Genomic DNA, 57671 nt, shown 5'->3' on the forward strand with positions numbered 1-57671 from the left:
AAGCGCGAGGTGCCGTCCGGCATCAGGCCCTTGCCCTGGGTGGCGCGGATGGCCTGGCACAGGTTGGTCTTGCGCGACAGGCAGAACTTGCACTGGCGGCATTCCGGCGTGTACAGCGGGATCACGTGGTCGCCCGGTTTGAGCGAGGTCACGCCCGGGCCGACGTCGGTGACGATGCCGGCGCCCTCATGGCCGAGGATCGCCGGGAAGATGCCTTCCGGATCGGCGCCGGACAGCGTGTAGTAGTCGGTGTGGCAGATGCCGGTGGCCTTCACTTCCACCAGCACTTCGCCGGCGCGCGGGCCGTCGAGGTCGACGTCTTCGATGGTCAGCGGCTTTCCCGCACCCCAGGCAACTGCTGCACGTGTTTTCATCGGTCGGTCCTGTCGATTGGTTCGTAGCGCGAGACTATAAGGCGCGCGGCGCCGGTGGCGGGATTGGCCGGCATGGATTTGTCCGAAATCCGACCCAGGTTGGCCGATGGCCGCGATCAGGCGTGGCTTGCGTCCCGGTCTTCGCCCTCGGGCACGACCAGCTCGCAAGCTGCGTCGCCCGCGTCGCCCCCGTCGTCGACGGCGCATGCGGACTCGGCGGGCGGCGCGCCCTGGTCACGGTAGGTTGCGGGCGGCACGCCGTACTGCTTGCGGAACTCGCGTCCCAGGTGCGAGGCGTCGGCAAAGCCGCAGCCCAGCGCAATGTCGGCAACGCTGCGGTCTGAGCTGGTCAGCAGCCACGCGGCGGTGCGCAGCCGCACCTGCCTGGCGAATACCTGCGGGCTCTTGCCGGTCTCCGCCTTGAACAGGCGCTCGAGCTGCCGGGCCGACAGGTCGAGCTTGCAGGCAAGCTCGTCCAGCGGCAAGGCGCGCCCGACATGCTGCTCCATCAGCAGGATCGCGCGCTTGACCTTCGGGTGCGTGGCCGGCTCCAGGCCCGGCGGGTGCGGCTGCGGCGCGTTGCCCTTCTGCATCTCGCCGACCAGCAGGATCCGCAGGGCCTTCTGCACGGTGGCATGGTCGAAGTGGCGCAGCAGGATCGCCGCGGCGACGTCGATCGACGCGCGCCCGCCCGAGCAGGTGATGCGCCGGCGGTCGATCACGAACAGGCGGTCGGCGATCAGCAGGTCGGGATCGGCCGACGGGAAGCGCTCGATGAAATCCCAGTAGTGGAACCAGCTGACGCAGGCGCGGTGGCCGTCGAGCACGCCGGCGCGCATCAGCGAGAAGACCCCGGTGCAGATGCCGACCAGGGTCGCGCCGCCGCCGGCGGCGCGGCGGATGAAGTCGAGCGTCTCGGGCCCGGCCTGCGGGCCCGAGTGGAGTAGCCCGCCGACTACCACCACGTAGTCGAACGGCTCGGCTTCATCGAAGGTCTCCCACGGCGCGACCTGGATCCCGCAGCTCGCGCGCACCGGCGCGAGTGTGTTGCCGATCACGCTCCAGACGCAGCGTACCGGCTTGCTGTAGTCGCCATCGTCCGCCGACAGCCGCAGCATGTCGACGAAGCCGGAAAACGCGGTCAGCGTGAAATTCGGCAGCAGCACGATGCCGAAGCGGATGCGCCGGGGCGCCGGCGCGGCGACGGGAGCAATGGGGACGTCTGGGGTCATGGCGGCATTCATCCTGACAGGCTCGCGCGGGACGGCGCATCCGGGTTAGCCCGGAGTCGACCGGGCAGGGCAGGGCGTCCCGGTGGCCGGAAAAGTGGCAGGCAGACGACGCGTTCCGTTCCCGCCAGAGTCGCCAGAGTCGCCGATCGGCCCGCCGCCGACTTGCACAATTCCGACGCGAATCATCGCCAAAGCGAAATCCCGGCGGGTATGGCCAGGCTGCTGGCGCCGGCGTCCCACGCCGATGCCGGTTTTGTTCTATCTGCAAATCCCGCGCTCTGCTGTACTGGCTCCCGACGACAGCAGCCCGGCACCCCGGCACCCCAGTACCTGCAGAGAGGCAGTCAGATGAATGTCAGCGTATTCGACTTGTTCAAGATCGGCATCGGACCCTCGAGTTCGCATACGGTCGGCCCGATGATCGCCGCGTGCCGCTTCGCATCGCACCTCGAGGATGCGAACCTGCTCGGCTTCGTGCGCCGCGTGCGGGCGGAATTGTATGGCTCGCTCGGCGCGACCGGCAAGGGCCATGGCAGCGACAAGGCGGTGCTGCTGGGCCTGGAGGGCAGCCTGCCCGACCGCATCGACCCGGATTCGATCGAGCCGCGCCTGGCGCAGATCCGCAAGGACAAGCGCATGCGGCTGCTCGGCAAGCACGAGATCGGCTTCGAGGAAAAGGAGCACCTCGGTTTCTTTCGCCGCCTGATGAACGGCACGGGCAGCGTGGCGCATCCCAACGGCATGCGCTTCCAGGCGTTCGACGAGCAGGGGCAGTTGCTGGTCGAGAAGGAGTATTACTCGGTCGGCGGCGGCTTCGTCGTCAACCGCGACGGCGACCGCGTCAACGGCGTGCGCGCGGCCGCGGAGGTGCCATACCCGTTCCGCACCGGCGCCGAGCTGATGCGGGCCTGCGGCGCCAGCGGGCTGTCGATCGCCGGGCTGGTCTTGCGCAATGAATGCGCGCTGCGCCCGGCCGAGGACGTGCGCGCCGGGCTGCTGGCGATCTGGCACGCGATGGCGGCCTGCGTCGAGCGCGGCTGCAAGGTCGAGGGCGAGCTGCCCGGGCCGATGCGCGTCAAGCGCCGCGCGGCGGAACTCAACCACCGGCTGCGCTCCCGCTCCGAGGAATCGCTGCGCGATCCGCTGTCGATGCTCGACTGGGTCAACCTGTACGCGATGGCGGTCAACGAAGAGAACGCCGCGGGCGGCCGCGTCGTCACCGCGCCGACCAACGGCGCGGCCGGCGTGATTCCGGCGGTGCTCCACTACTACGTGAAGTTCGTGCCCGGCTCGAACGACGACGGCATCGTCGACTTCCTGCTGACGGCGGCCGCGATCGGCATGATCTACAAGGAGACCGCGTCGATCTCCGGCGCCGAAGTCGGCTGCCAGGGCGAGGTCGGCGTGGCGTGCTCGATGGCCGCGGCGGCGCTCGCCGCGGTGATGGGCGGCACCCCCGACCAGGTCGAGAACGCCGCCGAGATCGGCATGGAGCACAACCTCGGCATGACCTGCGACCCGGTCGGCGGGCTGGTGCAGATCCCGTGCATCGAGCGCAATGCGATGGGCGCGATCAAGGCGCTCAACGCCTCGCGCATGGCGCTCAAGGGCGATGGCCAGCATTACGTATCGCTCGACTCGGTGATCAAGACCATGCGCGAGACCGGCGCCGACATGAAGACGAAATACAAGGAGACGTCGCGCGGCGGCCTGGCCGTGAACGTCATTGAATGCTAAGGGAGGGTGGGAAATGAGCCGCTATTCGATCTTCAGTCTGTTCCGCAACGGGCTGTCGTACCACGAGAACTGGGAGAGGCAGTGGAGAAGCCCCGAGCCCAGGCGGGAGTATGACGTGGTCATCGTCGGCGGTGGCGGGCACGGCCTGGCGACCGCGTACTACCTGGCCAGGGAGCACGGCATCACCAACGTGGCGGTGCTCGAGAAAGGGTGGATCGGCGGCGGCAACACCGCACGCAACACCACCATCGTGCGCTCCAACTACCTGTGGGACGAGTCCGCGGCGCTCTACGAAAAGGCGATGAAGCTGTGGGAGGGCCTGTCGCAGGAGCTGAACTACAACGTCATGTTCAGCCAGCGCGGCGTGATGAACCTGGCGCACACGCTGCAGGACGTGCGCGACACCGAGCGGCGCGTGAACGCCAACCGCCTCAACGGCGTCGACGCCGAGTTCCTGACGCCGGCGCAGGTCAAGGAGATCGAACCGACCATCAACCTGAACAGCCGCTACCCGGTGCTGGGCGCATCGATCCAGCGCCGCGCCGGGGTGGCCCGGCACGACGCCGTGGCCTGGGGCTTTGCCCGCGGCGCCGACCGCGCCGGCGTCGACATCATCCAGAACTGCCAGGTCACCGGCATCCGCCGGGACGGCGGCGCGGTGGTCGGCGTTGACACGGTGAAGGGCTTCATCAAGGCCAGGAAGGTCGCGGTGGTCGCCGCCGGCAACACCACCACGCTGGCCGACATGGCGGGCATCCGCCTGCCGCTGGAAAGCCACCCGCTGCAGGCGCTGGTATCGGAGCCGATCAAGCCGGTGGTCAACTCGGTGATCATGTCCAACGCGGTGCACGCCTATATCAGCCAGTCCGACAAGGGCGACCTGGTGATCGGCGCCGGCATCGACCAGTACACCGGCTTCGGCCAGCGCGGCAGCTTCCAGGTCATCGAAGGCACGCTGCAGGCCATCGTCGAGATGTTCCCGGTGTTCTCGCGGGTGCGCATGAACCGCCAGTGGGGCGGCATCGTCGACACCTCGCCGGACGCGTGCCCGATCATCAGCAAGACCGACGTGAAGGGGCTGTATTTCAACTGTGGCTGGGGCACCGGCGGCTTCAAGGCGACCCCTGGCTCGGGCTGGGCCTATGCGCACACCATCGCGCGCGACCAGCCGCATGCGCTGAACGCCCCGTTTTCGCTGGACCGTTTCTATACCGGCCACCTGATCGACGAGCACGGCGCTGCTGCCGTCGCGCACTGAACCAAGCAGGAGAACCACATGCTGCTGATCCAATGTCCATGGTGCGGCCCGCGCGCCGAATCCGAATTCTCGTGCGGCGGCGAGGCCGACATCGCGCGCCCGCTCGAGACCGACAAGCTGTCCGACCGCGAATGGGGCGACTACCTGTTCATGCGCACCAATACCCGCGGCATGCACCGCGAGCAGTGGCTGCACGCGCAGGGCTGCCGGCGCTGGTTCAAGGTCGAGCGCGACACTGTCACCTATGACATCAAGGGCTACGAGACCTTCGGCCAGTCCGCCGCCAACGCACCGCAGGGAAGGGGCAAGCAATGAGCCAGAAACACCGTCTCGGCACCGGCGGCCGCATCAATCGCGGCAAGCCGCTGTCCTTTACCTTCAACGGGCGCGTGTACCAGGGCTTCCAGGGCGACACGCTGGCCTCGGCGCTGCTTGCCAACGGCGTGCGCTTCGTCGCGCGCAGCTTCAAGTACCATCGCCCGCGCGGCATCATGACCGCGGACGTGGCCGAGCCGAACGCGGTGGTGCAGCTCGAGGGCGGTGCCTACACGGTGCCGAACGCGCGCGCGACCGAGATCGAGCTGTACCAGGGCCTGGTCGCGACCAGCGTGAACGCCGAGCCCGACCTCGAGCGCGACCGCATGGCGGTCAACCAGAAGTTCGCGCGCTTCATGCCCGCAGGCTTCTACTACAAGACCTTCATGTGGCCGCGCAAGATGTGGCCGCGTTATGAACAGAAGATCCGCGCGGCGGCCGGCCTGGGCAAGGCCCCCACGACGCTGGACGCCGATCGCTACGACAAGTGCTACGCGCACTGCGACGTGCTGGTGGTCGGCGGCGGCCCGACCGGGCTGGCCGCGGCGCATGCGGCGGCGGTAACGGGGGCGCGCGTGATGCTGGTCGACGACCAGTGCGAACTCGGCGGCAGCCTGCTGTCCGCGCGCGCCGACATCAACGGCAAGCCGGCGCTGCAGTGGGTCGCCGAAATCGAGGCCAGGCTGCGCACGCTGCCGGACGTGACGATCCTGACGCGCAGCAATGCCTTCGGTTACCAGGACCATAACCTGGTGACCGTGACGCAGCGCCTGACCGACCACCTGTCGGTCTCGATGCGCCACGGCTCGCGCGAGCTGCTGTGGAAGATCCGCGCCAGACGCGTGATCCTCGCGACCGGCGCGCACGAGCGTCCGATCGTGTTCGGCAACAACGACCTGCCGGGCGTGATGATGGCCTCGGCGGTGTCGGCCTACATCCACCGCTACAGCGTACTGCCGGGACGCGAGGCAGTGGTGTTCACCAACAACGACCGCGGCTACCAGGCGGCGCTGGACCTGAAGGCGTGCGGTGCCAGGGTGACGGTGGTCGATCCGCGCGCCACCACTACCGGCGCACTGCCGGCGGCGGCGAAGCGGCAGGGCGTGGCGGTGCTGAACGGTGCGGTGGTGGTGGCCGCCGCCGGCAAGACGCACGTGACCTCGGTCAGCGTCGCGCCCTATGCCAACGGCAAGGCAGACGGCAAGGTGTCGAAGATTGCCTGCGACCTGGTCGCGATGTCGGGCGGCCTGAGCCCGGTGCTGCACCTGTTCGCGCAATCGGGCGGCAAGGCGCAGTGGAGCGACGACAAGACCTGCTTCGTGCCGGGCAAGTCGATGCAGGCCGAATGCAGCATCGGCGCGGCCGCGGGCGAATTCAACCTGGCGCTGGCGCTGCCGCTGGCGCTGGAGGCCGGCACCGAGGCGGCAAAGGCAGCCGGCTTCGTCACGGCCAGGCGGCCGGCGGCGCCGAAGGTCAGCGCCGTCGCCGAAGGCCCGCTGCTGCCGCTGTGGCTGGTGGGCAGCCACGAGGCCGCTGCGCGCGGGCCCAAGCAGTTCGTCGATTTCCAGAACGACGTCGCGGCCGCCGACATCCTGCTGGCGGCGCGCGAAGGCTTCGAGTCGGTCGAGCACGTCAAGCGCTATACCGCGATGGGCTTCGGCACCGACCAGGGCAAGCTCGGCAACATCAACGGCATGGCGATCCTGGCGCAGGCGTTGGGCAAGTCGATTCCCGAGACCGGCACCACGACGTTCCGGCCGAACTACACGCCGGTCACGTTCGGCACCTTCGCCGGGCGCGAGGTCGGCGACTTCCTCGACCCGGTGCGCAAGACCTGCGTGCATGAATGGCATGTCGCCAACGGCGCCCTGTTCGAGGACGTCGGCAACTGGAAGCGCCCCTGGTATTTCCCGAAGCGGGGCGAGGACCTGCACGCCGCGGTCAAGCGCGAATGCCTGGCGGTGCGCAACAGCGTCGGCATTCTCGACGCGTCGACGCTGGGCAAGATCGACATCCAGGGCCCGGACGCGGTCACGCTGCTGAACTGGATGTACACCAACCCCTGGGGCAAGCTCGAGGTCGGCAAGTGCCGCTACGGGCTGATGCTGGACGAGAACGGCATGGTGTTCGACGACGGCGTGACCGTGCGCCTGGGCGAGCAGCATTTCATGATGACCACCACCACCGGCGGCGCCGCGCGCGTGTTGACCTGGATGGAGCGCTGGCTGCAGACCGAGTGGCCGGACCTGAAGGTGCGCCTGTCGTCGGTGACCGACCACTGGGCCACGTTCGCGGTGGTGGGGCCGAACAGCCGCAAGGTACTGCGGAAGGTCTGCGCCGATATCGACTTCGCCAACGCGGCGTTCCCGTTCATGAGCTACCGCAACGGCACCGTCGCCGGCGCGCGGGCGCGCGTGATGCGCATCAGCTTCTCGGGCGAGCTGGCCTACGAGGTCAACGTGCCGGCCAACGCCGGGCGCGCGGTGTGGGAGGCGCTGATGGCCGCCGGCGCCGAGTTCGACATCACCCCGTACGGCACCGAGACCATGCACGTGCTGCGTGCCGAGAAGGGCTACATCATCGTCGGCCAGGACACCGACGGCTCGGTCACGCCGTATGACCTCGGCATGGGCGGGCTGGTGGCGAAGTCGAAGGACTTCCTCGGCAAGCGCTCGCTGACGCGTTCGGACACGGCGAAGGAGGGCCGCAAGCAGTTCGTCGGCCTGCTGACCGACGACGCGCAATGCGTGCTGCCCGAGGGCGCCCAGATCGTCGCGCCAGGCACGCGCGTGTCGACCACCGAGCCGACGCCGATGATCGGCCACGTGACGTCGAGCTACTACAGCCCGATCCTGCAGCGCTCGATCGCGCTGGCCGTGGTCAAGGGCGGGCTGGGCAAGATGGGCGAGAGCGTCGCGATCCCGCTGGCCGATGGCCGCTGCGTGCACGCGAAGATCTCCAGCCCGGTTTTCTACGATAGCGAAGGAGTGCGCCAGAATGTGGAATGAACAAGGCATTGCTACCGCACTGGCCGATGCGCCGGTGCCGAACGCCCGCACGCGCGACGTGCGCCTGGAGTCGCCGCTGGTCGGCGCCGCCGGCCTGCTGGAAGCGCCGCACCTGCGCGGCTCGATGTACTTCACGGTGCGCGAGCGGCAGTTCCTCGACCTGGTGATGGTGCGCGGCGAGCTCTCCGATGCCGCCTTCGTCGACGCGTTCGAGGGCGTGGTGGGCTGCCGTCCGCCGGCCGCGCCCAACACGGTCGCGCGCAGCGCCGCCTACGACGTGCTGTGGCTGGGGCCGGACGAATGGCTGGTGCGCTCCAGCGCCGCGGTGACGGCCGGCGTGCTGGAGGGCAAGCTGGCGCCGGCCATCGCCGGCTCGTACTCCGCCGCGGTCGACGTCGGCAGCGGCTATACGGTGGTCGAGATCAGCGGCGACCGCGTGCGCGACGTGCTGGCGCGGGGCTGCCCGCTCGACCTGCATCCGCGCGTGTTCGGCCCCGGGCAATGCGCGCAGAGCCATTACTTCAAGGCGCCCGTCATCCTGCTGCCGACCGGCGACAACCGCTTCGAGATCGTGGTGCGGCGCAGCTTCGCCGACTACTTCTGCCGCATCCTGCTCGACGCGGCCACGCCGCTGCTGTCATGAAGCCGGTCGAGCAGGTGTTCAGCGAGCGGCGGCCGGGACTCGACGCGCTCGATGGCCTCGATGCGCCGCTGCTGCCGGGGCGAGGCTGGAGCGTCTTTGTCGATGCCCTGACGGTGCCGGTGCGCATCGGCATCCATCCGCACGAGCATGACGCGCCGCAGCCGGTCGTGCTCGACGCGCGCCTGGGCTACCGGCGCGAGCCCAGCGAAGCGTCAGAGTGGATCGACTACGAGGGCTTTTGCGCGCGCGTCGCCGCGTTCCTGGCGGGCAAGCCGCATACGCGGCTGCTCGAGACGCTGGTGGCCGACATCGCGGAGCTGTCGTTCCGCGAATGGCCGGCGCTCGACACCCTGACCCTGGCGGCGCACAAGCCAAAGATCCGGCCCGGCACGCAGCGCGTCGGGGTCGAGCTGGAATGGACCCGCGCCGACTACCTGCGCCGCACCGGCAAGCCTGGCTGAGTCGTGGCGGCACCACCCCCGTCGGCACGGTGGCGGCACCGGCCAAGCGCACGTCGGTTTTGGCATGCAGCCGGAGCGGGCATGGAGACTACTCTCGTAGGCGCGTCGCTTCCATGCCAACCGGCGAGGCGGCGGCGCGCCATCACATCAGGAGGAAATCCAATGAAAAGAGCCACGCCCGGACTGACCATTGCACTGCTGTGTGCGACGCCCGCCTTCGCCCAGGGCAGCGTAACGCTGTACGGCATCATCGACGAAGGCATCAACTACACCAACAATGTCGGCGGCGACCGGCTGGTCGAGATGCAGAGCGGCTTCGCCCAGGGCAGCCGCTGGGGGCTGAAGGGGTCGGAAGACCTCGGCGGCGGCGTCAAGGCGCTGTTCCAGCTGGAGAACGGCTTCAATGCCAGCACCGGCAGGGCGGCACAGGGTGGGGTGATGTTTGGCCGGCAGGCCTATGTCGGGCTGTCCGACGACCGGCTCGGCACCGTCACGCTGGGGCGCCAGTACGATTCCGTGATCGACTACCTGGCCCAGACCACCGTAGTCGGCAACTGGGGCGGCTACCTGTTCGGCCACCCTTACGACAACGACAACATGGTCTACTCGTTCCGTGTCAACAACACGGTCAAGTACACCAGCCCCACGCTTGGCGGCTTCCAGTTCGGCGGCACGTACAGCTTCAGCAACGACACCAACTTTGCCAACAACCGCCAGGCCGGCGCGGGCATGCAGTACGCGAACGGCGGCTGGCTGCTGGCGGCGGCCTACCTGCAGGCCGACAACCCGTCGGCAACGGCCAACGGTGCCATCAGCGCCGGCGGCGACCAGAACTTCCTGGCCAGGAGGCTGCGCATCTTCGGCGCCGGCGTCAACTACACCTTCGGTGCGGCGACGGCGGGCTTTGCCTATTCGAACACCAACCTGACGCAGCCGCTGTCGACTTCGTACATCTCCGGGTCGATCCTGCCCGCCACCGGCACGCTGGACGCGCTCAAGTTCCAGAACTTCGAATTCAACTTCAAGTACCAGTTCACGCCGGCCTTCTATGCCGGCGCGGTCTATACGCTGACCACCGAGAAGTTCCAGGCGTCGTCGGGCGAGGCCAGGCCCAGGGTGCACAGCATCGGCCTGATGGCCGACTACAACTTTTCGAAGCGGACCGACGTCTATCTGCAGGGTGTCTACCAGCGCGTCAGCGGTGACCGGACCGGCACGGCACTGGACCGCGCCTATATCCCCGGCGCGGCCGACTCGTCGTCGACATCGAGCCAGGTGCTGGTACGCGCCGCGATCCGCCACAAGTTCTGAGCCGCCGGCGGCGATGTCGGGCCTGCTCAAGCCGGCGTCGGATTTTGCACAGGGCGCCGCGGCGCTGCGCACTACTCTCGAACACGCATGCCGTGGATGCCGCGCCGACGGGCGCGGGCACGGCGGGCGCTAACGAGACATGGAGACGAAGCGATGAGCAACAACCGGGGTGTCGTTTATCTTGGACCGGGCAAGGTCGCGGTGCAGAACATCGGCTATCCGAAGATGGTCGATCCCCGCGGTCGCGCGATCGGCCACGGCGTGATCCTCAAGGTGGTGACGACGAATATCTGCGGCTCGGACCAGCACATGGTGCGCGGCCGCACCACCGCGGAAGTGGGCCTCGTGCTCGGCCATGAAATCACCGGCGAGGTGATCGAGATCGGCCGCGACGTCGAGACGCTGAAGCTCGGCGACCTGGTCTCGGTGCCGTTCAACGTCGCCTGTGGCCGCTGCGCGATGTGCAAGGAGCAGCATACCGGCGTCTGCCTGAGCGTCAATCCGTCGCGCGCCGGCGGTGCCTACGGCTACGTCGACATGGGCGGCTGGATCGGCGGGCAGTCCGAGTACGTGATGGTGCCGTACGCCGACTTCAACCTGCTCAGGTTCCCCGACCGGGACCAGGCGATGGCAAAGATCCGCGACCTGACCTGCCTGTCGGATATCCTGCCGACCGGCTACCACGGCGCCGTCACCGCCGGCGTGCAGCCGGGCTCGACCGTCTATATTGCCGGCGCGGGACCGGTCGGCATGGCGGCCGCGGCGTCGGCGCGCCTGCTGGGCGCGGCCTGCACCATCGTCGGCGACATGAACCCGGCGCGCCTGGCCCACGCCAGGGCGATGGGATTCGAGGTGGTCGACCTGTCGCGCGACGCGACGCTGGGCGAGCAGATCGCCGCCATCCTCGGCACGCCAGAGATCGACTGCGCGGTGGATTGCGTGGGTTTCGAGGCGCACGGCCACGGCGCCTCGGGCCATGTGCAGGAGGCCCCCGCGACGGTGCTGAACTCGCTGATGGAAATCACCCGGCCCGCGGGCGCTATCGGCATCCCGGGGCTCTACGTGACCGACGATCCGGGTGCGAAGGACGCCGCGGCGCAACGCGGCAGCCTGAGCCTGCGCTTCGGCCTCGGCTGGGCCAAGTCGCATTCCTTCCACACCGGGCAGACGCCGGTGGTGAAGTACAACCGCAACCTGATGCAGGCCATCCTGCACAACCGCCTGCCGATCGCCGAGATCGTCAACGTGTCGGTGATTTCACTGGACCAGGCGCCGCAAGGCTACCAGCAGTTCGACGGCGGCGCGCCGCGCAAATTCGTCATCGATCCGCACGGGATGCTGGCGGCGTGATTCGGTAGTGCGCTGAGGGCGAAAATTCGCTGAAGGTTCGCTCCCTCTCCCGCTCGCGGGAGAGGGTTGGGGTGAGGGCGGACGTGGCCACGGAGCGCAGCGCTACGAGTTCGTCGAGGCGCCGGCCCTCACTCCCGCCCCTCTCCCGCGCGGGAGAGGGGAGAAAACCAGCGTGCTGCCCCCTCACGCATGCATCACCGCTGCAAACCTTTGCCCCTGCCCATGCAAAGGACCCTGCGCCAGCGGCGCCGCCTGCGCCCGGCGCTCGCGCGTCGGCGCTACCCCGAACGCCTCGCGATAGCTCTTGCTGAAGTGGCAGGCCGACTGAAACCCGCACGCCATCGTGATATGCATGATCGACATGTCGGTCTGCAACAGCAGCTCGCGCGCACGCCGTAGCCGCAGCGTCAGGTAATAGTGCGTCGGCGTCATGCCGAGGTGGTCGCGGAACAGCCGCTGCAGCTGCCGCTGCGACATCATCGCCAGGCGCGCCAGGTCCTCGCGCGACAACGGCTCCTCGATGTTGTTCTCCATCAGCGCGATCACCTCGAACAGCGACTTGTTCGCCGACCCCAGCCGCGCCACCAGCGGCATCTTCTGCTGCGCGCTGGTGTCGCGCACATGCTCGACGATGAACTGCTCGGCGATCTGCGTGACGCGGCCCGTGCCGACGCGGGCGGCGATCAGGTGCAGCATCATGTCGAGCGGCGCGACACCGCCGGTGCAGGTGACGCGGTCGCGGTCGATCACGAACAGTTCCTTCAGGAAACGCGTGCCGGGGAACTCCTCCTTCAGCGCCGACATGTTCTCCCAGTGGATGGCGCAGGCATAGCCCGACAGCAGTCCCGCCCTGGCCAGCGCGTACGTGCCGGTACACAGGCTGCCGAGCATGAGCCCCTCGCGCGCAGCGCGGCGCAGGGTCGACAGGTGGCCGGCGCCGGTGGCGCGCTGGACGTCGATGCCGCCGCATACGAACACGATGTCCGGCCGCCCGATGCTGTCGGCCGCAAGCGTGTCGATGGTGAGGCCGTTGCTCGCCGTCACCGGGCCGCCTTCGGGGCTGATGACTGACCAGCGGTAGAGCTCCTGTCCGCTCAGATAGTTGGCCATGCGCAGCACTTCGATGGCGTTGGTGAACGCGATCATCGTGAAGTTGGGCAATGGCATGAACGCAAAGTGGGACAGCGACGCGGTTCGGTCGGAGGACATTGGGGGCGTTCCTTGGTTTGGCGGGCTTTTGTGGCCTTGGGGAAAGGCGCGGTGCCGTCTATCGATATTCATAATGCGCGCGCAACAAACGTGCCATACGGCGAAACCCTAGCGAGAGGCGGCTGCGCCCCCTGCAAGCGCCGCAATGCCGCGCATACGTGGCGCGCGCACCGCGCCGCGTCGGTGCAAGGCACAGGCGCGGTGCATCCAAGCCCGGTGAAGGCACGGGGCTGGGCACGGGGCCTGTGGTCGCGAGGCCGGCCGCATCCGGCCCTGACCCACTTGTCCAAATCGGACGCGAATGGCGGAAATGGAAAAGAACGCGTCTGAATTCACCAACCGGTCAAAAACCCGAACGACAAGAATAGATCCGTCGGCAACGCTGCGCCGAACCGGGCGAGTCGCCCAGGGGCAGCGGGCGCCTCGCCCAGTCAGCAGCCAAACCAATCAGCCACGGATACCTATGTCGGACACCAAGTCTTTCTTTTCGCAGCCCCTGGCCGAGCGCGACGCCCGCGTGCGCGGCGCACTCGTGAAGGAACTCGAGCGGCAGCAGTCGCAGGTCGAACTGATCGCGTCGGAAAACATCGTATCGCGCGCGGTGCTGGAGGCGCAGGGCTCGGTGCTGACCAACAAGTACGCCGAAGGCTATCCGGGCAAGCGCTACTACGGCGGCTGCGAGTTCGCGGATGAAGTCGAGGCGCTCGCCATCGACCGCGTGAAGCAGCTGTTCAACGCCGGTTTCGCCAACGTGCAGCCGCATTCCGGCGCGCAAGCCAACGGCTCGGTGATGCTGGCACTGGCCCGGCCGGGCGACACCGTGCTGGGCATGTCGCTCGATGCCGGCGGCCACCTGACCCATGGCGCCAGGCCGGCCTTGTCGGGCAAGTGGTTCAACGCAGTGCAGTACGGCGTGAACCGCGACACCATGCTGATCGACTACGACCAGGTCGAAGCGCTCGCGCACGAGCACAAGCCCAGCCTGATCATCGCCGGCTTCTCGGCCTATCCGCGCCAGCTGGATTTCGCCCGCTTCCGAGCCATCGCCGACAGCGTCGGCGCCAGGCTGATGGTCGACATGGCGCACATCGCCGGCGTGATCGCCGCGGGCCGCCATGCCAACCCGGTCGAGCATGCGCACGTCGTCACCTCGACCACGCACAAGACCCTGCGCGGCCCGCGCGGCGGCTTCGTGCTGACCAACGACGAGGAGATTGCGAAGAAGATCAACTCGGCCGTGTTCCCCGGCCTGCAGGGCGGCCCGCTGATGCATGTGATCGCCGCCAAGGCGGTCGCGTTCGGCGAGGCGCTGCAGCCGGAGTTCAAGACCTATATCGACAACGTGCTGGCGAACGCGCAGGCGCTCGGCGAAGTGCTGAAGGAGGGCGGCGTCGACCTGGTCACGGGCGGCACCGACAACCACCTGCTGCTGGTCGACCTGCGCCCCAAGGGCCTCAAGGGCACGCAGGTCGAGCAGGCGCTCGAGCGCGCCGGCATCACCTGCAACAAGAACGGCATCCCGTTCGACACCGAGAAGCCGACCGTCACGTCGGGCATCCGGCTCGGCGCGCCCGCGGCCACCACGCGCGGCTTCGGCGTCGCCGAATTCCGCCAGGTCGGCCGGCTGATCCTGGAGGTGTTCGAAGCGCTGCGCGCGAACCCGGCAGGCGACCCGGCCACCGAGCAGCGCGTGCGACGCGAGATCTCCGCGCTGTGCGACCGCTTCCCGATCTACTGAACCCGACCAGAACCGAGCCAAGGAGTGGAGCAACCCATGAGCCCGCTGCACGAAGACAGCATCATCATCGACGGCCTGAACATCTCGAAGTTCGAGCGATCGGTGTTCGACGACATGCGCAAGGGCGGCGTCACCGCCGCCAACTGCACCGTCTCGGTCTGGGAGAATTTCACCAAGACCGTCGACAACATCGCACAGATGAAACAGCAGATCCGCGAGCACGGCGAACTGCTGACGCTGGTGCGCAGCACCGACGACATCCTGCGCGCCAAGCGCGAAGGCAAGACCGGCGTGATCCTCGGCTTCCAGAACGCGCATGCGTTCGAGGACAACCTGGGCTATATCGAGGCGTTCGCCGACATGGGCGTGCGCGTGGTGCAGCTGTGCTACAACACGCAGAACCTGGTCGGCACCGGCTGCTACGAGCGTGACGGCGGGCTGTCGGATTTCGGCCGCGAGGTGATCAGCGAGATGAACCGCGTCGGCATCATGGTCGACCTGTCGCATGTCGGCGGCAACACCTCGTCCGAAGCCATTGCCTTCTCGCAGAAGCCGGTCTGCTATTCGCACTGCCTGCCGTCCGGGCTGAAGGAGCATCCGCGCAACAAGAGCGATGCGCAGCTCAGGGAGATCGCCGATGCCGGCGGCTTCGTCGGCGTGACCATGTTCGCGCCATTCCTGAAGCGCGGCATCGACGCGACGGTGGACGACTACATCGAGGCGATCGAGTACGTCGTCAACCTGGTCGGCGAGGATGCGGTCGGCATCGGCACCGATTTCACGCAGGGCTACAGCACCGAGTTCTTCGACATGCTGACGCACGACAAGGGCCGCTACCGCCGCCTGACCAACTTCGGCAAGGTGGTCAATCCCGAAGGCATCCGCACCATCGGCGAATTCCCCAACCTGACCGCGGCGATGGAGCGCGCGGGCTGGAAGGCATCGCGCATTCGCAAGATCATGGGCGAGAACTGGGTGCGGGTGTTCAGGGAAGTCTGGGGCGCCTGAGCCGCGCCACGCCCCCAGTCAGCAACCGATTCACCACCGATTCACCACCAACGGGACGTGCCCGCGCACCGCGCGGGCACGCGGGCAATGCCGCGCCTGCGCGACGAAGCAAGCGGCGAACACATCCTCACGGAGCCACCACCATGCAACCGCAACTGCCGATCGACGTCAATCCTGACACCGGCGTCTGGACCACCGACGCGCTGCCGATGCTATATGTCCCGCGCCATTTCTTCACCAACAACCACGTCGCCGTGGAAGAGGCGCTCGGTGTCGAGGCCTACGCCGGGATCCTGTACAAGGCCGGCTACAAGTCGGCCTACCACTGGTGCGACAAGGAGGCGCAGCTGCACGGCCTGGCCGGCATGGCGGTGTACGAGCACTACCTGAAGCGGCTGTCGCAGCGCGGCTGGGGCGTGTTCTCGCTGCTCGAAGCCGATCCGGCGACGGCGCACGCGCGCATCGCGCTGCACCACTCGTCGTTCGTGCTGGCGCAGCCGGGCAAGGAAGGCAAGCTCTGCTACATGTTCGCCGGCTGGTTCGCCGGCGCGATGGACTGGGTCAACGACACCGCGCCGGCTGGCAGCGGCGGGCCGCGCGCGCAATCGAAGGAAGCGCAGTGCGCGGCCGAGGGCCACGAGCATTGCGTGTTCGAGGTGTCGGCGATCGCGCACTGAGCGCGCCGGGCCCGATTTCGTCCGCAACACGAACATATACGAACGCCAGAGGTCGCCTGCGATGCGCTATCCCCACCTGTTCAAACCCCTGCAGCTCAACCAGCTGACGCTGCGCAACCGGATCGTCAGCACCGCGCACGCCGAGGTGTACGCCGAACCGGACGGCCTGCCGGGCGACCGCTACCTGCGCTACTACGAAGAAAAGGCGAAGGGCGGCGTCGGCCTGGCGATCTGCGGCGGCTCCAGCCCGGTATCGATCGACAGCCCCCAGGGCTGGTGGAAGTCGGTCAACCTGGCCACGGACAGGATCGTCGAGCCGCTGTCCCGGCTGGCGGAGACCATGCACCGGCACGGCGCGAAGATCATGATCCAGGCCACCCACATGGGGCGCCGCTCGGCGTTCCACGGCGAGCACTGGCCGCACCTGATGTCGCCGTCGGGCGTGCGCGAGCCGGTGCACCGCGGCAACGCCAAGATCATCGAGGTGGAGGAAATCCGCCGCATCATCGCCGACTTCGCCGCGGCGGCAAAGCGCGTCAAGGATGCCGGCATGGACGGCATCGAGATCTCGGCCGCGCACCAGCACCTGATCGACCAGTTCTGGAGCCCGCGCACCAACTTCCGCACCGACGAATGGGGCGGCAGCCTGCACAACCGCCTGCGCTTCGGTGTCGAGGTGCTGCAGGCGGTGCGCGAGGCGGTCGGCAAGGATTTCTGCGTCGGCCTGCGCATGTGCGGCGACGAGTTCCACGAGGACGGGCTCGATCACCAGCAGCTCAAGGAGATTGCCCAGGCCATGTCGGAGTCAGGGCTGATCGACTACCTCGGCGTGATCGGCTCGGGCGCGGACACGCACAACACGCTGGCCAACTGCATGCCGCCGATGGCGCTGCCGCCGGAGCCGTTCGTGCACCTGGCCGCGGGGATCAAGTCGGTGGTCAAGATCCCGGTGATGCACGCGCAGAGCGTCCGCGACGCGGGGCAGGCCGAGCGGCTGCTGGCAAGCGGCATGGTCGACCTGGTCGGCATGACGCGCGCCCAGATGGCCGACCCGCACATGGTCATCAAGATCCGCGACGGCCGCGAGGACGAGATCAAGCAATGCGTCGGCGCGAACTACTGCATCGACCGCCAGTACAACGGCCTCGACGTGCTATGCGTGCAGAATGCCGCGACCTCGCGCGAGGCCACCATGCCCCACGTGATCGAGAAATCGCGCGGGCCGAAACGCAAGGTGGTGGTGGTCGGCGCGGGCCCGGCAGGCCTGGAGGCGGCGCGGGTGGCGCGCGCGCGCGGCCATGACGTGGTGCTGTTCGAGAAGCATGCCGAGGTTGGCGGGCAGATCATGCTGGCGTCGAAGGCGCCGCAGCGCGAGCAGATGGCCGGCATCGTGCGCTGGTTCGACATGGAAACCAGGCGCCTCGGCGTCGAGCGCCGCCTGGGCGTGGAGGCCGATGCGAAGATGATCATGGCCGAGCAGCCGGACATCATCGTGCTGGCCACGGGCGGCCGCGCCTTCTCCGACCAGGTGCCCGCGTGGGGTGTCGCAGCAGGACTGGCGGTGAGCTCGTGGGAGGTGCTGTCCGGGCGCGTCGAGGCGAAGCAGAACGTGCTGGTCTACGACGGCGTCAGCACCCATGCCGGCGCCGGCGTTGCCGACTACCTGGCCAGCCGCGGCGCCAAGGTCGAGATCGTCACGCCGGACGTGAAGGTCGCCGACGACTGCGGCGGCACCACCTTCCCGATCTTCTACCGGCGCCTGTATGCGCAGGGCGTGATCCATACGCCCAACTACTGGCTCGACCGTGTCTACGAGGAGGACGGCAAGAAGATCGCGGTGCTGCGCAACGAGTATACGGAGGAACTCGAGGAGCGCGCGGTCGACCAGGTCGTGATCGAGAACGGCTCGACGCCGAACGACGCGCTCTACTGGAAGCTCAAGCCGGAATCGCTCAACCGCGGCCAGGTCGACGTGCACAAGCTGTTTGCCGCCGAGCCGCAGCCGTGCCTGTCGGAGACGCTCGGCAACGGCCGCTTCCTGCTGTTCCGCGTTGGCGACTGCATCTCGATGCACAACATCCACGGCGCGATCTACGACGCGCTGCGCCTCGTCAAGGACTTCTGACCATGCATCCATCCTTGCTGATTACCGTCCTGCTCTGGCTGTCGGTGGCGGGGCTGGCCTTTGCGCTGCTGCGGCGCGCGTCGTACTGGCGCGTGGGGCGCGCGGCCGCGCCCGGCTCGGCCAGCCTCGCCAACCTGTTCGCCATCCCCAGGCGCTATTTCGTCGACCTGCACCATGTGGTGGCGCGCGATCCGTATATCGCCAGGACGCACGTGGCCACGGCGGGCGGGGCGATCGCCGCGCTGGCACTGGTGTTCGTCAACTACGGCCTGGCGATCTACTCGCCATGGCTCGACAAGCTGATCCTGGTCGCGGCGCTGGCGATGCTGGTCGGCGCGGTGTTCGTCTGGCGCCGGCGCAAGGCGAAGGATGTGCCGGCGCGCCTGTCGAAGGGGCCGTGGAATACGCTGCCCTGGCTGCTCGGCGCGTTCGCGCTCGGCCTGGCGCTGTACACGGTGGTGCCCGCCGGGGTCATGTCGGGCGCGTTCGCAGTGCTGTGCGCCGCGCTGATCGGCATCGGCGCGTTCGCGATGACGGTCGGCGCCGCCACCGGCGGACCGATGAAGCATGCGATGGCGGGCCTGCTGCACCTGGCCTTTCACCCGCGCCAGGAGCGCTTCGCGGCGACGCCGGACTCCTATACCGGCAGCGGCACCGCCACGCCGCCGACCGCGCTCAGGCTGGCCGATATCGAGCACAAGGAATACGGCGTCGCCAAACCGGTCGAGTTCCGCTGGAACCAGCTGCTGAGCTTCGACGCCTGCGTGCAGTGCGGCAAATGCGAGGCGGCGTGTCCCGCCTTCGCCTCGGGCCAGCCGCTGAACCCGAAGAAGCTGATCCAGGACCTGGTGGTCGGCATGGCGGGCGGCACCGATGCCGCCTATGCCGGCAGCCCGACGCCGGGGATTCCGGTCGGCCGGCACCGCGGCGAACCCAACGGGTCGATCGTGTCGGGCCTGATCGAGGCACAGACCCTGTGGTCGTGCACCACCTGCCGCGCCTGCGTGCAGGAATGCCCGATGCTGATCGAGCACGTCGATGCGATCGTCGACATGCGCCGCAACCAGACGCTGGTGCACGGCACCGTGCCGGGCAAGGGCGCCGAGGTGCTGGCTAACCTGCGCGAGACCGGCACCATGGGCGGCTATGACAAGGCAGCCCGCTACGACTGGTCGGTGGACCTGAACGCGCCCGTGGCGCGGCCCGGCAAGGCGGTCGACGTGCTGGTGGTGGCCGGCGAGGGCGGTTTCGACATGCGCTACCAGCGCACCCTGCGCGCGCTGGTCAAGGTGCTGAACAAGGCCGGCGTCGACTACGCGGTGCTGGGCGAGGTCGAGACCGACACCGGCGATGTCGCGCGCCGGCTCGGCGACGAGGCCACCTTCCGGCAGCTGGCCAAACACCTGATCGGTACGCTCGGCACGCTGTCGTTCAGGCAGATCGTGACCGCGGACCCGCACGTGATGCATAGCCTGCGCAACGAATACCGTGCGCTGGGGCTGCGTGTCACGGTCAAGCATCACACCTCCTATATGGCCGAGCTCGCGGCGAGCGGACTGATCGCTCCCAGGGCAGTCGAAGCCCTGCGCGACAAGCGCACCACGTATCACGATCCGTGCTACCTGGGCCGCTACAACGGCGAGACCGAGGCGCCGCGCAAGCTGCTCAAGACCATCGGCATCCACGTGGTCGAGATGGAACGCCACGGCATGCGCGGCCGCTGCTGCGGCGGTGGCGGCGGGGCGCCGCTGACCGACATCCCGGGCAAGCAGCGCATTCCCGATATCCGCATCGCCGACGCGCGCGCGGTGGGTGCGGAAGTGGTCGCGGTCGGATGTCCCAACTGCACCGCGATGCTCGAGGGCGTGGTCGGTCCGCGGCCGGACGTGCTCGACGTGGCTGAACTGGTTGCCGCTTCGCTGGAGTGAACCGATGGACAAGATCAAACGTATCGATCCGCGCCGGCCGTTCATCATCACCGCGGCGGGACTCAGGCGCATCACGCTGGGCGAAACCGGCAGCGCCGACGCGCACGCGGCGCACTGGCCCGCGCACGGCCATGGGGCGGCGGCAAAGCCTCGGCGCATGGTAAGCGACCCGCGCCACGTGATGCTGGTGGCCGCGCACAGCGAGCGCGGCGCGCTCGATGACCATGCGCGCCAGGCGGTTGCCGCGGCGGCATTGCTGGCCGACGCGCAGACCGAGGTGGCGCTGCTGGTGTTCGGCGAGATGAAGGACGATGCCGCGGAGCTGGGCGCCGACAAGCTGATCGCGCTGCCCGAGTTCGACCGCCGCACCTTCGCCCCCGAGGCGGAACTGCGCGCGCTGCAGGCCTGCGCCACCGCGCTGTCGGCCAGGCATGTCTTCATGCCCGACAATGCAGCCGCCGACGGCGACCTCGGCCGGCGCTATGCCGCGGCCGCGGCCGGGGCCAGCGTGGCGACCCATGTGGTCGAGATCGATGCGCGCCACGTCGCCACGTATGCGCACGCCAGGCGTTCGTTCGCGACCCGTGCGCTGCCCGACGTGATCCTGCTGGCGCCGGGCGCGGTCGACGCGAAGCTGCCGTTCACCGGCGCCGGCGAGCGGCTCTCGCCCGACTTCCTGTGCGCGAGGGGAAGCAGCACGCACCCGTACCGCGATCTCGGCATCGAGGAGATCGATGCCGCCCGGGTCGCGCTCGAGGAGGCGGACTTCATCGTCGCGGCCGGCAACGGCGTGGCCGACATCGGTGCCTTCGAGCAGCTCGCGGGGGCGTTCGGCGCGGCCATCGCCGCCAGCCGGGTCGCCGTGGACAACGGGCATTTCAGCCGCGACAAGCAGGTCGGCGCCACCGGCAAGACTGTCGAGGCGAGCGTCTATATCGCCTTCGGCATCTCGGGGGCGGTACAGCACCTGCAGGGCATCAAGGACTGCCGCCACGTGATCGCCGTCAACGTCGACGCCAGCGCGCCGATCGCCAGGCGCGCCAACCTGACCATCGTCGGCGACGCGCGCGAAACCATCGCCGAACTGATCGCGCTGGTGCAGGCGGCACGCCCCGCGCGCGGCCAGCCGGCCCCGGCGCGCCCCAGGGAACTTGCAGGAGTCGCAGCATGATCGCCCCCCGACAACTGAAGCGCATCGCGGTGCTGGTCTCCATTGGCCGTCATCCGGTCAGCGGCGCGCCGCGCTACAGCCGCAACGACGCCGCCGCGCTGGAGCTCGGGCGCGACCTCGCCGCCAGGCACGGCGCACAGCTCGCCGTGCTGCACGCGGGCGATGCCGCGGAGCCCGCACTGGCCGACTACCTGGCGCTCGGCGCCGGCGAGGTCGAGGTACTGGCGTGCGGCGCCGGCGACGACCCGGCGCGCGTGCTGGCCGCGCAAGTGGAGTCTTGCGACCTGGTGCTGACCGGCACCCGCGCCGAGGGCGCCTACGACACCGGCATGCTGCCGTACCGCCTTGCCGCGGTGCTTGGCCGGCCGCTGGTCGGCGCCGCCGTCGATATCGACATCGAGGGCGGACGCGTTGCCGTGCGGCAGTTCCTGCCCAAGGGCCTGCGCCGGCGCGTCGATGCGGCGCTGCCCGCGGTGGTGGCGGTGCACCCGCTGGCGAACGCGCAGCCGCGCTATGCCTACGCCCGCCTGCGCGACGGCACCATCCGCACCACCCCGGCCGGCCACCACGCCTGCCACGCCGATCCCGACGCCGCCGCCTGGGCGCTGGGCGCTGTCGAGCGCAAGCCGGCCAGGCTGGCGGCGGCCGAGAAGCGCTCCGGCCACGCCCGCATGCTGTCCGCGACCACCACCGAGAGCCGCGGCGGCAAGGTCGTAAACGGTGGGACTTCGGTCGAAAAAGCACAAGTCATCCTCGCGTATTTACGCGAGCATCAACTCATCGATTACTGACATTGCCGGCCTGTCGGCAAACAACCAGGGACGCAGGGAATCCGGAGCAAACGATGAACGTATCGGCAGACATTCGCGCGCTGGTGCAGCGGCGCAAGGCGGGCCACAGCCTCGAGGCGCCTTTCTACCTGAGCGACGAGATCTTCGCGCTCGACATGGAAGCCATCTTCCGCCAGCACTGGATCCAGGTGGCGGTCGAACCAGACGTACCCGAGCCGGGCGACTACGTCACGGTCGAGCTGGGCCAGGACTCGATCCTGATCGTGCGCGACGACGACATGCAGGTGCGCGCCTACCACAACGTGTGCCGCCACCGCGGCGCGCGCCTGTGCAACGAGGACAAGGGCACGGTGGGCAACATCGTGTGCCCGTACCACAGCTGGACCTACAACCTGAGCGGCGAGCTGATGTTCGCCGAGCACATGGGCGAGAAGTTCGACCGCTGCAAGCACAGCCTGAAGTCGGTCCACGTCGAGAACCTGGCCGGGCTGATCTTCATCTGCCTGGCCAAGGAGCCGCCCGACTTCGCGGCGATGCGCGCCGCCATGGAGCCGTACCTGCTGCCGCATGACCTGCCTAACACCAAGGTCGCCGCGCAGGTCGACATCGTCGAGCAGGGCAACTGGAAGCTGACGATGGAGAACAACCGCGAGTGCTACCACTGCGTCGCCAACCATCCGGAGCTGACCATTTCGCTGTACGAGTACGGCTTCGGTTACCAGCGCTCGCCCGCCAATGCCGAGGGCATGGAGGCGTTCGAGCGCACCTGCCGCACGCGCGCCGAGCAATGGGAGGCGATGAAGCTGCCGTCGGCCGAGATCGAGCGGCTGCTGGAGACCACCGGCTTCCGTACCCAGCGCCTGCCGCTGGACCGCAGCGGCGAGTCGCAGACGCTGGACGCAAAGGTGGCCTCGAAGAAGCTGCTGGGCCGGTTCGAGCAGGCCGACCTGGGTGGACTGTCGTTCTGGACCCAGCCCAACTCGTGGCATCACTTCATGAGCGACCACATCGTCACGTTCTCGGTGATCCCGCTGTCGGCCGGCGAGACCCTGGTGCGCACCAAATGGCTGGTGCACAAGGACGCGCGCGAGGGCGTCGACTACGACGTGAAGAACCTGACCGCGGTCTGGAACGCGACCAACGACCAGGACCGCGCGCTGGTCGAGTACTCGCAGCGCGGCGCAGGCAGCAGCGCCTACGAGCCCGGCCCGTACTCGCCCTTCACGGAAGGCCTGGTCGAGAAGTTCTCGGCCTGGTACGTGCGCCGGCTCGCCGAGCAGATCGGGGCCTGAGCGCAAGGAGGGGAGTCGACATGATGCGCGATGCGGTGCAGTTTGAATCGGCAGACAGCCGGGTGACACGGCCGTCGTTCTGGAACGCGCTTCCGGAGCGCTGGACCAGCGACGCGGAAGAGACGCTGGTGTGCTGCCACGTGCGGCAGGAAACCCACGACGTAAAGAGCTTTTTCTTCCGTTCGCCGCTGGGGCGCGCCTTTGTGTTCGAGCCCGGGCAGTTCGTCACGCTGGAGCTCGATATCGACGGCGAGACCATCAACCGCTGCTACACGATCTCGTCGTCGCCGGCGCGGCCGCACACGGTCTCGATCACGGTCAAGCGCGTGCCGGGTGGCAAGGTGTCGAACTGGCTGCACGACACCATGAAGCCGGGCACGCCCGTGCGCATGCTGGGACCGGCCGGCGAGTTCACCTGTGCCAGGCATCCGGCACACAAGTATCTGTTCCTGTCCGCCGGCTCGGGCATCACGCCGCTGATGTCGATGAGCCGCGCGCACCACGACCTGGCCGAGGACCGCGACATCGTCTTCGTGCACAGCGCGCGCACGCCCGACGACATCATCTTCGCGCGCGAGCTGGACCTGATCGCGTCGAACCACAGCAACTTCCGCACCGCGTTCGTGTGCGAGCGGGTCGGCACGCGCACCAACTGGCCAGGCATCACCGGTTTCCTGTCGCTGCCGCTGCTGAAGCTGGTCGCGCCGGACTTCATGGAGCGCGAGATCTTCACCTGCGGGCCCGCCCCGTACATGCAAGCGGTGCGCGCGCTGCTCGACGAAGCCGGCTTCGATCGCAGGCGCTACCACGAGGAGAGCTTCTCGTTCGAGACCCTGAACGCGGAGCCCGACGCCGCCACGGCGGTGGAGGATGGCGCGCCGGTGCCCGGCGGCCCGCCGGACGCCGCGCAGTTCAACATCAGCTTTGCCAGAAGCGCCCGGGAGATCGCCTGCGGCGCGGCGCAGAACGTGCTCGACGCGGCGCGCCAGGCGGGCGTGCGGCTGGCGGCGTCGTGCACCCAGGGCATGTGCGGCACCTGCAAGGTGAAGCTGCTCAGCGGCCAGGTCGAGATGAAGCACAACGGCGGCATCCGCCAGCGCGAGATCGACCAGGGCATGGTGCTGTTGTGCTGCAGCAAGCCGCTATCGGACCTTGTGATCGACAAGTGAGGCAAGGGTTGGGCGAGGTCCGGCGCGCACGGCGCCCGGCGCTTCGCATTCGGAAGGGGAGCGCCTCGGCGCCGATGACAGGAGGGTAAACATGAAAATTCTCGCCAAACTATTCTTCACCAGCGCCGCGTCGGTGATGCTGACATGGAGCGCCCTCGCGCTCGGGGACACCAGGCCCACGCTGAAGATCGGCTATGTCGAGGGCTGGGACGACAGCGTCGCCACCACCAACGTGGCCGCGCGCATCATCGAGAAGAAGCTGGGATATCCGGTGCAACTGGTGCCGGTCGCTGCGGGCGTGATGTGGCAGGGCGTGGCGCGCGGCGACCTCGACGCGACGCTGTCGGCCTGGCTGCCGGTGACGCAGGGCGCGTACTGGGAGCAGTTCAAGGGCAAAGTCGTCAACCTGGGCCCCAACTTCACCGACGCCAGGATCGGCCTGATCGTGCCGGCATCGGTCAGCGCGAAGAGCATCGAAGAACTCAACGCGCAGAAGGCCGCGTTCGAAGGCCGCATCGTCGGCATCGACGCCGGCGCGGGCGTGATGCGCAAGGCGTCGGAGGCGATCAAGAGCTATGGCCTGAGCTATACGCTGATGCCGAGTTCGGGCAGCGCGATGACGGTGGAGCTGGCGCGCTCGATGAACACCAACAAGCCGGTGATCGTGACCGGATGGGCGCCACACTGGATGTTCGCCAAGTGGAAGCTGCGCTTCCTCGACGATCCCAAGAAGGTGTTCGGCGAGTCCGAGCACGTCGACAACGTCGTCAACCCGGGCCTGGAGAAGAAGGCGCAGCCGGTGGTGGCCTTCCTGAAGAAGTTCCAGTGGAAGCCGGGCGAGATCGACAGCGTGATGCTGGCGATCCAGAACGGTACCAAGCCGGAAGCCGCCGCCGACGCCTGGATCGCCGCGCATGGGGACCGCGTCAGCGCGTGGCTGGAGAACACGCAGTAGTTACGGCTGCCCACGCTGGCGGCAGGAACGCGGGCCACGATCGTTATGCGATCGTGGCCCGTTTGGTTGTGCTTACTGGAATACGACCGTGCGGTCGCCGTTCAGGAACACGCGCCGCTCGATAAACGCCTTGACCGCGCGCGCGAGGGTGATGCATTCCACATCGCGGCCGACCGCGAGCAGCTGTTCCGGCCGGTACGAATGATCGACGCGCTCGACCGCCTGCTCGATGATCGGGCCTTCGTCGAGGTCGTCGGTGACGAAGTGCGCGGTCGCGCCGATCAGCTTGACGCCGCGCGCATGCGCCTGGTGATAGGGCCTGGCACCCTTGAAGCCGGGCAGGAACGAATGGTGGATATTGATCGCGCGGTTGGCCAGCCTGGCGCTGGTGGCGGCCGAGAGCACCTGCATGTAGCGGGCCAGGATCACCAGCTCCGCGCCGCTCGACTCGAACAGGTCGAGCCAGCGCGCTTCCTGCTCGGCCTTGGTCTCGGGCGTGATCGGGAAGTGCCGGAACGGCAGCCCGTGCTGGTGCGCCAGCGCCTCCAGGTCGGCGTGGTTGGAGGCGATGCCGACGATATCCATCTTCAGTTCGCCCATGCGCCAGCGGAACAGCAGGTCCGCCAGGCAATGCTCGAGCTTCGACACCAAGATCAGCACGCGGGGACGGGCGTGCGCATCGTGGATGGCCCACTTCATGCCGTAGCCCTGCGCGATCGGCGTGAATTCCTGGCGCAGCCGGCCGATATCCAGCGCCTGCGCGTCGGTCGGATGGAACACGCAACGCAGGAAGAAGCGGTTGCTCAGGTCATCGTCGAAGACGGTCAGGGCGTCGATATAGCAGCGATGGCGCTCGAGCAGGCCGACGGTGGCGGCCACCTGGCCGGGAGCGCTCGGGCACGACAGCGTCAGGATGTGCTGCGGTGAAGGAGACTGCGCGTTCATGCGATTCCTCTGTGGGTTGACTGGCCGCGGACGCGCCTCGTGCGCGCACATGCCATGCGCCAAGTAGATCAGCCCAGGCGAGCACCGGCTAGAACCGAAGCGCCGCGTGGCTGGTATCGGCGCGCCACGCCGCGCATGGCGCCGCGCCGCGCCCGCCGGCCGGCCGGCTGGCGCCGTTTGTGGATAGTCGCCGTCAAATTTTCCGTGCCGGATTGCGGTTGTCGCATTTGCGCAAGCGCTTGTCGGAATTCGTCGGCAGGGCAGGGCGTTTCTTGGCAACCATGTAGGGAATCGCGCGCAGATCGCGATGCGACGACAAGGTTTGCCCAGGCATTCCACGGAGGAGGGTAGTAACGCGCCGCCAGCGCTTTCCCGGGATCGACGGAAAGGTTGGCATGCCATATGACGAGTGAGTCCCGCAGGACCAGGAGAGGTTTCGATGGATAGTCCCAAGGTCGTGGTCGAAGGTCTGTGCAAGGTTTTTGGCAGCAATCCCAGGCAGGCCCTCGACATGCTCGCCGCCGGTGCGACGAAGGATGACGTGTTCCGGCGCACCGGCCATGTGGTCGGCGTGCACGACGTGTCGTTCGACGTGAAGGAAGGCGAAATTTTCGTGCTGATGGGCCTGTCGGGCTCCGGCAAGTCGACGCTGATCCGCCTGGTCAACCGCCTGGTCGAACCGACCGCCGGCAAGGTGCTGATCGGCGGGCGTGACGTGGCAGCGGTGAGCCGGGGCGAGCTGATCGCGCTGCGCCGCAAGGACATGAGCATGGTGTTCCAGTCGTTCGCGCTGATGCCGCAGCGCACGGTGCTGTCCAATGCGGCATTCGGCCTCGAGGTCGCGGGCGTCGGCAGGCAAGAGCGCGAGCGCCGCGCCATGGAAGTGCTGGAGCAGGTCGGCCTGGCGACGTTCGCGCAGAAGCTGCCGCGCGAGCTCTCCGGCGGCATGCAGCAGCGGGTGGGGCTGGCGCGCGCGCTGGCGGTCAATCCGTCGCTGATGATCATGGACGAGGCCTTTTCGGCGCTCGACCCGCTCAAGCGCAAGGAAATGCAGAACGTGCTGCTGCAGCTGCAGAAGGAGCACCGCCGCACCATCATGTTCGTCTCGCACGACCTGGAGGAGGCGCTGCGCATCGGCAGCCGGATCGCGATCATGGAGGGCGGCCGCCTGGTCCAGGTCGGCACGCCGCACGAGATCATCGCCAACCCGGCCGACAACTACGTCCGCACCTTCTTCGACGGCATCGACACCAGCCGCTACCTGACCGCCGGCGACCTGATGCAGACCAACGCCGTGCCCACGCTGTCGCAGCTCGACGCCGCCAACATCGCCGCAACGCTGAACGGCAGCGAGGCCTACGCCTTCGTACTGGATGCGCAGCGCAAGCTGCGTGGCTTCGTCACGCGCGACGCTGCGCACAGCGTGCGTCCCGTGGAAAGCATCCGGCTCAGCGCGTCGCTCGACCACGTCGTCGAGCGCGTGGTGGCGAATCCGAATGCGCTGCCGGTCGTCGACGACGACGGCTGCTATTGCGGCTCGGTCAGCCGCGCCGTCATCCTGAAAGCCATCACGCGCTCGCGAGGTAACCATGTCTGAACTCCTGCCCGTCGGCCGCTGGGTCGACCAATCCGTCCATTACCTGCTCGACCACGACGCCGCCACCTTCGACGCCATCGGCCGCGCCATCGGCGGCCTCGCGGAACTGATCGAGCGCGGCCTGCAAGCCGTGCCGATGTGGCTGATGATGGCGATCTTCATCGGCATCGGGCTGTGGCGCGTGGGCTGGCGCTTCGCGCTCTTCACCGCGGTATCGCTGTTCGTCATCTTCGCGACCGGCTTCTGGGACCAGACCATCATCACGCTGGGGCTGACGCTGTCGTCGACCATCATCAGCCTGCTGCTCGGGGTGCCGCTCGGCATCTGGGCGGCACGGAACCGGCTGGTCGCCGCCGCCGTGCGCCCGGTGCTCGACCTGATGCAGACCATGCCCGCGTTCGTTTACCTGATTCCGGCCGCGATGCTGTTCGGCCTGGGCCGCGTGCCCGGCATCCTGGCAACGGTGATCTTCGCCATGCCGCCCGCCGTGCGGCTGACCTGCCTGGGCATCCGGCAGGTCAACATGGAGATCGTCGAAGCCGGCCACGCCTTCGGCTGCACGCCGTGGCAGCTGCTGTACAAGGTGCAGTTCCCGAATGCGCTGCCGTCGATCATGCAGGGGGTGAACCAGACCATCATGATGGCCTTGTCGATGGTTATCATCGCCTCGATGGTCGGCGCCGGCGGCCTGGGCAACGAGGTGCTTGCCAGCATCCAGCGGCTCGATATCGGCCTGGGCTTCGAAAGCGGTCTCTCGGTGGTGCTGCTGGCGATCATGCTCGATCGCATCACCGAGAGCTTCGGTCGGGCGCCGGGCGAGGCGAAGGCGCCGCTGTTTTCGGGGCTCAGGCAATTGTTCGGCGCCAAGGCCACCACGGCGCAAGCCTGATCCGCCAGCAACCAGGACATCCAACTCGGGGGCGTTGCAGCCGTGCCAACCGACAGCACTTCCGCGCCGGCCGCGGCGCTGGCGCCGCTCGCGCATTTCGGCTTCCTGACACTGCCGGACTTCTCGATGATCGCGTTTTCCAGTGCGGTCGAAGTGCTGCGCATGGCGAACTACCTGGGGCGTGCCGAGCATTACACATGGTCGATCTATTCGCCCGACGGCGAACCGGTGCGGGCCAGCAACGGCATCGTGGTCCGGCCTACCGGTGCCCTCGACGCCGCCGCGCTGCCGGACGTCTTGATCGTCTGCGGCGGCGTCCGCATCCGCGATGCCGTCGACGAGCGCCTGCGCGCCATGCTGGCAAGGCTGGCCGCGCTGGCGATGCCGCTGGGCGCGATCTGCACCGGCGCCTACGCGCTGATGGCGAGCGCGCTGCTGGACGGCTACCGCTGCGCGGTGCATTGGGAAAGCCGGGCGTCGCTGCATGAGGAGTTTCCGCGGGTGCATTTCGCCGACGAGCTGTTTGTGATCGACCGCGACCGGCTGACCTGCACGGGCGGCACGGCACCCATCGACATGATGCTGCATCTCGTCGGCCAGCGCTTCGGCCGGCAGCTGGCCGCGCAGGTTTCCGAGCAGTTCATACTGGAGCGCATACGCGGCAGCACCGATGCGCAGCCGGTCCCGGTCAATGCGCGCGTCGGCCTGTCGCGGGCAGAGCTGGTCGAGGTGGTGCGGCTGATGGAGGCGAATATCGAGGAACCGCTGTCGCTCGACGAGCTGGCGCGGCTGGTGCGGCTGTCGCAGCGGCACCTGCAGCGCATGTTCAAGTTCTATCTGAACGTGTCGCCGACCCATTATTATCTGACCCTGCGCCTGAAGCGCGCGCGCGACATGCTGCGCACCACCAATGCGTCGATCGCACAGGTGACGGCGGTCTGCGGCTTTCAGTCGCCATGCCATTTCAGCAAGGCATACCGGGCGCAGTTCGGCCATGCGCCCAGCCACGAGCGGCGGCAGGCGGGATAATTTCACCGTTAGAATCGGGCAGGGCGCATGCACCGGCCACGGGCGGCATGCGCCGACGCACTCGGCCGCGGAAAGGAACCAATGACCCACTTTGCCAGAAGGCTGCTGGTTGCGGGCCTCAACGCCATGCTGCTGACCCTGGCATGCACCCATGCGCAGGGGCAGCGGGCGGTCAGGATCGGCGTGTCCGCGCCGCTTACCGGGCTCAATGCCGCCAATGGCAAGGACATCGAGAACGGCGTCAGGCTGGCCGTGGAGGAGGCCAACGCGCAGCCTGTCAGGCTCGACGGGCATGAGGTGCGTTTCGAACTCGCCACCGGCGACGACCAGAGCGACCCGCGCATCGGCGTCCAGGTGGCGCAGAAACTGGTGGACGATGGGGTCGCCGCCGTGATCGGATACTACAACTCGGGCGTCGCACTACCGGCGGGGCCGGTTTTCGCCCGGGCCGGGATCCCGGTGATCCATCCGGCGGCGACCAATCCGGCCATCACGCAGCAGGGCCTGGGCACGGTCTTCCGCATCATTCCGACCGACGCGCAAAACTCCGGCAACGCCGGCAAGTACGTGGTCAAGGCGATGAAGGCCCGCCGCATTGCCGTGATGGACGACCGCACCGCGTTCGGCCATGGTGCGGTGGACGAGTTCAAGAAGGCCGTCGTCGCCGCTGGCGGGAAGATCGCGATCGCGGAATATGCCAACGACAAGACCGTCGAGTTCAGCGCCCAGCTCACCAACATCCGCGCCGCCAACGCCGACGTGCTGTTCTTCGCCGGGCTGGACACCCAGGCGGCACTGGTGACGAAGCGCATGCGCGAGCTGGGCATGCGCACCCAGTTGGTCGGCAGCGGCGGCATCGCCGACAGCATCTTCCTGAAGATCGCCGGCCCCGCCGCCGAAGGCGCCATGGCTTGGGAATACGGACGCCCGCTCGACAGCCTGCCGCAAGGCAGGGCCTTCATGCAGAAGTTCAGGAAACGCTTTGGCAGCGATGCCCTCAGCTATGCGCCGTTTGCCTACGATGCCACGTGGGTGGCCATCCTTGCGATGAAAGACGCCGGCTCCGCAAAACCCGCCAGGTACGTGCCGGCGGTGCGCGCCACGCAATACGAGGGCGTCACCGGGAAAATCGTCTTCGACGCCAACGGCGATCTGAAGCATCCGGCCTCAACGCTGTACCAGGTCAAAGGCGGCCGCTGGACCGCGGTCACGACGATCGAGGTTGAGTGACGCGCGGGCTCGACATGGGCGGGGGCTCCTGGTAAGAACGTCAGTGGATTGCTCACCTTGTTGATGCTCGTGGGCCGCAAGTGAAGGGGGCTTTGGAAAGGCGAAGCGTCGCTTTATGCGACGATTGGTATTTCGGACGGTCCTCCTTCTCATGGCCGGGATTCTTCGTCCTTGCCTATCCCAGGCGGGTAGAGCGGATGGCGCAGCGCCACGAACACCAGAACGACGGTGGCGACCGCGGTGATCCAGTCGAGCAGGTCCATGATGCTTACTCGCGTGCGGTGATGGCTTGGCTTTCGACAATAGCCAACAAAGGTCGGCTGGACAACGAAGCTCTCGTCAGGATCATATGCGTGCAAAGCGCGAAGCTGCGGTTCCAGGTTCCGAGTGGCTTGGAAGGCCAGCACCGTTGTTCGTCGTCCAGCCCAAGGGCCAGCGCGCGGCGTTCGCCGCCGACCCGTGGCGGGTTGGCGCCGCCGGCGCGACTACTACCATCTAGCGCTCTCGCAGGCGATGCACCAGGCAGTCGCCACTCGCCTGCACCACCGTGACCAGCGCGATCAGGACCACGATGACGACCGCCATCACGGTGGTATCGAAGCGCTGGTAGCCGTACCGGATCGCAAGGTCGCCAAGTCCGCCCGCGCCAACCGCGCCGGCCATGGCCGAGGCTCCGATCAGCGAAACGACGGTGATGGTAAAGCCACCGACGATACCGGGCAGCGCTTCCGGCAGCAGCACGTGCAGCAGGATGTGCCGGCGCCGGCAGCCCATCGCCTGCGCGGCCTCGACCAGGCCGGCATCGACCTGGCGCAGGCTGATTTCCGCAATGCGTGCAAAGAACGGCGTGGCGCTGACCGCCAGCGGCACCACCGCGGCCCAGACGCCGATGGTCGCACCGACGACCAGCCGCGTGAACGGCAGCAGCGCCACCAGCAGCACGATGAACGGCGTGGCGCGGAAGCTGTTGACCACGCCACCGAGCACGCGATGCAGGCGCGGCGCCGGCCGCATGCCACCGGGCGCGGTGACCACGAGCACAAGCGCGAGCGGCACACCCGCCAGCACGGCAATGGCGGCGGATGCGCCGACCATCGTCAGCGTATCGAGGAATCCTTGCCAGAGGCGTTCAATAAGAATCGGTGACATAGCCCAGTGTTTTCACGTACGGGGAGAGGGGAGAGCGCAGCGCATCCGGATCCGTGCCGTTGCCTGCCAGCGACAACAGCAGGCGGCCTTGCGTGTGGCCCTGGATGCGGTCCAGGCTGCCGTGCAGCAGTTGCGCGCCCGTGCCGAGTCCCGCGGCCAGGCTGGCGAGGTCCGGAGCGTGCTCGTCACTGCCTGCATAGTGCAGTTCGGCGATGCGCCGGTGCGGCCCGGCCGGCGGCTCGGGCAGCAGCCGCGCGACGATGTCTTGCGGAAGTGCCGGTGTCAGCGGCGCCAGCAGCGCCTGCGTCGCAGTGTGCCGCGGCTGGCCGAATACCTGCCATACAGGCCCGGCTTCGGCGATGGCGCCGCGCTCCAGCACCAGCACCTGGTCGCAGATTTCGCGGATCACGCGCATCTCGTGCGTGATCAGCACAATGGTGAGCCCGAAGCGCTGGTTGATGTCGCGCAGCAACTGCAGGATCGATTGCGTGGTTTCTGGGTCCAGTGCGGACGTGGCTTCGTCGCAAAGCAGGATCTCGGGGCGGTGTACGAGCGCGCGCGCAATGCCGACCCGCTGCTTCTGTCCGCCGGACAGGCGGCCCGGATAGGTATCGTGCTTGCCTTCGAGGCCCACCAACGCGAGCACCTCGTCCACGCGCCGCGCAATGGCGTCGCGCGGCACCCCGGCCACCTTCAGCGGCAGCGCCACGTTTTCGCGTACCGTCTTCGCCGAAAGCAGGTTGAAATGCTGGAAGATCATGCCGATACGGCGGCGCAGTGCCACGAGGCCGTTTTCGTCGAGCGCCGCGATATCCTGCCCGTCGACCAGCACGCGTCCATCGGTCGGTGCCTCCAGCCGGTTGATCGTGCGCAGCAGCGTGGATTTCCCGGCGCCGCTGCGCCCGATGATGCCGAAGATGCCGCCGGGCGGTATGTCGAGGTCGATGTCGCTGAGTGCCTGGACGATACCGGCGCCGCTCGCATAGCGCTTGCTCACGCGTTCGAACCGAACGGCGCCCGCCGCGGTCCGCGCCTGGCCTTCATGCGTGGCGGGGGTGGCGTCGGAACGTGTTGCCGCGGGCAGGAACCCGCGGCGCAGCAATGCAGTGGTCATGCTCATGGCATCCCTTGTGCGTGTCACGGCTGCGCCTTGAGCCACGGCAGGCTGTACAGCCTGTCATTGTTGGCGTAAGAGATGCCGAGCTGCTTGCGGACCGCTGGCGAGTCCTGGTAGATCTTCACGAAGCGCGCCACGCGCGGATCGGCGGCGTTGTCCGCGCGCGTGACGAAGCGGATCGCAAAATACGTATCGTCGACTCCCGAGTACAGCAACCCGGCACCCGCCACCTGGGCCTTGCCGGCGTTGACGAAGTGCGCGGGGTAGCCCTGCGCCAGGTCTACGTCGTCCAGCGCGCGGACCAGTTGCGGTCCCTCGATCTCGATCAGCTTGAGCTTCTTCGGATTCGCGACGATGTCGTTGACGCTGCCTTTTGCGCCAACGCCGTCGCGCAGCCGGATGAGGCCGGCCTTCTGCAGCAGCAACAGGCCGCGACCCTGGTTTACCGGATCGCTCGCCACGCCGACGCGAGCGCCTTCCTTCAGCTCGTCGAAGCGCTTCACGTGGCTCGAATACAGGCCGATATTGGGCAGCACGCCGAGCGCCACGCTTTGGAACTTGTAGCCGCGTTCCCTGACGGCGTTGTCGAGAAACGCCTGGTGCTGGAAGTAGTTCACGTCGAGGTCGCCGGACGACAGCGCGACATTGGGCGTCGTCCAGTCCGTGAACTCGACGACCTTGACGTCGAGGCCCTGCTTGCGCGCTTCGGCGGCCGCCACTTCGACGGAGTCGGCGAGTGCGCCCGGTGTGACACCGATACGCAACGGCGCGGCATGGACAGCCGGCAGCAGCGCCAGCGAGGCAAACAGGGCGGCAACGGTGGCCGGAAGGAGGCGGGAGATCTTCATGGTGTCAGTTGTGAAGGCGGGCAAGGGAGGAATGCGTCATGCGTGGCGGAATGCGTCGGCCGCGTGGCGCGCCGGCAGCCGGTCGCCTTCGGCGAACAGCTTGCGCCGCAGCGTGCCGTCGGCATACGCGGTCTTGTAGCGGCCGCGCTCCTGCAGAGCGGGGACGACGAGGTCGACGAAGTCCTCGTAGCTCTCCGGCACCACGGTGCGGCTCAGGTTGAAACCGTCGATGCCGGTCTCGTCGACCCATTCGGCGAGCGTGTCGGCCACCTGCGACGGGTTGCCGACGATGGCCGGGTAGCGTCCGCCCAGCTCGAACTGGTGCAGCAGCCTGCGGCGCGTCCAGCCATGCTGGGCGGCGGTCCTTGTCGCCGATTCGATGGCGTTGCCGCCTACATAGTTCACGGGGTCGTCGAGCCCGTAGCGCGCGAAGTCCACGCCGGTGCTGGCCGCGAAATGGGCGAGTCCGGCCTCGCGGCTCGCATAGTCGCGATACTCGGCATGCCTGGCGCGTGCCTCGGCCTCGGTGCGGGCCGTGACCACGGCAGCGCCCATGAAGACCTTGACGTCGTCCGGACGGCGCCCGGCCGCCACGACTTGTTCGCGCAGCGCGGACACAGTCTTGCGCGCCGCTTCCTTGCTCGGCGGAGAAATGAATACGCATTCGGCGTGGCGCGCGGCGAAGCGCTGCCCACGGCCCGAGCTGCCGGCCTGGAACAGCACAGGTGTGCGCTGCGGCGATGGCTCGGACAGGTGATACCCGTCCACCTTGTAGTAGCGCCCGCTATGGCTGACCTTGCGCACCTTGGCGGGATCGGCGAACATGCGCGCGGCCTTGTCGCGCAATACGGCGTCGTTCTGCCAGCTGCCTTCCCAGAGTTTGTAGAGCACGTCGAGAAACTCGTCGGCGCGGTCGTAGCGCTCGTCATGGGCGAGCTGTGCTTCGAGGCCCATGGCGCGCGCCGCGCTGTCGAGGTAGCCGGTCACGATGTTCCAGCCGACACGCCCGCGCGTCAGATGGTCCAGCGTGGAGAACCGGCGCGCCAGCAGGTACGGCTGCTCATAAGTCAGGTTCACCGTGACCCCGAAGCCAAGGTGACGGGTGGCCGCGGCCATGGCGGGGACGAGGAGCAGCGGGTCGTTGACCGGAAGCTGGATCGATTCCTGCAGCGTGACATCGACGTTGCCGCGGTACACGTCATAGACGCCGACGATGTCCGCGATGAACAACCCGTCGAACAGGCCGCGTTCGAGCGTGCGCGCCTGGTCCACCCAGTACTCCAGTGTGTTGTACTCCGCCGAGCGATCGCGCGGGTGCGTCCACAGTCCGTGGTTGATATGCCCCACGCAGTTCATGTTGAACGCGTTGAGCAGGATCTGCTTGCGCGGTCCATGGTTGGCCATCAGATCGCTCCATGCCGCGGCGGCAGCTTGTCATTGAGATGGAAGTTGCCGACCGCGTGGTATTTCCAGCGCACCGGATCGTGCAAGGTATGCGTGCGCGCATTGCGCCAGAAGCGGTCCAGGCCCCGGTTATCGAGCGTGGCGGACGTGCCGCCCAGCTCGAACAGCCGCGTGCCGGCAAGCAGCGCTGCGGTGGTCGTCAGCGCCCGCGCGGCAGCGACGGCGAGCGACGCTTGCGCAACGGTCTGCTCGTTTGACACCTGCTGCGCGGCATCGGTGGCACGGCCGGCGCGGCGCACGAGTGCTTCGGCGGCGCGCAGCTGTACCTGGACCTCGCCAAGCTGGTGCAGCGTCAGCGGGTCGTCGGCGGCGCGCGCTACGCCGGCATCGATCCATGGTCGTGCGTGGTCGCGCAGGAACGGCAGCGTGGCAGCCAGCGCGCCACGGCCGATGCCGAGGTCGATCGCCGCATGCAGCAACTGGGCAAAGGGACCGATGGTCGTGGGCCGCTCGAACGAGGCGAGGAACGGCACCACCCAGTCAGCCTCGACGCGTACGTTCTCGAACGTCACCGAGCCGCTGCCGGTGACGCGCTGGCCAAAGCCGTCCCAGTCGTCCGTAACGCCGACACCGTCGGCCGTGCGCGGCACAAATGCAAGCCACGTGTTTTCGCGCCCGGCTTCCTCTGTCACGACGAGCGTGGGAATCCAGTGCGCATACAGCGCGCCGGTGCAATAGAACTTCTTGCCATCGATGCGGAAGCCGTCGCCGTCTGGCGTCAGCCGCGTGCGGCGGCGGAAGTCCTTGTGGCCGATCTCGGCCAGCGCGTTGCCGAAGCGCTCGCCGGCCAGTGCGCGCGCATAGAAGAATGCCTGCTGCGCTGGCGTGCCGCCAACACGCAGCACCTCCAGCGCGTAGAAGTGGTTCTGCGGAATCTGCCCGAGCGAGCCATCCGCGGCGGCGATGATGGCGATGACCTGCGCCAGCGTGGTGCAGGACACGCCCGCGCCGCCGTATTCGCGCGGCACGGTGATGCCCCACAGGCCGCTGGCGCTGAAGGCTTCCAGTTCCTCCCAGGGCAGGCGCCGTTCGCGGTCGCGCGCGGCCGCTCCGGGCGCAAAGTGTGCGGCGAGCCGGCGCGCGATGGCGATCGCTTCGGCGTCGTCGCGGACAAGATGCGGAACCACGGCAGGCGCGGGCGCTGGCTGCGCCCGTCCGTCGGCGGGCGGCGGATTGAAAAGCAGCGACATGTCAGTTCCAGGAGTGCCGCTTGGGCAGCGCGTTGTTCAGGGAGTAGTTGCCGATCAGATGCAGCTTCCAGCGCACCGGATCGTGCAGGGTATGCGTGCGCGCATTGCGCCAGTGGCGGTCGAGGTTGTGCCCGGCGCGGGTGGCGGAAGACCCGGCCAGCTCGAACAGCTTCTCGCTGGCGTGCAGGGCCGCTTCGGTGGTCAGCACCTTGGCCTCGGCCACGGCGACCGACGCCTGCGCGCTGCTTGCCTCGGTGAGGGGCTGCTTCGCGATGGCATCGAGCGTCTGCGCCGCTTCGCCCAGCACTTCGCGCGCGGCTTCGAGTTCGATCGCCAGGCGGCCAACGTCTCCGATCAGGTGCGGATCCTCGCTCGCGCGGGCGACGCCCGCATCGATCCACGGACGCGCGTGCTGGCGCACGAACGCAATGGCGTCGTCGAACGCGGCCTGGGCGATGCCGAGATCGATCGCGGCCTGGATCAGTTGCGAGTTCGCGCCGTAGAGGCCGGGCCGGTCGGCCAGCTGCCACACGGGGATCACGTCACTCTCGGCGACTGAGACGTGGTCGAACACCACCGTACCGCTTGCCGTGGTGCGCTGGCCGAACGACGACCAGTCCTCGACCACGCTCAGGCCGGCGGCACTGCGCGGTACCCAGACCTGGACCGCACGGCCCTCATCGTCGAGTGCCCGTGTTGGCACGCGGTGCGCGAACAGCGCGCCGGTGGAGTAAAAGCGCGTGCCGCTCAGGCGCAGCCCATGTGCCGTGCGACGCAGGCGCGTGGTGCCGTCGAGGATGGTCTGGCTTTCAGCCGAGCGCCGCTCGGGCCCGGCATTGCCGAGGCGTTGCCCGGCCAGCACCTCCGCGTAGAAGCGGCGCTTCTGCGCCTCGGTTCCTGCTTCGCGCAGCACGCCAAGCAGGCCGAAATGGTTCTGTGGGATCTGGCCCAGCGATGCATCGGCGGCGCTGAGGATCGTGAATACCTCGGCCAGCGTTGCATAGGAGACGCCGGCGCCGCCGTGGGCTTTGGGCACGGTGATGCCTCCCAATCCGCTTTCGGACCAGCGGTCGAGTTCCTTCCACGGCAGGATGCGTTCACGATCGCGCACCGAAGCGCCGGCACGGAATATCCCGGCGAGCGCTCGTGCCGCGTCGATGGCTTCTGCGTCGTCCTGGATGCGTCGCACCGTTGCCGGATCGGGCAGGGCGGGTTCACGCCCGGCGGCGTCAGGTTGACGGGCTGCGTGGATATCGGAGAGATCGGTCATGAGAAGTCGGGAGGATGCTTTGGACCGGACATGGCGGTGTCTGGCATCGAAGAGGCTGACGTTTGATTGGAGCATGCCCGTCCACGGCATTCCCACGAATATTTCCGAGGATGCTTAGAAGCGTGGCTGCGGTGGCGGCGAGGTGATTGACGCGTAGAACCCACGAGTGTTTGCTCCCCTCTCCAGCAAGCGGGGAAGGGGAGCAACATCCGGTGCGCGCCGGGTCAGGCAGCCCGCGTACCGACCGACCAGTAATATGTCGGCGCCGTGCCGTTGATCGCATGGTCGCCGACGATTCGTGCCTTGTAGATGGCCGGGTTGTGCGACGCCAGTGTGCGTGCGTTGCGCCAGTGACGGTCGAGCTGGTGCGCGGCGTCGAGCGCTGAGGCCCCGCCGACGTCGAACAACCGGCTGGCCGCGCCGAGCACCAGGTCCAGCATGCCGACCTGCGCGCGCGATGCATCGAGTTCGACGTCCTGCAGCAGGGCACCCGGCACCGCCTCGCCGCGTTGGCGCAGCGCATCGATCTGGTCGAGCTTCGCGGCAACGGCGCTGACCGTTGCCTGGGCGACAAAGGCGACGCCGGACAGCTGGCCGACCACCTGCTGCACGAGCGGATCTTCTGCCGCCGTCGGCGCGCTGCCATTGCTGTACACGCGCTTGCGCTCCCGCACGAACGCCGCGGCGTCGCGCTCGATGGCGCGCGCTATGCCGGCGAGCGTGGCCAGGTGCACGAGTTGGAAGCACGCGGTGACGGTGGTCGGGTCCGTGCGCGAGAACGACAGCACGTGCGCGTCGGGAACGGCAACGTCGAGAAAACGCGTCGTGCCCGACGCGCTCAGGCGCTGGCCGAAACCGTGCCAGTCGTCCAGCCGGTCGACGCCCGCGGCGTCGGCCCGCACCAGCACATAGGCCGGGCTGCCATCATCGGTGCGGGTGGCCGACACCGCGATCCAGTCCGCATACAGCGTGCCGGTACTGTAGTACTTCTCTCCGTCGAGGCGCCAGCCTCCGGCGCCGTCCGGCGCGAGCGTCGTGCGGTACCGGCCGAGCCGGCCGTCGCCGCGCTCCATCGCGGCGTTGCCGAAGATCACGCCCTGCGCCGCGAGCCGCAGCCACGGCGCACGCCGTGCCGGCGCGATCTCGGCATGCAGCCGTTCGATGAAGCCGAAGTGCGCGCGCAGGATTTGCGGCAGGTTGGAGTCGGCCGCGCCCAGTTCGATCAGCAGCGCAAACAGCTGCGACGCGGAAGCACCCAGGCCGCCATGCTCGCGCGGCACGCGTAGTGCACCGAAGCGTGCGTCGCGCAGCAGTGCAATCGCGTCGTGGGCCAAGGTGCGCGTGCGTTCGCGTTCGAGTGCGCCGGCCGCGATCTGCGCGAACACCGGCCGAAAGCGCTCGGCGAGCGATGAGAACGTCGGTGCCGCGTGGGCGGAAGGTGAAGCAGGAAGGGGGTGTGGCATGGGCGGATGATTCAGCGCTCACGCGGCCTTCAATGCAACCCGACGGTGCGCCGCGAACAACGGCGCGGCGCGATCGGCCGCGAGCTGGATCCGCTCGCGCAGCGCGGGGCTCTGCACGGTGTAGCTCTCGAAATCCGCAGGGGTTGCATAAACGCCGATAGGCAGCGTCAGTGCCTGCAGGAAGCCGAACAGCGGCCGCAACTGGTGCTCGAGCACCAGTGCATGGCGCTCGCTGCCGCCGGTGGCGGCGAGCAGCACGGGCTTGTCGGCGAGCGCGTCCTGGCCGATCAGGTCGAACAGGTGCTTGAAGTGGCCCGGATACGCGCCGCGATAGACCGGCGACGCGGCAATGACCAGGTCGGCCGATTCGATTGCCTGCAGTTGCGCTTCGATCGCGGTCGGCAGTTCCGTGCGCCACAGCGCGCCGCCGAGCGGGCGCGCGATCTCGGCCAGGTTGATGACATGGGCGTCGACATGCAGTCGCGCGTCAAGCTCGGCAATCAGTGCCTCGACCAGCGCAAGCGTGCGCGAGGGTTGCTGGGTACTGCCGTTGACGGCAACGAGCTTCAGGGGCTTGGACATGATGGGTTTTCGCAGAGCGTAGTGGTGCTGGTGTGGTCGATGGCTGCGCGGGTATGGTTCTCCTGCTTTGCGCAGCCTGGAGGGTGCCGAGACGATACTGCGGCGCGGCCGCCGCGCGAACGACGCGTTCGTTCTATCCATAGGCGATCCGTGCGCATAAGGGCATGCGCAATCGTTCGTTCCGGGCGGGCCGGGGCGTCCCTATAGTTGGTCACCCTTGCAGACATTGGCCCATCTTTGTGCCCATCACCACCATGAAGAACCCTTTCCGGCCATCGCGGCCCGCGCAGCTATTCCGGCCGTTCGCGTTCCTGGCTCCCGTCGTGCTGTCGCTGCCGCTGCTGGGCGGCCTGCTGGTAGCACCGGCCAACGCCGCTCCGGCGGCACAGGCCGCGGAAGCGCCGCGGGCCGGTGGTACGCTCACGACCATCATCCAGCCCGAGCCGGTGATCCTGACCTCGGCGCTGAATTCCGCCGCGCCGACCGGGTTCTTCAGCGCGAACGTCTTCGATGGCCTGATCGAGTATGACAACGCGTTCAGGCTCAAGCCGGCGCTCGCGCAGAGCTGGGAGATCTCGAAGGATGCGAAGACGCTCACGTTCCACCTGCGGCCGAACGTGAAGTGGCATGACGGCAAGCCGTTCACGTCGGCCGACGTGAAGTGGACGCTTGAGAACGTGTGGAAGAAGCTGCATCCGCGCAACCAGATCCTGTTCGGCAAGGTCACGCGCGTCGATACGCCCGATGCGCTGACCGTCGTGCTGCATTTCTCCGAGCCGTCGCTCGCGGTGCTCAGCTCGCTGAACAGCAACGGTGCCCAGGTTCTGCCCAGGCACCTGTACGAAGGCACGGACATCCTCAACAACCCATACAACAACAAGCCCGTGGGAACGGGGCCATTCGTCTTCAAGGAATGGAGCAAGGGCAACTACATCGTGCTCGAGCGCAACCCCGACTACTGGGACAAGGGCAAGCCGTACCTCGACAAGATCGTCTTCAAGGTGATCCCCGATGCCAGCGCGCGTGCGGCGGCGCTGGAGAAGGGCGAAGTCCAGTACGCGCCGTTCAACCCGGTGCCGCTGAAGGATGCGCAGCGCCTGTCGCAACTGCCTTCGCTGAAACTGGAGACGCGCGGCTACGAATGGCTGTCGCCGTGGCTGTTCATGGACGTCAACGTCGAGCGGCCTTACTTCAAGGACGTGCGCGTGCGCCAGGCGCTGGCCCATGCGATCGACCTGAACGCGCTGAACAAGGTGGTTTGGTTCGGCTTCGGCAAGCCCGCGGTAAGCCCGGTGGTCTCGACGCTCGGGCAATTCTTCAACCCCAACGTGCCGAAGTATCCGTATGACCCGGCCAAGGCCGATGCCCTGCTCGACGCTGCCGGCCTGAAGCGTGGCGCTGACGGCAACCGCCTGAAGATCCAGATCGACTACCTGCCGTATGGCGACGACTACAAGCGCAGCGCGGAGTACATCAAGCAGGCGCTCAAGCGCGTGGGTGTCGACGTGACCGTGCGCACCCAGGACACGCCCACCTATACCAGGCGTGTCTACGGCGATCGCGACTTCGACCTGGCGGTGGTCTGGTTCGCGGGCTTTGCCGATCCGCTGGTTGGCGTGACGCGCGCCTACCGCAGCGACACGGTCGGCAAGAATATCCCGTGGTCGAACGGCTCGGGCTATCGCGGCGATGAAGCGAACCGGCTGATCGACCAGGCACAGGGCTCGCCGAGCCAGGCCGAGCGCGTCGAGCTGTTCCGCAAGTTCCAGTCCGTGGTGCAGACCGACCTGCCGTCGATCCCGCTGCTCGAACTGCGCTTCTTCACGGTGCAGTCGTCGAACCTGCGCGATACGGTCAGCGGCGTGGACCAGGTCTATGCCTCGCTCAAGCGCGCCTGGCTGGCGCCGGCCGGCACGGCCGTGGCTGCAACCACGCCCGCGGCCGCCGCGGCGCACGCCGCGCGCTGACGACGGGCGATGACCATGCCCACGACCCAGCGCGACACGCCCGGCAGCAAGCCGGCATGGCTGGCACGCGTGCCGTCGCGGACGGCCTGGCGCCGGCTGCTGCAACTGGCCGGCATCGTCGCCGGCATGGCGGTCGTCAACTTCTTCCTGCTGCGGCTCGCGCCCGGCGACGCCGCGCAGGTGCTGGCCGGGGAGGCGGGTGCCGCCACGCCGGAGTACCTGGCGGCGCTGCGCGCGCAGTTCGGCCTCGACCAGCCGTTGTGGGTACAGCTCGGCAAGTATCTGTGGCACCTGGCGCAGCTCGACCTCGGCTATTCATTCCGGCAGGGCATGCCGGTGCTGGACCTGATCCTGCAGCGCCTGCCTGCCACGCTGCTGCTGATGGGCGCGAGCATTGCATTCGCGGTGGTGGTCGGTGCAGGCCTTGGCGTGCTGGCGGCGGCGCGCGCCGGTCGCGTGCTGGACACGCTGATCTCCTCCGTGGCGCTGCTGTGCTTTGCCACCCCGCTGTTCTGGGTCGGCCTGATGCTGGTTCTGGTGTTCTCGGTCCGCCTCGACTGGCTGCCGGTGGGCGGCATGTTCACCGTGGAAGCCGGGCTCACGGGCTGGGCGTACGCCGTCGACGTGGCGCGGCACCTGGTGCTGCCGGCTGCCACACTCGGCCTGTTCTACATGGCCGTGTATGTGCGGCTGATGCGCGCGAGCATGATCGAGGTGCGGCGGCAGGACTTCGTGCGCACGGCCGTGGCCAAGGGCGCGCCCGCCGGCCGGGTGCTGACGCATCATGTCCTGCGCAATGCGCTGCTGCCTCTGGTGACCATGGTGGGCGTGCAGGCCAGTTCCGTGATCGGCGGCGCGGTGCTGGTGGAGACGGTGTTCTCGTGGCCCGGACTCGGCCGGATGGCGTTCGAGGCGCTGTACCAGCGCGACTACAACCTGCTGCTCGGCATCCTGCTGTGCAGCGCCGTGGTGGTCGTGCTGGTCAACTGGCTCGTCGACGCGGTCTACGCGCGGGTGGACCCGCGCATCCGGCTGGCCTGACGCGGCCCCGGCGTTTGCAGGAGTATTCGCTTGTCTTTGCCTTCTTCCTCCCTTCGGGCGCCGCTGCAGCCGGGCCATTCCGATGTGCACGGCGCCGAGGCTGACATGACTGTGGCCCCGGTGCCGGCCGCGGACCGGCGGCGGCTGCGCCGGCTGCTGTCGTCGCCCAGCGCCGTGGTGGGCCTGGCGCTGTTTGCCGCGGTCCTGGCCGCCGCGTTGTCGGCAGGCTGGATATTCCCCGGCGACCCGCTCGAAATGGCGACCGAACCATTGCTGTGGCCGGGGCGCGATGCCGCATTCCCGCTCGGCTCCGACATGCTGGGCCGCGACATCCTCGCTGGCCTGCTTCATGGCGCGCGCGCCTCGCTGCTGATCGCGGGCGTCTCGACGGCGCTGGCGGTGGTGCTTGGCGTCGCGGGCGGTGTGACGGCCGGCTACTACGGTGGCCGCGCCGACCGCGTGTTTGGGACGCTGACGACATTTTTCCAGACGATCCCGTCGTTCCTGTTCGCGCTGGCCATCGTGGCGGTGGTGCAGCCCTCGGTGTGGAAGATCGCGCTCGCGATCGGCATCACGTCATGGCCCGCGCTCGGACGGCTGGTGCGCGCCGAGGTGCTGCGCCTGCGCCACGGCGACATGGTGCTCGCGAGCGAGGCGGTGGGCGCCAGCCACGCGCGCATTATCGTCGAGGACATCCTGCCCAACACGCTCACGCCCGTACTGGTGTCGGCGTCGCTGATGGTGGCCACGGCCATCCTGACCGAATCGAGCCTGGCGTTCCTGGGCCTGGCCGATCCCAACGTCGCAAGCTGGGGAAACATGGTCGGCGCGGGCCGCGAGGTGCTGCGCACGGACTGGTATGTGTGCGCCTTGCCCGGCCTGGCGATCGTGCTGACCGTGCTCGCGCTGAACCTGCTCGGCGACGGGCTGGCTACCGTCCTCGATCCGCGCGAACGCCGCTGAACGCCTTCGCCGTCCCCGTTCCCAACCGACATCACAGGAGAGCGTCTTGGCACGCATTCATGACATCGATCCCGACGCCCTGCAGGGCGAGGCCCGCACCACGTTCGAGCGCGTGGAGCGCGAGTACGGCGCGTTCGGCAACATGCTGCGCGTGCTCGGCCACCGGCCGCCGGCGGTCGCGCACCTGTTCGGCCTGCTGCTGGATTCCGCACGCGACGCACTGATTACGCGCAGGCATCTGGAGATCGTGCTGGTCACGGCATCGCGGCTGAATGCGTGCCACTACTGCATCAGCCATCATGTGCCGAGGCTGGAAGCACTGGGCGTTGCGCCCGAAACGGTAGAACGGATCCTCGAACCCGACGTGCCCGGGCTGGATGCCGTGGAGCGCCTGGTGCGCGACTACACCGTGCAAGTCACGACGCAACGCGTCACCGATACGGTGGTCGCGCGGCTGCGCGAGCATTTCAGCGAAGCGCAGGTCGTGGAGCTGACGCTGCGCGCGGCGCTGTGCGCGTTCTTCGCGCGCTTCAATGAGGCGCTGGAGATCCAGGTCGAGCCCGAACTGCTGGCCGCCGAAATCCACGCCACCTGACTTGCCGAGGCATCATGACGCCGTTGCTTTCCCTGCAGGAGCTTTCCATCCGCTATCCCGGCGCTGCGCGACCCGCCGTCGCGAACCTGAGCCTGGATATCGGCGCCGGCGAGACCGTCGCGCTCGTGGGCGAGTCGGGCTGTGGCAAGTCCACCACCGCGCTGGCGCTGCTGCGGCTGCTGCCGGCGTCCGCCCAGATGCGCGGGCGCGTGCTGCTGGAAGGGCGCGACCTGCTGACGCTGAGCGAGCGCGACATGACCACGCTGCGCGGCAACACGGTGTCGATGATCTTCCAGGAGCCGATGACCTCGCTCAACCCGGTGCTGAGCGTCGGCGCACAGGTCGTCGAAGCCCTGCGGCTGCATACGGCGCTATCGGCGCAGGCGGCCCGCGCGCGGGCAGTCGAACTGCTCGACCAGGTCCGGATTCCCGAACCGCAGCGGCGCTTCCATGCCTTTCCCCACCAGTTGTCAGGCGGGCAGCGCCAGCGCGTGATGATCGCCATGGCGATCGCGTGCACGCCGAGGCTGCTCGTGGCCGACGAGCCGACCACCGCGCTCGATGTCACCGTGCAGGCGCAGATCCTCGAGTTGCTGGATACGCTCCGGCGCGAACTGCACATGGCGATGCTGCTGATCACGCACGACCTGGGCGTAGTGGCGCGCTGGGCGGATCGCGTTGCTGTCATGCACGACGGCATCAAGGTGGAGGAGCAGCGTGCCCGGACCTTGTTCCGTGAGCCCGTCCACGCCTATACGCGCGGGCTGCTCGGCGCATCGCTGAGCGCCGCGGACGGCGTGGTGCCGCACTACCGGCAGGCCCGCCTGCCCGAAATCCGCGTGGACCGCCGCGCCGACGGCACGCCGGCGGCATTCCGGCTCGAACGTCCGGCGCTGCGTGCGACCAGCCGCAACGCCACCGGTCCGGCACCGGCCGTGCTCGAGGTCGAGGATCTCCATGTGACGCACCGCTCCGGCGCCCACGCCACCGCCGCAGTGCAGGGGGTTTCCTTCTCCATTGCCGCGGGCGAGACCGTGGCTCTGGTTGGAGAATCCGGCTGCGGCAAATCCACGCTCGCGCGGGCCGTGCTGCGCCTGGCGGACCATGACGCGGGGCGCATCCTGTTCGAAGGCACCGACATCGCGCCCGTCGCTCGCCGCCGGATGCGCCCGTGGCGCGGCGCCATGCAGCTGGTGTTCCAGGACCCGTACAGCTCGCTCAATCCGCGCAAGACCGTCGCCGAGATGCTGGAAGGCGTGCTGCAGATACACGGTGTGCGTGACCGGCAGCAACGGCGCGCACGCGCGGCGGCGATGATCGACCGGGTGGGCTTGCCCGCTGCGGTGCTGCACCGCTATCCGCACGAGTTTTCCGGCGGCCAGCGCCAGCGCATCGGCATTGCGCGGGCACTGATTGCCAGGCCGCGCCTGCTGGTCTGCGATGAACCGGTGTCGGCGCTCGACGTTTCGGTGCAGGCGCAGGTTCTGAACCTGCTCGCTGACCTGCAGGCCGAATACGGGCTGTCATGCCTGTTTATCTCGCATGACCTTGGCGTCGTGCGCTATATTGCCGACCGCGTCCTGGTCATGCGCGAGGGCCGGCTTGTCGAGAGCGGCGGCCGCGACGAGATCTGGGAACGGCCTGCTCATCCCTACACGCGGCGGCTGCTTGCCGCGGTGCCACGGGCATTCCCGGCGCCTGCCAGTGTGCCGTCTTCGCGACTTGAAGAGGTGCACTGAGCCGGGCAGCCGCTGCCCCCGATGTGTGGTTCCCCTTAAGGACAACTTCCGGACCGTTCCTCTGAGGCAACCACCAATGGGCGCGGCGGAGCGGGGCGCCTGGCAGCCATGGCGGTCCGGTTTCCTTCCGCTCGGGACCGCGTCCGCACGCGCTCTGCCGGCAAGGCCGACGCAGCACGCGTCGGGGAACCGCGCGTTGCCCGTTTGGCAGCGTCGGCAAGTTTTGTAGTCGCCGCTGCCGCGCCGCTCCAATTCTTGAATTCATGCGGCGCATCGTATATTTTCGAGGGGCATTCCCGTGGTTGCCGCCGTCGGCCGGTGCCTGTCGCTCATACAAACCGCACTCGATAACGCATGCCCGGAACAAGGGCTGTCAACCCGTCCGCGCAGTGCGCGCGTGACCCTGCGCAGTTGCTTACCGCTGCCCCCTTGCTCCTGCCCATCAGAAAGGAGCTGCCATGGATGCAGTCCGGACATTGCTCGAAACCCAGCCGCTGCTCACGCTGTTCCTTACGGTTGCCCTGGGCTATGTCATCGGCGAGATCAATATCAAGGGCGTGTCGCTCGGATCGGGCGCGGTGCTGTTCGTGGGGCTGGCGATCGGCGGGTTCGCGCCGAAGTCCGCGCCGCCTGCCATCCTTGGCACCCTGGGGCTGCTGCTCTTTCTCTATGGCATAGGGATCCAGTACGGGGAGCAGTTCTTCAAGGGCCTGACCAGCCCGGATGGCATCAAGGCCAACGCCGCTGCTGTCCTTGGCGTGGTTGGCTCCGGCCTGGTCGCGGTTGCGCTGGTGCCGCTGGCCGGCGTGAAGCTGGATGAGTCGCTGGGCATGTTCGCCGGCGCGGGCACCAGCACGGCAAGCCTGCAGGCCGCGATGACGGCGATGAAGAGCGACGGCGCCGCGGTGGGCTACAGCGTCGCGTATCCGGTCGGCGTGGCAGGGCCGATCCTGTTTCTGTATGCCCTCACCGCGCTGCTCAAGCCGAATATCGTGCGGCCGCCACCAAAGCTGATCGAGACCGCCGAGATTGCGCTGACAAACCCGGCGTTCATCGGCGTGCGGCTGTCGGAGGTGGTAGCGCGCCTGCCGGACGGGGTGGCGATTGCCGCCGTGCGTCGCGCCCACCACAACCACCCGTCCGCCGACGACCTGGTCCTGCAGGCCAACGACGTGCTGCTCGCGACCGCCACCGATCCGGCGGTGCTGCGTGAAGTCACCTCGCTGTGCGGGGAACTGCAGCCGGGCCGCATGACGAGCCATCGCGAAGACCTGGACTATATGCGCGTGTTCGCCTCCAGCCGGCTCGTGGTGGGGCACACGCTGCGCGATATCCGTTTTCCCGAAGGCACGGTCTGCTCGATCGCCCATGTGCGGCGCGGCGATGCGGACCTGATGCCCCGCGAAGACCTCACCCTCGAGTTCGGCGACCGCGTCGGCCTGCTGGTCAATCGCGCCCATATGAAGCCGATTCGCGCACTGTTTGGCGACTCCATCAAGGGCACCGCCGAGCTGAGCTTTATCTCGATCGGCATCGGCGCGGCCCTCGGGCTGCTGGTGGGGCTGATCCCGGTTCCGATTCCCGGCGTCGGCACGCTGGCGCTGGGGCTCGCCGCGCTGCTGCTGGTCGCCCTCGTGCTCGGCCGGGTGCGGCGTCTCGGGCCGTTCGTCTGGACCATGCCGCTGACGGCCAACCTGGTACTGCGCAACTTCGGGCTGACCATCTTCCTCGCACAGGTGGGCATTGCCTCCGGGCCGAAGTTCTTCGCCACCATCGGCGTGACCGGGGTGTCCTTCCTGATCTATGGCGTGGTGATTCTGCTTGCCCTGCTGCTGATTACTGCGATTTTCTGCCTCTGGGTCTTCAGGCTGCCGTTCGACCTGGCGGTGGGCGTGATCTGCGGCGCCACCGGCAATCCCGCCATCCTTGCCTTTGCCAACCGCGTCGCGCCCACCGACCGGCCCGACCTCGGCTACTCGATGATCTTCCCGTCAATGACCATCGTGAAAATCCTGTTCGTACAGGTCGCCGCCACACTGGCTGGCGGATAGTGCAGGGCAATCTGGGCGAAGCGCGCCATGCGATTCGCCGCGGAGACACATCATGGAAATCGCCGTTTTCAGCGCAAAGTCCTACGATCGCCAACATCTCGATGCCGCGAATGCGGCCGAAGGCCATCAGCTCAAGTACTTCGAAGTTTCCTTGGACAGTGAGACGGTGGGCCTCGCCGCGGGCTACGGCGCCGTGTGCATCTTCGTCAATGACCGGGCCGATGCGACCGTGCTGGAAGCGCTCGCCCGCGGCGGCACCAGGCTGGTCGCGCTGCGCTGCACCGGGTTCAACAACGTCGACCTGAAAGCCGCGCAGGCGCTCGGGATCAAGGTAGTGCGCGTGGTCGACTACTCGCCCAACGCGGTCGCCGAGCACGCGGCGGCCCTGCTGATGGCGGTCAATCGCAAGATCCACCGGGCCTACAACCGCACGCGGGACTTCAATTTCTCGCTTGAAGGCCTGATGGGCTTCGACCTGTGCGGCAAGACCGTGGCCATAATTGGCACCGGCAAGATCGGGCGCGTGTTCGCCAAGATCATGGTCGGGTTCGGTTGCAACGTGATTGGCTACGACAAGTACCCGTCCCCGGAATTCGAGGCCCTTGGCGGACGCTACGCGGACGAGGGGGAAATCGGCGCAAGCGCGGACTGCATCTCGCTGCACTGCCCACTGACGCCCGAGACCCATCACATCATCAACGCCGAAACGTTGTCGCGCGCCAAGCCGGGAGCCTTGCTCATCAATACCAGCCGTGGCGGGCTGATCGACACGGAAGCAGTCATCGAAGCGCTCAGGAGCGGGCAGCTCGGCGGGCTGGCGATCGACGTGTACGAGCAGGAGGCGGGGCTGTTCTTCCGCGACCTGTCCGGCACCATCGTCGACGACTCCGTGCTGCAGCAGCTGATCACGTTCCCGAACGTGATCGTGACCGGGCACCAGGCCTTCCTCACGCGCGAAGCCGTGACGACCATTTGCGAAACAACCTTGCGCAGCGTGACGGAGTTCGAAAGCGGCAAGTCGCTCACGAACGAAGTCAGCGCCAGTTGAAAAACGGCTGACCGGGCTTCGCAAATATGCGAAGCCTCAGGTATTTTCGAATCCCGCCGGCCCCAAGGAAGGGGCCGAGGCCAGCGAACGCCGCGCCTTGCGCTAACGGGTACCGGCCTGCGCGGCCTTAATCAGCCGTGATGTTGTTGGCCTTCACCACCTCGCCCCACATCTTGTAGTGGGTGCGGGTCAGCGTGGCGAGCTGCTCGGGCGTGCCGCCGCCGGGCTCGTCGCCGCGGTCGACGATGCTCTTGACGACGGCCGGGTCCTTCAGCGCCGTATTCAATGCGCCGTTGGCTTTCTTGACGATGTCGGGGCTCAGGCCCGGCGGTCCGTACAGGCCGATGAACGAGATGATGGTGAAGTCCTTGATGCCGCTCTCGGTGGCCGTTGGCACGTCCGGGATCATGGCCACGCGCCTGGTTCCCGTCACCATCAGCGGCCGCAACTGGCCCGACTTGATGAAAGGCGCGACGACCGACGTGGCGTCGAACATCGCATCCAGTCGTCCGGCCATCAGGTCGACCATCGCCGGGCTGCTGCCCTTGTAGGGCACATGGTTCATCCTGGGGCCGCCCATGCGCTCGCGCAGCAGTTCCATCGTGACATGCGGCAATGCGCCGGTACCGCCCGAGCCATAGTCGATGGTCTTGCCCGACTTGTCGCGCGCCTTGACCTCCTCGACGAACTGCGCGTAAGTCTTGATGGGCGAACTGGCAGGCACGACGAGGACCAGCGGCGACTGCAGCATCACGCCTGTCGGCGTCAGCTTCTGTGGATCGACGATGCCAAGCTTGGTGTAGACGTGCGGCATGATCGTCATCGAGCCGTTGCCTACCAGCAGCTTGTTCCCGTCAGGCGCCGCGCGCATGACCTCGATGGAGGCGATATTGCCGTTCACGCCGGCCTTGTTGTCGATGACAAACGACTGGCCGAGCGAACTCTGCAGGCCGTTAAGCAGCACACGCCCCGCGAAGTCGGTCTGGCCACCGGGCGGAAAGCCGACCAGCAGTGTCACCGGCTTGGTCGGCCAGGTGGTCTGCGCCCACGCGGCGGTCGTCGCCAGCGCGCCAAGGCCGAGCGCAGCGACGCTCAGGATCAGCGCGGAACGGCGCGAATTCACGGGGGATTTCTTGGTGTTTGTCATGACAGGTCTCCGATTATGTTTTGACTGGGCCGCAGCCCCACGGCGCTTCAGGCCGCCTTTTCCATCGCTTCCCACATCCCGTTGATATAGACCGCGCCGAGGGCCCGGTCATAGAGGCCGTATCCCGGCTTGCCGGTCTCGCCCCAGATCATGCGGCCGTGGTCGGGGCGGTAGTAACCCTGGAAGCCGACGTCGTGGTACGCCTTGACGATCGCGGCAATATCCAGCGAGCCGCAACTCGACAGGTGGGCGGTTTCCTCGAAATCGCCTTCCGGCGTGATCTTGACGTTGCGGATATGGGCGAAGTGGATGCGTCCCATGCCGCCGAACTCGCGCACCAGCGCCTCGACGTTGTTCTGCGGGCCGGCGCCCAGCGAGCCGGAGCACAGCGTCAGACCGTTTGCCGGCGTGTCGACGATTCCCAGGATGCGTGCCAGGTCGTCGCGGTTCTTGACGATGCGTGGCAGTCCGAAGATGGGGCGCGGCGGATCGTCTGGATGAATGGCCATCTTGATGCCGCACTCCTGGGCCACTGGAATGATCGCGCGCAGGAAATGCTCCAGGTGCTCCCAGAGCCTGCCTTCGTCGATGCCACGATATTCGGCGAGCAGCGACTGCAGTTCTTCTGGCGCGTAGCTGGAATCCCAGCCGGGCAGGGCGATACCCTGGCTGACGTCGACCTGTTCTACCTCGCGGGTGCTGAAGGCAAGGCAGGTCGAGCCGTCATCGAGCTTTTTTGCCAGTTCCGTACGGGTCCAGTCGAACACCGGCATGAAGTTGTAGCAGATGACCTCGATGCCCGCTGCGGCCAGGTTCCTTATGGTCTGCTGGTAGTTCGCGATCAGCCGCTCGCGCGTCGGCTTGCCGAGCTTGATGTCCTCATGGACCGGAACCGACTCCACCACCCTGAACTGCAGCCCCGCCGCCTCGATGGTGGCTTTGAGGGCCAGGATCTTGTCCAGCGGCCATACCTCTCCGACCGGTTCGTCGTAGATGGCCGAGACGATGTGGGTCATGCCCGGGATCTGCCGGATGTATTCGAGGGGGATCGGGTCGGTCGGGCCAAACCAGCGGAACGACATCTTCATGGGTGGAGCTTCCTTCGGGCGACTCTGATGCGGCAGAAGAGGGCGGAAAGGCAATCCGGCCTGGACCGGCGCGCGTCATGGCCGGGAGGCCGCGCGGCACTGGTGTACCGGATTGGATTATTTGGTTCACCAATTATGAACAGGTTGCCCAATTTTGCCGTCATGGTTTACCATGGTGTGCATCAGGCACTGCCCGGCCATGCCTTTTTGTGGCGAGTGGTCAACCGGTGATCACATCAGGCAGCCGCCGCCTTACCTGCGATGCCACATTCCACCAGCGATCTTGCCACCCGTCCGATACTCGAGACCCCGCCAGCGGCCAGCGACCGTTCGTACCTGAGCCTGGCCAGCCAGGTTCAGGCGTTGATCGCATCGGGCGAGTTCTCCGCCAATATGCGCCTGCCGTCCGAACGCACGCTGGCCGAGCGCTTCAGCGTCAGCCGTACCCTGGTGCGCGAGGCCATCATCGCGCTGGAGGTGCAGGGGCTGGTCGAAGTGCGCGGCGGCTCCGGGATCTACGTCTGCGCAGAAGCGCCCGCGCCCGGTCGCGAACCGTTCGGGATGCCCTGGCGGCCGGGGCCGATAGAATCGCTGCGCGCCCGGGCGCTGATTGAATCGGAAATCGCCGGCCTGGCGGCCAGCGAGCGCAAGGACGGCGACCTTGACCGTATGTTCGCGGCCCTGAGCCTGATGCGCGAGCACATGGACGACAAGCAGGCCAACGAGGCGGCGGACCGGCAGTTCCACCTGTGCCTGGCCGAATCGACCGGCAACCGGGTCCTGCTGCATATGGTCACCGCATTGTGGGACAGCGGGCGCAGCGATCCGCTATGGGGCAAGATCGAGGAACATTTCCATACCACGGGACTGCGGCAGGCATCGCAGGAAGACCATCAGCGGATCTTCGCGGCGGTGATGGCGCGCGACGCGACAGCGGCGCGAGCAGCAATGCGTAACCACCTGGAGAGGGTGATCAGCGAGTTTACGCAGGCGTGGCGTTGAGGAATAGCCCGGCCAGTTCGGAATGGGTTGCGCCGGACCGCTCGAAGTCCACGGACGAGCGAATCTGGCGCCATACAGCTTCTTTGGCGCCTTCGCTTGATGCGGGCGATCGCCCGGTCATCGATGCCGACGACCCGCGGTTTTGGTTTGCGTTGGCGCTCCGGTACTCTGCGCAATTCTCGCAGCACGGTGTCAGCACTGGTGCGCAAGCCCAAGGCGTCGGCAAGCCGGGCTGCTGCTTCACCACCGAGTCAACGTAGACCAATTCGGCCGGGAATCAAGGCCTTGACTCGGCCGTCACACAAAGTGCGGCAGACTTACTGCAGTCCACGCCTGGGAGCAGGCAAGGGAGCTGTTCGTGCTCTCAAGAGCGCCGGGCAAAGCAGATGCTGACGTCGCGCCAAGCAAGGTCATGCTGCGCACCAGTTCGGCTGCAAGCAATCCGATCACAGCCTCGGCGCCCTCGGCGCCGTTGGCCGCCAGGCCGTAGAGTGCTGGACGACCGACGAATGCCGCCGTCGCGCCGAGCGCCAAAGCTTTGGCAATGTCGCCGCCGCGCCGGATGCCTCCATCCATGAAAACCGGGATCCGACCGTTGATTGCCGCGACCACGCGAGGCAATGCCGAAATGGCTGAAGGTGAAGCGTCGTTCTGACGCCCGCCGTGATTGGAAACGATCAATCCGTCGACGCCGTGGTCAAGCGCCAGTCGTGCATCGTCCGGGTGAAGAATGCCTTTCAGCAACAGTGGGCCCTGCCACAGCCCCCGCAACCACGCGAGCGTTTCCCAAACGAGTGAGCGATCCATCGCTCTTGAGAGGAGCGCAGCCTGCATGTTCGCCGAGCCAGCTTTGCCGCCCGTCGCCGTCAAGTTGGCAAATTCCGGCGCACCACCCGGCAACATGCGCATCGACCAACGCGGGTGCGTGATCACATCCCAGGCCAGCTTTGCGGTCGGTTTGAAAGGTATGCGGAATCCGTTTCGCAAGTCCGCTTCCCGATTGCCACTGACCGGGACATCGACCGTCAAGATCAACGCTTCATACTTCGCGCGCGCCGCGCGCTCCACGATCTGTCCCGCCATGTCACGATGCATCACGTAGAGCTGCATCCATTGCACGCTCTCGGGAGCTGCGGCACGCACGTCTTCCAGACGCATGTTGGACGCAGTCGAGAGCGCGAAGGGAATTCCGCGGCGCGAAGCAGCGGTGGCAAGCAGACCGTCGCCGCGTGGCCGAACCAGGCCATTCAAGCCGGTCGGGGCAATGCCGAATGGCAGCGCCCACCTGCGGCCGAACACCTCGATCGAAGTGTCGACCGCCGTGGTGTCGCGTAACACGCGTGGCGTGAGCGCCATGGCCGCCAGATCGCCCAGGTTGCGGCGAAGACAATGGCCGTCGTCGGCGGCTCCTTCGATGTAGTCGAAGACGAAGCGCGGAAGGTGCTTTCGCGCCCGGCAGCGGAAGTCCTCTGTATTGAGCAACATTGCTTTCTCGGAAGTTCAGCCGGTGACCGCCGCGACGGAACGCTGCTTCAGCGCGACCGCGTGCCTTGGGATGTGGCGCCTGACAACAAGAAGCGCAACCATCGCGAAGACCATCGCGGTGCCAAGTAGCGCGAGATAAGCCATCGCACCGCCGGCCGTGATGACCGCTGCCCCTGAGAAAGCACTGAGGATCGCACCGAGTCGTCCGAAGGCCAGCGCGGACGCGGTGCCGGTCGCTCTGACGCTGGTGGGGTACATGAACGCGCACAGCGCGTACATGGTGGACTGCACTGCATTGACGAACATGCCATGTACACCGAAGCCGAAGATCAACAGATTCGTGTCCTGCCCGACATTCAGGGTCTGCATCGCGAATGCACTGGCGGCTGCGCCGGCGCAGCACAGCACCAAGGGCCAACGTGACCCGAATCGCGTTATTGCAACAGCGCAGACCAATGCGCCAATTACGCCCCCCAGGTTGTAGGCGGTCAACCCCGACCCGGCGACGGCCATTGACAATCCTTCGGACGCCAGCATCGTCGGCAGCCAGCTGAAGGCGCTGTAGACGGCGGTAAGACACAGGAAGAACGCAGCCCAGGTTGCCAGCGTGTCGCGCGCCAGACCGTTTGAGAACAGCGCGCCAATTCCGGCCCCCATTCCGGCCCCCATTCCGGCCCCCTTTGCTACGACCTGTTCCGCGGCGTCGGTGTACGTTGCATTGGCAGCCATCGGATGGCCCATACGCCCCAGCAGCTTGCGCAGTTCGTCCCAGCGTGCCGGATGGCGTGCCAGGAATCGAGGCGTCTCTGGCAACGTGAACAGAAGCATGGCAGCCAGCACAATCGGAAACGTTCCACCGATAAAGAACAGGGCGCGCCAGCCGAATCTCGGCAGGATTTCACCGGCAAAGAGGCCGGCCAGCATGCCGCCGAGCGGTACGCAGACGATCGTGGCCGTAACGGCGAGCGTCCTGCGGCGCGCCGGCGTGAACTCGGCCGTGACTGTGGTCGAACTCGGCAGTGCGCCGCCAATGCCCAGGCCAGCGACAAACCGAAGCGCGGCCACGGTCAGGACGTCGGGCGCAAGGCCGATGGCGCAGGTCGCAGTGCCGAAGACAAAGACGCTCGAAATGACCGCCATCCGGCGGCCGAAGCGGTCCGCGAACAGGCCTGCGCAGGCGCTGCCGATTCCCATGCCAATGAGGCCAGCGGCGACCGCCGGGGCGAAGGCGCTGCGCGTGATGTTCCACTCCTTGATCATCAATGGAATCGCGAAGCCGATGAGTTGGCCGTCAAAGCCATCCATCACAATGGACAGGGCCGCCAGGAAGACCACGAACTTCTGCATGGTCGTATAGGCGCCATCGTCGAGCAGGCGACCGATGTCGGCATTGCCCTTGAAGGGAATCGCCTGGGGGCTCATGCGCGTACTCCCTGGTTGCAGTTCGTGGGCAGCATGCGCTGGCATTGGCCGCGCGATGGAAAAGCTTGCGAGCCAACGGCCGACGGGGTTCGATCGATCATGACTTGTCTCCTGATTGAGCGCTCTGGCTTCGCGCGCCCTGGTAGTAGCGGCAGCGGTTCCAACATATACGCCTGCCGGAACATTGCCTTATTGGGAAATCGGCATTCCTCACCACATAGCTTTCGGACAGCCTTTGCCTCTTTGCGGGCGGTCTGACGGATTGAGTCTCAGTCGTGCCTTTCTCAGAAGGGGTAGTGACGCGGGGTCGTTTGAACGGTCACCCACCGCAGATCGGTGAAGGCCTCGACACCGGCTTTCCCGCCGAAATGGCCAATGCCACTCCCTTTGACGCCGCCAAATGGCATCTGCGCTTCGTCGTGCACCGTGGGTCCGTTCACGTGGCAGATGCCGGACTCGATGCGTCCCGCTACCTGGATGGCGCGGGCCACATCACGGCCGAAGACCGCGGCTGCGAGGCCGTATTCGTTATCGTTGGCGCAAGCGATCGCCTCTTCGACGCCACTGACCCGCACGATGCCCTTCACGGGGCCGAAGGCCTCCTCGCGGAAGATGCGCATGTCCGGCGTTACGTGGTCGAGCAGGGTCGCGGGCATCAGCGTGTCGTTCGCCGTGCCACCGGCTACGAGCTTCGCGCCTTTCAACAGCGCATCATCGATCAGTTCGTTGCAGCGCCTTGCCGTGCTCATGTCCACGACTGAGCCGAGGACCACCGGGCCAAGGCGGGGGTCCCCGAGAGGAAGACTCGATGCACGTGCGCTCAGCCTGGCAACGAAATCATCGGCGATGGCTGAATCGACGATGATCCGCTCGGTCGACATGCAAATCTGTCCCGAATTGGCGAACGCACCGAACACGGCCGCGTTGACGGCGGCGTCGACATCGGCGTCGTCGAGGACGACCAGCGGCGCCTTGCCGCCGAGTTCGAGAACCACGGGCTTCAGGTACTTCGCGCAGGTCGCGGCAATGAGCTTGCCCACGTGGGTGGACCCCGTGAAGTTGATTCGTCGCACAGCCGGGTGCGAAACCATGGCTTCGACTACAGCAGCCGCGTCGGCCGGCGCATTGGTGACAAAGTTCACCACGCCCTTGGGCAGCCCGGCCTCTTGCAGCGCCTCGATGATGAGGCCGTGTGTCGCCGGACAGATCTCGCTGCCCTTGAGCACCACCGTATTGCCACAAGCCAGTGGCGTCGCGATGGCCCGTACCGCCAGGATCACGGGCGCGTTCCAGGGCGCGATGCCCAGGACAACCCCCGCAGGCTGTCGCACACCCATGGCGAGGTTGCCGGGCACGTCGGAAGGAATGATCTCGCCACCGATCTGTGTGGTCAGCGATGCGGCCTCTAAGAGCATACCGGCCGCAAGGTGAACGTTAAAGCCTGCCCAGATCGCCGACGCGCCGGTCTCGGACGCGATGGCTGCCGTGAATGCCTCGGCTTTCGCTTCGAGCGCTTGTGCGGCCTTCGTCAACATCGTTCTGCGCTCGGTTGGGCCGGTGCGTGACCATGTCTTGAAGGCCGCGGCGGCAGCGTCGAC

The 57671-nt window shown here is 67.4% G+C and carries 46 protein-coding genes and 1 pseudogene (1 of these 47 running past the window's edge); 30 read left to right on the forward strand and 17 right to left on the reverse strand.

Features of this window, described 5'->3' with window-relative positions:
* Both A3AG_RS0104140 and A3AG_RS0104145 read right to left on the reverse strand, forming a co-directional pair.
* The coding region (locus A3AG_RS0104140; protein WP_018004202.1) for an alcohol dehydrogenase catalytic domain-containing protein at nucleotides 1-374 on the reverse strand (374 nt) is incomplete at its 3' end.
* Between the two features lie 116 nt (nucleotides 375-490).
* The gene (locus A3AG_RS0104145) at nucleotides 491-1606 is read right to left on the reverse strand and encodes a GlxA family transcriptional regulator (protein WP_240619788.1); all 1116 of its coding nucleotides are present in this window, start codon (nucleotides 1604-1606) and stop codon (nucleotides 491-493) included.
* Nucleotides 1607-1954: 348 nt separating this feature from the next.
* On the opposite strand from A3AG_RS0104145, the gene A3AG_RS0104150 reads away from it, so the two are divergent.
* The 8 genes from A3AG_RS0104150 to fdhA all read left to right on the forward strand — a co-directional run bounded on the left by A3AG_RS0104150 (nucleotide 1955) and on the right by fdhA (nucleotide 11689).
* Nucleotides 1955-3343: an L-serine ammonia-lyase gene (locus A3AG_RS0104150; RefSeq protein ID WP_018004204.1), complete on the forward strand. Its 1389-nt coding sequence runs from the start codon at nucleotides 1955-1957 to the stop codon at nucleotides 3341-3343.
* Nucleotides 3344-3356: 13 nt separating this feature from the next.
* Nucleotides 3357-4601, forward strand: a complete 1245-nt coding sequence (locus tag A3AG_RS0104155) for a sarcosine oxidase subunit beta family protein (protein WP_020384432.1) — start codon at nucleotides 3357-3359, stop codon at nucleotides 4599-4601.
* Between the two features lie 18 nt (nucleotides 4602-4619).
* A complete protein-coding gene (locus A3AG_RS0104160) occupies nucleotides 4620-4916 on the forward strand; it encodes a sarcosine oxidase subunit delta (RefSeq protein WP_018004206.1) in 297 nt (98 codons plus the stop codon).
* Complete coding sequence (locus tag A3AG_RS0104165) at nucleotides 4913-7924, forward strand: sarcosine oxidase subunit alpha family protein (RefSeq protein WP_018004207.1); 3012 nt, start codon at nucleotides 4913-4915, stop codon at nucleotides 7922-7924. Before A3AG_RS0104160 ends, A3AG_RS0104165 begins: the two co-directional genes overlap by 4 nt.
* Entirely contained in the window at nucleotides 7914-8567 is a 654-nt protein-coding gene (locus A3AG_RS0104170; protein WP_018004208.1) for a sarcosine oxidase subunit gamma, read from the forward strand. Before A3AG_RS0104165 ends, A3AG_RS0104170 begins: the two co-directional genes overlap by 11 nt.
* The gene (locus tag A3AG_RS0104175; protein WP_018004209.1) at nucleotides 8564-9028 is read left to right on the forward strand and encodes a dihydroneopterin aldolase; all 465 of its coding nucleotides are present in this window, start codon (nucleotides 8564-8566) and stop codon (nucleotides 9026-9028) included. Before A3AG_RS0104170 ends, A3AG_RS0104175 begins: the two co-directional genes overlap by 4 nt.
* Before the next feature lie 162 nt (nucleotides 9029-9190).
* Nucleotides 9191-10339: a porin gene (locus A3AG_RS0104180; RefSeq protein WP_018004210.1), complete on the forward strand. Its 1149-nt coding sequence runs from the start codon at nucleotides 9191-9193 to the stop codon at nucleotides 10337-10339.
* A gap of 153 nt (nucleotides 10340-10492) precedes the next feature.
* Entirely contained in the window at nucleotides 10493-11689 is a 1197-nt protein-coding gene (fdhA, locus tag A3AG_RS0104185; RefSeq protein WP_018004211.1) for a formaldehyde dehydrogenase, glutathione-independent, read from the forward strand.
* Nucleotides 11690-11872: 183 nt separating this feature from the next.
* On the opposite strand, the gene A3AG_RS0104190 is transcribed toward fdhA, so the two are convergent.
* Nucleotides 11873-12898: a GlxA family transcriptional regulator gene (locus A3AG_RS0104190; protein WP_018004212.1), complete on the reverse strand. Its 1026-nt coding sequence runs from the start codon at nucleotides 12896-12898 to the stop codon at nucleotides 11873-11875.
* A gap of 463 nt (nucleotides 12899-13361) precedes the next feature.
* On the opposite strand from A3AG_RS0104190, the gene A3AG_RS0104195 reads away from it, so the two are divergent.
* From A3AG_RS0104195 to A3AG_RS0104240, 10 genes are all read left to right on the forward strand, one after another.
* A complete protein-coding gene (locus A3AG_RS0104195; RefSeq protein ID WP_018004213.1) occupies nucleotides 13362-14636 on the forward strand; it encodes a serine hydroxymethyltransferase in 1275 nt (424 codons plus the stop codon).
* 36 nt (nucleotides 14637-14672) lie between these two features.
* Nucleotides 14673-15644 (forward strand): dipeptidase, encoded by a 972-nt coding sequence (locus A3AG_RS0104200; protein WP_018004214.1) that lies wholly within the window; start codon nucleotides 14673-14675, stop codon nucleotides 15642-15644.
* 143 nt (nucleotides 15645-15787) lie between these two features.
* On the forward strand, nucleotides 15788-16321 hold the full coding sequence (locus A3AG_RS0104205) for a DUF5943 domain-containing protein (protein WP_018004215.1): 534 nt from the start codon (nucleotides 15788-15790) through the stop codon (nucleotides 16319-16321).
* A 61-nt stretch (nucleotides 16322-16382) separates the two neighbouring features.
* Nucleotides 16383-18446 carry an NADH:flavin oxidoreductase gene (locus A3AG_RS0104210; RefSeq protein WP_018004216.1) on the forward strand — a complete coding sequence of 688 codons (2064 nt, stop codon included), beginning with the start codon at nucleotides 16383-16385 and terminating at the stop codon, nucleotides 18444-18446.
* Nucleotides 18447-18448: 2 nt separating this feature from the next.
* On the forward strand, nucleotides 18449-20374 hold the full coding sequence (locus A3AG_RS0104215; RefSeq protein ID WP_026163927.1) for a (Fe-S)-binding protein: 1926 nt from the start codon (nucleotides 18449-18451) through the stop codon (nucleotides 20372-20374).
* Between the two features lie 4 nt (nucleotides 20375-20378).
* The gene (locus A3AG_RS0104220) at nucleotides 20379-21545 is read left to right on the forward strand and encodes an electron transfer flavoprotein subunit alpha/FixB family protein (protein ID WP_018004218.1); all 1167 of its coding nucleotides are present in this window, start codon (nucleotides 20379-20381) and stop codon (nucleotides 21543-21545) included.
* Complete coding sequence (locus tag A3AG_RS0104225) at nucleotides 21542-22336, forward strand: drug:proton antiporter (protein WP_018004219.1); 795 nt, start codon at nucleotides 21542-21544, stop codon at nucleotides 22334-22336. Before A3AG_RS0104220 ends, A3AG_RS0104225 begins: the two co-directional genes overlap by 4 nt.
* A gap of 53 nt (nucleotides 22337-22389) precedes the next feature.
* On the forward strand, nucleotides 22390-23628 hold the full coding sequence (locus tag A3AG_RS0104230) for an aromatic ring-hydroxylating oxygenase subunit alpha (protein ID WP_018004220.1): 1239 nt from the start codon (nucleotides 22390-22392) through the stop codon (nucleotides 23626-23628).
* A gap of 20 nt (nucleotides 23629-23648) precedes the next feature.
* Nucleotides 23649-24797: an FAD-binding oxidoreductase gene (locus A3AG_RS0104235; RefSeq protein WP_018004221.1), complete on the forward strand. Its 1149-nt coding sequence runs from the start codon at nucleotides 23649-23651 to the stop codon at nucleotides 24795-24797.
* 91 nt (nucleotides 24798-24888) lie between these two features.
* Nucleotides 24889-25752, forward strand: a complete 864-nt coding sequence (locus A3AG_RS0104240) for a glycine betaine ABC transporter substrate-binding protein (protein ID WP_018004222.1) — start codon at nucleotides 24889-24891, stop codon at nucleotides 25750-25752.
* A 72-nt stretch (nucleotides 25753-25824) separates the two neighbouring features.
* On the opposite strand, the gene purU is transcribed toward A3AG_RS0104240, so the two are convergent.
* The gene (gene purU / locus A3AG_RS0104245; protein ID WP_018004223.1) at nucleotides 25825-26697 is read right to left on the reverse strand and encodes a formyltetrahydrofolate deformylase; all 873 of its coding nucleotides are present in this window, start codon (nucleotides 26695-26697) and stop codon (nucleotides 25825-25827) included.
* A gap of 415 nt (nucleotides 26698-27112) precedes the next feature.
* Here purU and A3AG_RS0104250 point away from each other — a divergent pair.
* The 4 genes and pseudogenes from A3AG_RS0104250 to A3AG_RS0104265 form a co-directional block, all read left to right on the forward strand.
* Nucleotides 27113-28294: pseudogene (locus tag A3AG_RS0104250) on the forward strand (quaternary amine ABC transporter ATP-binding protein); the annotation flags it as partial.
* Nucleotides 28287-29183 carry a choline ABC transporter permease subunit gene (gene choW, locus A3AG_RS0104255; RefSeq protein ID WP_018004225.1) on the forward strand — a complete coding sequence of 299 codons (897 nt, stop codon included), beginning with the start codon at nucleotides 28287-28289 and terminating at the stop codon, nucleotides 29181-29183. The pseudogene A3AG_RS0104250 and the gene choW, both read left to right, overlap by 8 nt.
* A gap of 42 nt (nucleotides 29184-29225) precedes the next feature.
* Nucleotides 29226-30212: a GlxA family transcriptional regulator gene (locus tag A3AG_RS0104260; RefSeq protein ID WP_018004226.1), complete on the forward strand. Its 987-nt coding sequence runs from the start codon at nucleotides 29226-29228 to the stop codon at nucleotides 30210-30212.
* Between the two features lie 81 nt (nucleotides 30213-30293).
* Nucleotides 30294-31442 (forward strand): branched-chain amino acid ABC transporter substrate-binding protein, encoded by a 1149-nt coding sequence (locus A3AG_RS0104265; RefSeq protein ID WP_018004227.1) that lies wholly within the window; start codon nucleotides 30294-30296, stop codon nucleotides 31440-31442.
* A 495-nt stretch (nucleotides 31443-31937) separates the two neighbouring features.
* Here A3AG_RS0104265 and A3AG_RS0104275 read toward each other — a convergent pair whose 3' ends face one another.
* The 8 genes from A3AG_RS0104275 to msuE all read right to left on the reverse strand — a co-directional run bounded on the left by A3AG_RS0104275 (nucleotide 31938) and on the right by msuE (nucleotide 40525).
* A complete protein-coding gene (locus A3AG_RS0104275) occupies nucleotides 31938-32591 on the reverse strand; it encodes a methionine ABC transporter permease (protein WP_026163928.1) in 654 nt (217 codons plus the stop codon).
* Complete coding sequence (locus A3AG_RS0104280) at nucleotides 32572-33705, reverse strand: methionine ABC transporter ATP-binding protein (protein WP_370866985.1); 1134 nt, start codon at nucleotides 33703-33705, stop codon at nucleotides 32572-32574. The genes A3AG_RS0104275 and A3AG_RS0104280 overlap by 20 nt, the downstream gene beginning before the upstream one ends.
* Nucleotides 33706-33728: 23 nt before the next feature.
* Nucleotides 33729-34556 carry a MetQ/NlpA family ABC transporter substrate-binding protein gene (locus A3AG_RS0104285; protein ID WP_018004231.1) on the reverse strand — a complete coding sequence of 276 codons (828 nt, stop codon included), beginning with the start codon at nucleotides 34554-34556 and terminating at the stop codon, nucleotides 33729-33731.
* 36 nt (nucleotides 34557-34592) lie between these two features.
* A complete protein-coding gene (locus tag A3AG_RS0104290) occupies nucleotides 34593-35960 on the reverse strand; it encodes an LLM class flavin-dependent oxidoreductase (RefSeq protein WP_018004232.1) in 1368 nt (455 codons plus the stop codon).
* Nucleotides 35960-37210, reverse strand: a complete 1251-nt coding sequence (locus A3AG_RS0104295; RefSeq protein ID WP_018004233.1) for an SfnB family sulfur acquisition oxidoreductase — start codon at nucleotides 37208-37210, stop codon at nucleotides 35960-35962. The genes A3AG_RS0104290 and A3AG_RS0104295 overlap by 1 nt, the downstream gene beginning before the upstream one ends.
* Nucleotide 37211: 1 nt before the next feature.
* Nucleotides 37212-38480, reverse strand: a complete 1269-nt coding sequence (locus A3AG_RS0104300; protein ID WP_051073470.1) for an SfnB family sulfur acquisition oxidoreductase — start codon at nucleotides 38478-38480, stop codon at nucleotides 37212-37214.
* A 224-nt stretch (nucleotides 38481-38704) separates the two neighbouring features.
* On the reverse strand, nucleotides 38705-39943 hold the full coding sequence (locus A3AG_RS0104305) for an acyl-CoA dehydrogenase family protein (RefSeq protein ID WP_026163930.1): 1239 nt from the start codon (nucleotides 39941-39943) through the stop codon (nucleotides 38705-38707).
* Between the two features lie 18 nt (nucleotides 39944-39961).
* Nucleotides 39962-40525 carry an FMN reductase gene (gene msuE / locus A3AG_RS0104310; RefSeq protein WP_018004237.1) on the reverse strand — a complete coding sequence of 188 codons (564 nt, stop codon included), beginning with the start codon at nucleotides 40523-40525 and terminating at the stop codon, nucleotides 39962-39964.
* A 254-nt stretch (nucleotides 40526-40779) separates the two neighbouring features.
* Between msuE and A3AG_RS0104315 the strand changes: the two genes are divergently transcribed.
* The 7 genes from A3AG_RS0104315 to A3AG_RS0104345 all read left to right on the forward strand — a co-directional run bounded on the left by A3AG_RS0104315 (nucleotide 40780) and on the right by A3AG_RS0104345 (nucleotide 49929).
* Nucleotides 40780-42492 carry an ABC transporter substrate-binding protein gene (locus A3AG_RS0104315; protein ID WP_018004238.1) on the forward strand — a complete coding sequence of 571 codons (1713 nt, stop codon included), beginning with the start codon at nucleotides 40780-40782 and terminating at the stop codon, nucleotides 42490-42492.
* A gap of 9 nt (nucleotides 42493-42501) precedes the next feature.
* A complete protein-coding gene (locus tag A3AG_RS0104320; protein ID WP_018004239.1) occupies nucleotides 42502-43533 on the forward strand; it encodes an ABC transporter permease in 1032 nt (343 codons plus the stop codon).
* A 105-nt stretch (nucleotides 43534-43638) separates the two neighbouring features.
* Nucleotides 43639-44496, forward strand: coding sequence for an ABC transporter permease (locus A3AG_RS0104325; RefSeq protein ID WP_018004240.1), 858 nt, complete (start codon nucleotides 43639-43641; stop codon nucleotides 44494-44496).
* A 46-nt stretch (nucleotides 44497-44542) separates the two neighbouring features.
* The gene (locus tag A3AG_RS0104330) at nucleotides 44543-45091 is read left to right on the forward strand and encodes a carboxymuconolactone decarboxylase family protein (protein ID WP_018004241.1); all 549 of its coding nucleotides are present in this window, start codon (nucleotides 44543-44545) and stop codon (nucleotides 45089-45091) included.
* Between the two features lie 14 nt (nucleotides 45092-45105).
* Nucleotides 45106-46830 (forward strand): ABC transporter ATP-binding protein, encoded by a 1725-nt coding sequence (locus A3AG_RS0104335; protein WP_018004242.1) that lies wholly within the window; start codon nucleotides 45106-45108, stop codon nucleotides 46828-46830.
* Nucleotides 46831-47288: 458 nt separating this feature from the next.
* Nucleotides 47289-48881 carry an aspartate:alanine exchanger family transporter gene (locus A3AG_RS0104340; protein ID WP_020384433.1) on the forward strand — a complete coding sequence of 531 codons (1593 nt, stop codon included), beginning with the start codon at nucleotides 47289-47291 and terminating at the stop codon, nucleotides 48879-48881.
* Nucleotides 48882-48933: 52 nt separating this feature from the next.
* Nucleotides 48934-49929, forward strand: a complete 996-nt coding sequence (locus tag A3AG_RS0104345; RefSeq protein WP_018004244.1) for a 2-hydroxyacid dehydrogenase — start codon at nucleotides 48934-48936, stop codon at nucleotides 49927-49929.
* A gap of 127 nt (nucleotides 49930-50056) precedes the next feature.
* On the opposite strand, the gene A3AG_RS0104350 is transcribed toward A3AG_RS0104345, so the two are convergent.
* Complete coding sequence (locus A3AG_RS0104350; protein ID WP_018004245.1) at nucleotides 50057-51076, reverse strand: Bug family tripartite tricarboxylate transporter substrate binding protein; 1020 nt, start codon at nucleotides 51074-51076, stop codon at nucleotides 50057-50059.
* A gap of 47 nt (nucleotides 51077-51123) precedes the next feature.
* Nucleotides 51124-52164 (reverse strand): mannonate dehydratase, encoded by a 1041-nt coding sequence (gene uxuA, locus A3AG_RS0104355; RefSeq protein WP_018004246.1) that lies wholly within the window; start codon nucleotides 52162-52164, stop codon nucleotides 51124-51126.
* A 261-nt stretch (nucleotides 52165-52425) separates the two neighbouring features.
* On the opposite strand from uxuA, the gene A3AG_RS0104360 reads away from it, so the two are divergent.
* Complete coding sequence (locus tag A3AG_RS0104360) at nucleotides 52426-53166, forward strand: FadR/GntR family transcriptional regulator (protein WP_020384434.1); 741 nt, start codon at nucleotides 52426-52428, stop codon at nucleotides 53164-53166.
* A 297-nt stretch (nucleotides 53167-53463) separates the two neighbouring features.
* Here A3AG_RS0104360 and A3AG_RS0104365 read toward each other — a convergent pair whose 3' ends face one another.
* The 3 genes from A3AG_RS0104365 to A3AG_RS0104375 all read right to left on the reverse strand — a co-directional run.
* On the reverse strand, nucleotides 53464-54651 hold the full coding sequence (locus tag A3AG_RS0104365) for an alpha-hydroxy acid oxidase (protein ID WP_018004248.1): 1188 nt from the start codon (nucleotides 54649-54651) through the stop codon (nucleotides 53464-53466).
* A gap of 15 nt (nucleotides 54652-54666) precedes the next feature.
* Entirely contained in the window at nucleotides 54667-56073 is a 1407-nt protein-coding gene (locus tag A3AG_RS31340; protein ID WP_018004249.1) for an MFS transporter, read from the reverse strand.
* A gap of 284 nt (nucleotides 56074-56357) precedes the next feature.
* Nucleotides 56358-57671, reverse strand: the 3' portion of a protein-coding gene (locus tag A3AG_RS0104375; protein ID WP_018004250.1) for an aldehyde dehydrogenase. It continues 135 nt past the right edge of the window; 1314 of the gene's 1449 nt are visible here — the last part of the coding sequence; its start codon lies beyond the right edge, outside the window; its stop codon occupies nucleotides 56358-56360.

Source organism: Cupriavidus neocaledonicus (genome assembly GCF_000372525.1).
In the GTDB taxonomy this organism is placed as follows: Bacteria; Pseudomonadota; Gammaproteobacteria; order Burkholderiales; family Burkholderiaceae; genus Cupriavidus; species Cupriavidus neocaledonicus.

Excerpts from the sequence above, each read along its gene's own strand:
- A3AG_RS0104195 (WP_018004213.1), top strand. The coding sequence starts at position 13,362 with ATGTCGGACACCAAGTCTTTCTTTTCGCAGCCCCTGGCCGAGCGCGAC.
- A3AG_RS0104165 (WP_018004207.1), top strand. The coding sequence starts at position 4,913 with ATGAGCCAGAAACACCGTCTCGGCACCGGCGGCCGCATCAATCGCGGC.
- A3AG_RS0104295 (WP_018004233.1), bottom strand. The coding sequence starts at position 37,210 with ATGTCGCTGCTTTTCAATCCGCCGCCCGCCGACGGACGGGCGCAGCCA.
- A3AG_RS0104180 (WP_018004210.1), top strand. The coding sequence starts at position 9,191 with ATGAAAAGAGCCACGCCCGGACTGACCATTGCACTGCTGTGTGCGACG.
- A3AG_RS0104300 (WP_051073470.1), bottom strand. The coding sequence starts at position 38,480 with ATGACCGATCTCTCCGATATCCACGCAGCCCGTCAACCTGACGCCGCC.
- A3AG_RS0104215 (WP_026163927.1), top strand. The coding sequence starts at position 18,449 with ATGCATCCATCCTTGCTGATTACCGTCCTGCTCTGGCTGTCGGTGGCG.
- A3AG_RS0104305 (WP_026163930.1), bottom strand. The coding sequence starts at position 39,943 with ATGCCACACCCCCTTCCTGCTTCACCTTCCGCCCACGCGGCACCGACG.
- A3AG_RS0104220 (WP_018004218.1), top strand. The coding sequence starts at position 20,379 with ATGGACAAGATCAAACGTATCGATCCGCGCCGGCCGTTCATCATCACC.
- choW (WP_018004225.1), top strand. The coding sequence starts at position 28,287 with ATGTCTGAACTCCTGCCCGTCGGCCGCTGGGTCGACCAATCCGTCCAT.
- A3AG_RS0104360 (WP_020384434.1), top strand. The coding sequence starts at position 52,426 with ATGCCACATTCCACCAGCGATCTTGCCACCCGTCCGATACTCGAGACC.
- A3AG_RS0104210 (WP_018004216.1), top strand. The coding sequence starts at position 16,383 with ATGCGCTATCCCCACCTGTTCAAACCCCTGCAGCTCAACCAGCTGACG.
- A3AG_RS0104225 (WP_018004219.1), top strand. The coding sequence starts at position 21,542 with ATGATCGCCCCCCGACAACTGAAGCGCATCGCGGTGCTGGTCTCCATT.
- A3AG_RS0104145 (WP_240619788.1), bottom strand. The coding sequence starts at position 1,606 with ATGACCCCAGACGTCCCCATTGCTCCCGTCGCCGCGCCGGCGCCCCGG.
- A3AG_RS0104325 (WP_018004240.1), top strand. The coding sequence starts at position 43,639 with ATGACTGTGGCCCCGGTGCCGGCCGCGGACCGGCGGCGGCTGCGCCGG.
- A3AG_RS0104235 (WP_018004221.1), top strand. The coding sequence starts at position 23,649 with ATGATGCGCGATGCGGTGCAGTTTGAATCGGCAGACAGCCGGGTGACA.
- A3AG_RS0104365 (WP_018004248.1), bottom strand. The coding sequence starts at position 54,651 with ATGTTGCTCAATACAGAGGACTTCCGCTGCCGGGCGCGAAAGCACCTT.
- A3AG_RS0104290 (WP_018004232.1), bottom strand. The coding sequence starts at position 35,960 with ATGGCCAACCATGGACCGCGCAAGCAGATCCTGCTCAACGCGTTCAAC.
- A3AG_RS0104280 (WP_370866985.1), bottom strand. The coding sequence starts at position 33,705 with ATGACCACTGCATTGCTGCGCCGCGGGTTCCTGCCCGCGGCAACACGT.
- A3AG_RS0104170 (WP_018004208.1), top strand. The coding sequence starts at position 7,914 with ATGTGGAATGAACAAGGCATTGCTACCGCACTGGCCGATGCGCCGGTG.
- A3AG_RS0104240 (WP_018004222.1), top strand. The coding sequence starts at position 24,889 with ATGAAAATTCTCGCCAAACTATTCTTCACCAGCGCCGCGTCGGTGATG.
- A3AG_RS0104315 (WP_018004238.1), top strand. The coding sequence starts at position 40,780 with ATGAAGAACCCTTTCCGGCCATCGCGGCCCGCGCAGCTATTCCGGCCG.
- A3AG_RS0104205 (WP_018004215.1), top strand. The coding sequence starts at position 15,788 with ATGCAACCGCAACTGCCGATCGACGTCAATCCTGACACCGGCGTCTGG.
- A3AG_RS0104155 (WP_020384432.1), top strand. The coding sequence starts at position 3,357 with ATGAGCCGCTATTCGATCTTCAGTCTGTTCCGCAACGGGCTGTCGTAC.
- msuE (WP_018004237.1), bottom strand. The coding sequence starts at position 40,525 with ATGTCCAAGCCCCTGAAGCTCGTTGCCGTCAACGGCAGTACCCAGCAA.
- purU (WP_018004223.1), bottom strand. The coding sequence starts at position 26,697 with ATGAACGCGCAGTCTCCTTCACCGCAGCACATCCTGACGCTGTCGTGC.
- A3AG_RS0104320 (WP_018004239.1), top strand. The coding sequence starts at position 42,502 with ATGACCATGCCCACGACCCAGCGCGACACGCCCGGCAGCAAGCCGGCA.
- A3AG_RS0104230 (WP_018004220.1), top strand. The coding sequence starts at position 22,390 with ATGAACGTATCGGCAGACATTCGCGCGCTGGTGCAGCGGCGCAAGGCG.
- A3AG_RS0104345 (WP_018004244.1), top strand. The coding sequence starts at position 48,934 with ATGGAAATCGCCGTTTTCAGCGCAAAGTCCTACGATCGCCAACATCTC.
- A3AG_RS0104175 (WP_018004209.1), top strand. The coding sequence starts at position 8,564 with ATGAAGCCGGTCGAGCAGGTGTTCAGCGAGCGGCGGCCGGGACTCGAC.
- A3AG_RS0104340 (WP_020384433.1), top strand. The coding sequence starts at position 47,289 with ATGGATGCAGTCCGGACATTGCTCGAAACCCAGCCGCTGCTCACGCTG.
- A3AG_RS31340 (WP_018004249.1), bottom strand. The coding sequence starts at position 56,073 with ATGAGCCCCCAGGCGATTCCCTTCAAGGGCAATGCCGACATCGGTCGC.
- A3AG_RS0104350 (WP_018004245.1), bottom strand. The coding sequence starts at position 51,076 with ATGACAAACACCAAGAAATCCCCCGTGAATTCGCGCCGTTCCGCGCTG.
- A3AG_RS0104190 (WP_018004212.1), bottom strand. The coding sequence starts at position 12,898 with ATGTCCTCCGACCGAACCGCGTCGCTGTCCCACTTTGCGTTCATGCCA.
- uxuA (WP_018004246.1), bottom strand. The coding sequence starts at position 52,164 with ATGAAGATGTCGTTCCGCTGGTTTGGCCCGACCGACCCGATCCCCCTC.
- A3AG_RS0104200 (WP_018004214.1), top strand. The coding sequence starts at position 14,673 with ATGAGCCCGCTGCACGAAGACAGCATCATCATCGACGGCCTGAACATC.
- A3AG_RS0104275 (WP_026163928.1), bottom strand. The coding sequence starts at position 32,591 with ATGTCACCGATTCTTATTGAACGCCTCTGGCAAGGATTCCTCGATACG.
- fdhA (WP_018004211.1), top strand. The coding sequence starts at position 10,493 with ATGAGCAACAACCGGGGTGTCGTTTATCTTGGACCGGGCAAGGTCGCG.
- A3AG_RS0104160 (WP_018004206.1), top strand. The coding sequence starts at position 4,620 with ATGCTGCTGATCCAATGTCCATGGTGCGGCCCGCGCGCCGAATCCGAA.
- A3AG_RS0104150 (WP_018004204.1), top strand. The coding sequence starts at position 1,955 with ATGAATGTCAGCGTATTCGACTTGTTCAAGATCGGCATCGGACCCTCG.
- A3AG_RS0104265 (WP_018004227.1), top strand. The coding sequence starts at position 30,294 with ATGACCCACTTTGCCAGAAGGCTGCTGGTTGCGGGCCTCAACGCCATG.
- A3AG_RS0104335 (WP_018004242.1), top strand. The coding sequence starts at position 45,106 with ATGACGCCGTTGCTTTCCCTGCAGGAGCTTTCCATCCGCTATCCCGGC.
- A3AG_RS0104285 (WP_018004231.1), bottom strand. The coding sequence starts at position 34,556 with ATGAAGATCTCCCGCCTCCTTCCGGCCACCGTTGCCGCCCTGTTTGCC.